The following is a 57,671-nucleotide window of genomic DNA, read 5'->3' on the forward strand; positions in this document are numbered from 1 at the left end:
CCGCCAACGCGGCCGCGATCGCCGGGTTACTACGCTCGCGCTTCCTGACTTCCTTGAGCAGCTCCTTCCAATCCAAGGACTCGGGATCCGGCCCGCGATCGAGCCGACGGGTCTCCTCGTTGGCGGTGACCGCTTCCGGTTGCAGCGCCTCCGCTTCCAGCCCGAGAGCGCTCGTGAGCTGGACGTGCGCGGCATCGACCTTGTCGGGGTCGACCCCGCGCAGTTGTGCGGCATATTTGGCGAGAGCCTCGTATTGCTGCCCACGTAGGGAACGCGGCTGGGTGCGGTCGGCCAAGAGTGCACCCAACCGATCCGCGGTCAGTTCGGCGGCAGTGAGCTCGAACGTGTCGGCCAGGCGACTGTGCGCGTCACTGACCGATGAGTATTCGCCGAACGCCCTCGCATAGCGCGCGAAATCGGCCATCCCCTCCAGCATCGCGGCCCGCACCGCATTGTCGACCCGCAGTTCGGCGACCACGTCATCGATGCGACGCACATCCAGCTGTCGATGCCCGAGCCCGAGTTCCTGTGCCACATCGACCAACTCGGTCAGCAACGCGGCGCGCGTCGGCGGCAGCGGCTGCGGCCCGCCGAGTGTCGCGCCGGGTTCGGGTGCCTGCACCGCCCGCCACTCACCGTCACCGTCACGCAGCATCGTGACCACCAACTCGCGACCGTCGCTGGTCTGCCGGATCTGCCGGACGTCAGGTGTCGCAGCGGGATCGAGGTGGATCGTGCCGAAGGCGTCGACGCGCGCGGTCCGGAACTCCAGTTTCAGTGTGCCCGCGGCGAGTTCGTCGGCGAGGTGGGGATGGTCGGCGAGCACCTGCGCCAGCGCGCTGTCACGGTCCAGCGTCCCACCGATGACCAACAGCCGGTCCGGCTGGCCTTCGCCGAGCGGCATCCGGGCGACCTGATCACCAAAGGTCGAGCCGACCGCGTCGTCGATGATCCGCAACACCGGTTCGGCCGCGGCGACGAACTCACCGAGTCGCTCGGCCCGCAGCTGCGCCGCCGCACGCAGATCCGCGATGATCGAATCCCGCTCCGGCCCTCGCATCGCGGCCGGGTCGACTTCGAAATGCCTTGCCCACGTAGCCAATTCGTCGAGCAGCTGCATGCGCCGGAACCCGTTCTCGAAGATCGCGCGCTGCGCCGAGTCGCCGCCGGGCTCGGTGCCGAGCTCGCGAAATACCGGCATCGGATCGGAGCCGTTGCCCACCGGGCCCGCGCTGATCAACGCGGTGTTGCTGCCGAACGCGGTCATCAATTCGCGCAGGAAGTTGCCGAGCGCGCTGTCGTTGTAGGCGAAGGTCAACTCGCCGAGCGGAACAGCGCGACCCGGCCCGCCGAGGTCGTCGAGCTGAGCGGGCAAGGAGTCACCCTCGGGCGGCGGCGCCGAACTCTCGAGCTCCGGTTGCCGGGTGCCGCCGTCGAGCGCGGCTCGCGGTTCGGGGTCGGACGTCCGGACATAGGGAACGGTGCCCTCGATCTCGGCGCGCCGGGCCGCAGCCGCCAGCCCTTCGACCGCCGCGGCGTCCCGCCAAGCCAGGTAGGTCTGCTCGTCGACCACTCGGCGCACGGTCAGCGGCGACTCGTCGGGGAGGGTGAAACCGAAGCGCGCCGCCAGCCCTGTCAACGAGTTGTCGGCCACGGGCAGGTGCGAAGAGTCGGGCGCGGGCAGCGGCTCGGCCCACGACGGGAGCTCGCCCTGCCGCAGCGCGTCGGCGTCCTCGAGCGAGATCAGGCCTCGCATATCCAGGTCGTCGATGATCTGGCGCCGCAGTTCGCCCTCGGCCCGGTCGAGCGCGTGCAGGAGCAGGTTCCGTGCCTCGCCCCTGGACATGCGCCGGGTGTCGAGTTGGTCGAGCGCCATCGTGCGCAGCTCCGCCGGATCGCCTTCGGTGAACCACGGCTGATAGGGCGTGCCGTCGTCGTCGTTGACCGGCACGTGCTCGCCCGCGACCTCGGGCCGCAGCGAGGAGAAACGACCAAGGATCGGTGCGTGGACGCGGCCTCGATAGAAGGTGATCGCCGTGGTGACGAACCCGGGGCCCATGACCGCGTGGCCGGAGTCCGGCGCATCCCGGAATTCCTGTTGGCCGGGCGGCGGCGTCGGACCATGGTGGATCGGGAGCTGGGGCCCCGCGTGCAGCTGCGGCAGCGCCTGCGCGCCATCGCGCAACGGCGTGAAGCCGTCGATGCCGTGCCCCGCCACGTGATCGGGATTCGCCCGACCGATGAGCCGGTCACGCAACCGATTCAGCATTCCGCGTAGCCCGGTCGCGGGTACGGGAGCGGGCGGCTCCTCCGGTGTCGCCGGGGTGTTGTCCGGCCTGGTGGCGAGCCGCCAGGTATCCGCACCCTCGGGCTCCACCCGCACAGGAATCGACTCACCGTCGACCGTGACATCGACGATGCCAGGCTCGTCTCTGCGCACCGGCGACGCCTCACCGGGTTCCCCAGGGGGCAGCGCGTTTCCGTCACCCTCGCCGGGCTCGGGGGCGCCCGCGGGCGCGAGTGGACGCGTCGGTGGCTTGTTCGCGCCCCCGGACTCGTCGGCCGCAGGCGGCAGGTGCTCGCCGTCGTCGTCATCGCGGCGGCTGCCGAGCCAGTCGATATCGTCGTCGGAGACGCGGTTTCGTTCGCCGTCTGCGCGATCGCGGTTGGCCGGGTCGTCGGACCGAACGCGCGCCGCGTCGAGATCGCTTGTCGTTCGAAGGTTCTCGGCCTGCGCGGCGAGATCACGACGGATCTGGTCGATGCGGTCGAGCACGGTCCGATGCCGCGCCTCGGCCTGTTCAGCGCGCCGCATGGCGAACTCGGTGTCACGCGCGAGCTGATCGGCCGACACGTCATCGATGCGCTGAGGCGGCGACACCCGGTCCTGCCCCTGGTCGAGGCTGTCGGGCCGCGCGGCCAGTTCTCGTTCGACGCGGGTCAGCTGATCCAGAGTCCTCGCCAATTCCGCATCGGCCTGCCGAGCCAGTGCGTCGAGCCTGGCATTCGCCTCGGCCAGCGTCGTATCCGCTTGCTGGGCGAGCGAATCGGCGTCTGGCCCGTCGAGGCGAGCGACACGGTCGGCGAATTCGGCTCCGGCGCTGTCCAATTCCTCGGTGAGCCTGCGATGTTCGGCCGTCGAGCCGTCCATCTCCTGCCGTGGCGTGACTCCGGCATCGGGCGGACCGGTGATCGCCGGGTCCGGCTGTGGCGTGAGGACATCCAGGCCGACCAGCGATTCGATCACCCCGTCGGCATTGCGCCGCACATGATCGAAAGGTGTGAAATCACCCGGTGGGTAGCGGTTCTGGTAGCCGGTCGCGCTGTCGGTGCCGGCGAGCAGGTTGGTGCAGTTGGCGCAGCACGGCGCGAAGATCCGCACACCCTTGACGAACATCGGGGAGTTGATGATGTCGGGGAGCGCGTCGACGTCGTCGCGGAGATGACTCCACTCCGGCGTCTGCTTCAACCGGGCCCGATCGTGCAATATCTGGTTCGTGGTCTTGACTTCCGCGTGGGCCAGCGGTTCGTCGGGGTGCGGCTGGGTGAAGGTTTCCGGGTCGTCGCCGCGAGTGTAGGAGCCCGCCCGCATCTCGTTCAGGCGCTGGTTCAACGTCGGATGCACGTCGACATCGGCGATCACGTCACCGACGCGGCCGTTGGCTGCCTCGTATACCCGCCCGGTCGCCCGGTCGATCCCGACCGACACCACCGCGCCCTGCGCCTTCTTGCTGAGCACCTTGTCCTTGGCGGCCTGCACGAAATCCGCCTGCCGTTCCAAACCGAGCCTGCGCACGAAATCGGCGACCGGCTCCCCGTCGACGTGGGTGATCAGCCCGTTCTCTCTGGTCGTGTGCGCTGGGTCGAGCACGCCGAGCAGGTGGGAATCGGTACTCGGTGGTGGCGGCACGGCCATCGTCGGCAGATCGGGATCAGGCCGCAGGAACGAGGTCGGCTCGACACGTGGTCCGTCCTCGCCCATCACGTCGAGGCCGTGCCGCCAATCGGCATCGTTGTTCAGATCCACCGGGTCGCGTGCGGGCGGCGCCGCTGAATCGCCGTCGACCTGCGGCGCCACCTCATCGGGGTCCGGGAACACACGCCACTCGCCACCAGGCGCGAGCCGCACGGGTGAGTCCGGACTACGTGGCGCACCAACCGGTTTCGTCGGCGCCAGCACGGGCGCGTCGATCCGGTCGGCGATGTATCGCGCCCACCCGTTGTCGTTACCGCTGTGGCACGACACCAACCGCACCGGCGTGCCTCGCACATAGTCCGGGTTGAGCAGGATCGCGTCGACGATCTGCTGCGGATGCACCTTCGACCGGTCACCGGGAATCGGCGCGCCGTCCTCGGAACCGTGCACGATGACGTCGTGCATGCCCTCGTTGCGCAGGTTCTGGCGTACCCGATGGGTGCGCGGATCGTCGCCGATGGAGGTGCTGTGCGGGCCGTACACAATCCCTTCACCGTTGGGCAGGTAGCTGTCGAAGATATCGCGCACCTGGGGTTCGTCGATCGTCTCCGGGTCCGGTTTGCGGCCGCTGCGCATTTCGTCGCCCGCGCCGCGGTTGGGGCCTGCACCGTCGGATCGTGTCCCTGCCTGCGCCGCCCCCGACGTCGGCTGCCCGCCCGGTGCCACCACCGGCAGGATCGGCGCGACCGTATCGCTGCGGCCGGCCCGCAGGCCCGCGCCGTCCGGCGTGACGGGCCCCGCGGCGCGCTGATCGGGGGCACCCGCCCGGCTTTCCGCGTCCGGCCTCGCCATGGATCCGTCGCCGATGCGCGGCCGTTCGGTGGAGGACTGCGGCGGCGCGCCGCGGGTCTCGGGCGCGCCTGCCCTGACCTCGTCGACGCGGGACTGATCGGCGCCGAGCGTGCGCAGTTCCGGTGCCGGACCCGAGCGCGCGGGCGTCGTCTGCGGCCCGCCTGGCTTCGCTTCGCCGCCGCCCTGCGTCGCAGCGGGTGCTTGACCCGTATTCGCCGGGGTCGCGGCCGGTTGAGCCGTATTGGCCGGTGCGGCGGCCGGTTGACCCGTGTTCGCCGGGGTGACGGCCGGTTGAGCCGCGTTCGTCGTGGCGACGGGCGGTTGACCGGCAGTCACCGGTGCGCCGTACGCGGCCCCGGTGGCCGCGGCCGTGCTGGTCGCACCGGCGGCGACCTCGGGGCCGTCCGCACGGGCGGGATGGAACCCGTTGTTCTGCGACCCGGGCTGCGTAACCCCGTCGTCGCCCCGCGTCGCCTCGCCCTGTTCAGGCAATCCGGCCCGATGATCGTCGCCGCGCTGGACAGGCGAATCCGACTGTCCAGCTGCCTGATTCGTGTCATCACTCGCACCGTCTCGACGCGGACCACCGTCATTGCGCGCCGGGGCGCCGCCCTCGCCCCTGGCGGAATCGCCCTCGGCGCGCGATTCGTCGACGCCCGTCTTCTGGGTGTTCTCGCCGGAACCTGCCCGCGCGCCATCGCCAGGATTCGTGGCGCCCTCACCCGGATCGGTGGCCGCCGCGGGCCGCACCGCCGAACCGTCGCCGGGTCCGCGGCCACTCTGTCCCGCGGTGTCGTCTCGCTGCTCGCCCCTCGTCTCAGGGTCGTCCCCGCGCGCCTCGCCTTCCGGGCCCGCGCCGAGCTCCTCCTCACCCGCTGCGCGCGCACGCGGTCCGCCCTCCCCCTCTGCCCGACCACCAGGCCCGTCCTCACCAGTCTGTCGACCGCCCGCACCCTCACCCGCGCCGATGTTCCCGAAATCCCCGAGCAGTGGATTGACCCGGTCGGCCAGACCGGAGCGGCCGCTCATCCCCGGTGCCATGTGCTGCCACGCGGTGTTCGCACCGACCTTGTTCACGCCCGACATGAAGCCGTTGCTGGCACCCGCGGTGAACATCAGTGGGTCGATCGAGCTCAACGAGTTCTTCGCGTTGTCCCATGCCGTGTCGAGGTCGAATCGGTAGGCGTCGATGCCGAACTGGGTCGCGGTCGCGGCGGCCAGCCCAGCGCCCGCGCCGACCAGCCCGGCAGCGGGGCCGGTGATCGCCGACTGCAACCACTTGTCGGTGACGCCGTTGTTCTTGAGCCACTTGCCCAGGGCTTCGCCCGCGGGGCCCGCCGCCGCACCACCGGCAGCCGAACTGATCGCGGTCACGATCACCTGGTCGACATTGATCTTGTCGCGGCTCCCCTTGTCGACCTGCCACTGCTGGACCAAGTACTCCTGCATCGTGCCGAGCGTCGCGTCGATCGCGACGTGCCTGGCCAGGAATTTGACGATGGTGTTGGCCGCGGCGCGCGCGACCCACCGCATGATCGCGGCCGTGGCGCGCTCCCCGATGAGACGCACCGCGATCCTGGTCGCGGCGATCGCGAGGCCCTCCACCAACAGCGCCGTCGGCGGCCACAGCCATGCCGCCGCCAGCTCCGCGGCCAGCAGGAGCAGCGAGGTCCAGAACATCATCTTGGTGTATTCGATTTCCATGGCGACGCCGTCGACCGATTCACCGACGAGGTCGAAATACTCGGCGAGCTTGCCCAGCGACTGATCACCGCTGCGCATGCTGTCGAGTGCCTTGGTCATCTCCGCGACGCCCTCACCGGACGGATACGCCTTCAGCGAGGCGGTTTTCGCGTCATCGATGTCGGGCAGGATCGCGCGCAGCCCCTCGGCGGCGGTCCGCCAGTCCTGCGCCAGCGCCCACATCTCGGTTTCGTCGCCGTCTGGCCACTCCATCCCCGCGACGATCTTGAGCCAGCTCAGCTCATCAGGCAGCTCGATCATGCGAGGCTAGGTCACCAGCTCGAATCCGTGGCGGCACTGGATCCGCCACGATTGCCCTGATCGTCGTTCCCGGCCAGTCGATCTCGTGCCTTCGGCGGGTCGAGCGACGCCTCGACCGGCTCCGGGATCCGCAGCTGCGGCATGCCGTCGACCAGGTCGCTGAGCTTGGGCATCCGCGCACGCTGCTCATGGAACGGTGCGGTCAGCTCCGCGGTCTTGCGGGCGACCTCGGCGGCGGCCTGCTGCGCGGCTTCGGTGACCGCCTTGGCGATCTCGGCATAGTCGAGGTCATCGATGTCGGCGGCGAACTTCGTCTCGATCACCCGATTGTCGGCATTCACCGTCACCGTCACCCGTTTGCGCACGGTAGCGGTGCCGATGATCTGCGCGCGCTCCTGCTGAATTCGCGCGATCGTGCGCAACTGCTCCTGCACCCCGTCCATCACGGTGTGCAGGTCGGACCTGGCCTGCTCGTTGGTCATCCGCGCCCGCCTCGGCCGCGTAGGCCGTCGCGGTTGCCCTGCTCCATGTCCCTGAGCAGCACCGCGCTCTCGTGCTGACCGGTGGAGAGATTCTTCATGCCGGTGGCCATGCTGCCCGCGTTGTCCACGGTGTTCTCGCGCGAGGATTCGTAGCCGTTGTCACCGTCCGGGCCGCAGAAGAAGTTGCGGCCGAGGGTGTCCGAACCCCAACATCCTTCACGACTCGATGTCGACGTGGCCAGCGTGTCCAACACGCCTTGGATCCGATCACGGACGCGGCCGGTCGCGTCAGCGGCCTTGAAAAAAAGGCCGGAATCGAACTCGACATTCTCGTCCGTCATCGGTAGCCCACTTCCAGCGCCCGTACGGCGCACCGCACCAGTTCAGATCGTTCAAGACGACACTCTGACTGTAAGGCGAATTCCGAGTGACGGCAACGTAAACAGACCTATGCAGCGCGGATCGCGGTGCCGGAGAGCACCTTCGGCCAGCGGCTAGGCGCTCGCCTCCCAGTGCGCCTCGACGCGGACCATCATGCGGTCGATGCCTGCGTTGATCGCCTCGATCAGCGCAGGTCGCGACGTCGGCGTCGCGACGGGCGCGTCCGAGGGCAACTCGATGGTGTATCGGCCGTCGGCGGGCAGATCACGCCAGACCAGGATCTCGCGGCGCATACCGCGCGAGCCGAACATGGATTGATTCTGGAGGATATCGATCGTTCCGGTGCGGTCGGCGGGAATGTCGAAGAACTCGGCGCTCCGCTGGGCCACCGAGGTGTCGGCCTCCTCGAAGAACATCGAGGCGCGCGGCTGATACTCCGTGGGTTCGGCATCGGTCGCCAGGGGAACAAGGCCACCGCTGCCCGCACCGACTGCGGGCATCAAGTCGACGAGCGCCTCGGCGATACCGTACGGACCACAGTCGATTACCACGTAACCGCCACTGTGCGTGTAGGTTTCGCCCGGACGTTGGTAAACGAGGTACCCGTTGGCGCCCGCACGCGCCGCGCGAGCCTTCACCCAGTACTGCGGGTCGCTCTCCTGCGCGTCGTTCCAACCACGCAGTCGCACCCACACTTCCGGTCGTTCGAGCACCTCGAAGACAGTGCGCATCACCGGGTCGACGGTGTGCTGCAACCGTTCCCAGGTCTCGTAGCTCTCACGCTCGAAATCGGCGAGCAATCGCGTGTTCGTCTGGAAGGTGAGTGGACGCGGCAGCGTGCCCCCGACCAATCGTCGCCAGAGGACATAGAACTCGAGATCGGTGAATTCCCACGTCCGGGTCACTCGCCGGCCACCAATCGGGCAGCCGACGCGGACGAACCGTCGCCTCCGTCGAAAGCTTCGACCAGGGGCACAACCTCGGCCTGCGGGGCCGCGGCCACGAGACCGGTCAACGGCGCGCCGACCTCCTCCAGACTGGGGAGCAGGTTGGAGAAATCGGGCAACGAGGCACGGGGGAAGGCGCCCGCGGCCGACGCGGTCTCCGGCAGTTCTGAGGTGGTCTCGGCCGGCTCGGTTACCGCCGGCGCGTCCCCCACCTCGATCCCCAGCATCGCAGCCAACGGCTCCAACGCGGGGTTGGCCGAGATCAGGCTGTTGACCTCCGGCGAGTCCGACAGAATCGCCGCCAGGTCGGGGAACTGCTCGAACACCGAGCCGAGCTGACTCAGATCGGGCAGGCCCGCGGTCACGTCCGTCGAGATCTGCTGCAGCGCGGTCAGCACGCTCGGCAGCGCCTCGGACAGGGACGAGACCGTCGACGTCACCGCCGACATCAGCGAGGACAACATCTCGGTGCCCGAACCGGACCCGGAGCCGGTTTGCGTGCTGCCCGTCTGCTGGCCCACGATGCCCGCTCGCGAGGCGCCGGTGGCGGGATTCGTCGCACTCGACGAACCGGTACCCGTCGAACCCGAACCTGTCGAACCCGTTCCCGTGGAACCGGTTCCGGTAGGTGTCGACGGGATCACGCCGGCCTGGATCTGCTCGGCGGTCTTCTGCGCCGCCTGACCCTCTGGCGTGATCTGCGGCTGAGCAGGCGACTGCGCCGAGCCTGCACTCTGCTGCCCGGACCCGCCCTGCTGAGAACCGCCACCACCCTGCTGAGAACCGCCACCACCTTGCGACCCACCACCCTGGTTTCCGGACGGTTGCTGCGTACCCGAGGGCTTGTCCGATGGATTCTGTCCGTTATCGGACGGCCTGTCTTTCGGTTTCTCGACCGGTCCCGCCGGCGCGGCAGGTTCGGTGAAGACCGGGAAGAGCTTCTCGGTGTGGCTCAGACCGTCGACATAATGGATGCGATAAGCCTCGCGCTTGTCGCCTTCATCGTCGCCACAGCCACGCGGCTCGCTCTCGCTGAGCGGCATCGCCACCTTCGTCGAATACAACCAGTCCGCTGTGTACCGCAGGTTGGCCTCGGTCATCCGAAAGCCACCGGACAGCTCGTATACCGACTTGGCGTAGGTCTTGATCGCCTGCAATGCGGTGTCACCGCCCTGGCTTTCCCAGCTTTCGGTGGTGATCTTCTGCAGCTTCACCTCGAGCTGCGATGCGGCCTTGTAGACCTCGGTCGCCATATTCGCCCAGACCGTCGCCGCGTCACCGACCTGGGCCCATTGGATCCGAACGCCGAGTCGATGGAGCTCCCCCCAGTTCATGCTTTCCGGCGAGGCTACGTCTATCGGCTCGATCTCTTTGGGCTTTGCCGTCGTCTTGACTTTGGGCACTGTCGCGACGTCGACGTCGGCTTCGTGCCTCTTCACGTCGTCCGCGTCGTAGTAGCCGGGGCGATAGTCGTCGCCCTTCTTGCCCATCGACGTGCCCAGCTTGTCCTGCTCCGCCGTCGAGGGCTTCACATCTCCGAGTTTGGTCTTGTCGGCTTTCAGCGCGGCGATCTCTGTGCTCGACATATGATCCGCGCCGGTATAGGTGTCACCAGCTGACTTGAACAAGTCCATCATGTCGGTCAACGAGTCGACGTGCCGTTCGAGACATTCCTTGGCATCCCACGCCTCGATCTCGAACCTGGTCGCCAGCAGCGGGCCTGCGATAACCTCCGACCCGCCGAGTTTCTCACCGTCGAAGTGCCCGAAGTTCTCCGCACTGACGATCTTCAGGCAAGCGTTGAACACCTCGATCGCATCGCTACACGCCTTGGCTGCATCGAGTGCGGCACCCGTCTCGACCCGCACCTTCGCCCTACCGGCCAACCCCGACCAGGGAGTCTCGTTACCCACGCACTCGCTCCTCGATGCACACCACCGACGACTCTCGCCGACGGGCTCGATCGTGTCGGAGTCTAACGACCACGACGAAACATGCACAGCCCCAGCAAGTCACGCTTCGACGAACATCGCACCGGCTGGTTTCACCGCTCGAATCGCACATCGAAGCGAAGCCGGCAATCCGATCACGATCCGACGGCCGAAACCGATCTGTGACAGACTCGATCGAAGCGCAGGCGGCCGTCCGACGGCTGACGAACGAACGAACGATAGGGCTCAGGTAGACGTCGCGATGGAACTGCTCATGACCAACGTGGACACGTCGACTCGGCTCAGGTCGACGTCGCGACGGAACCGCTCATGACCGACCTGAGCGACCTCGAACGGCGCGTCGCGGCCAATCGCGCCAACACCCGCAGCCAGCACTCCGACGACTATTTGCGCCTGGCCGGTTCACTCACCGAACTCGCCCAGGGCCTGCTCGCCACCCGCGATGACCCGTCGGGGCGCGATCGCACCGCCGAGGCGCTGGAGCCCGCGCAGGAAGCGGTGGCGATCCGGCTGCACTGGCTGGTCGGCGGGTACGTCTCCTACGAGTACGCGGGTGCGTTGCAGGACGCGCTTCGGTTGTTCGAGCAGGCGACGCGGTTGGTCGGGCATCGCCAGCTCGCGACCAACACCATTCGCAGCGCCTGTTCAGCGTATCGGCAGGTAGCGCAGGACTACCCGGATGTTTCGGCCATGTGCGCCGACGGGTTGTCCAAGTGCGGCGTGTGGTTGATGCGGCTCGATCACGATGCGGCGGTGGCGGCGAGTGAGTCGGCGGTGCGGATTCGCGCGGCCATGTACGCGCGCGCTTCCGAACAACCCGGCAAGTATCTGGCGAGCCTCAGCACCCTGCTGCGCACGCTGATGGTGGGGCGCTCGCGCAAGCAGGCCATCGCGAGCTATCGCGCGTTGTATTCCGAGGTCACCACGACAGCGAGTACCGCGAAATTGCGGGAAACCCGGGTCGAGGAACTGGATCTCACGGTCAAGACCACCCAGGCATTGATCAAGCTGGGCGCGCCGACCCTGGAACGCGCGGGGCGGCTGACGCAGCAGCAGATTCTGTACCAGTCGGGCGGCGACCTGGCCACGATCGACGAGATCAACTGGCGGTTGGCGCTCGTGGGCCTCAAGCCCCTCGCGGCAGGGGCGATGCCGGAGCCGCCCTCGCGGCCGGTGGAGATCTCGGCGACCTACGGTGCGATCGCCGTGCGATGCTCGGCGCCGGACGCGCTCGACCAGGTCCGCGCCGCCATCGTCGCCGCGTACGCCCAGGACAAAGCGGAGCCTGTCGATGCCGGTCGATTCGCGGGTGTGCACGACAAGCATTGGGGCGTCAAGGAACCCAAGACCAACCTGGACACCGAGCTCGGTGCCGATGTGGTGCTCGTCGAGAAGTCCTCGGGCAGCTGGATTTCGGTGAAGAGCCTCAACTGGGAGATCGGCGCACTCGGCAAACACCCACTCGCCGTTGCTCTCTCGAAGAAATGGCCGGTCCTCACCGTCGCCACGATCGAGAAGATCTCCTACGAACTGTGCCTCTACGACAACGGCATCGCCACCCAGTACGCGGCTCTCGGCAGACCCTCCGGTCAGGCGCCTCTCGACGCCCCGCTGGCCCCACTGGATTTCGCGACCCTGGCCGACTACGGCGCCGACTACGCCTCAGAAACCCAGGTCAGAGCCGCCTTCGGTAATGCCGAAATGTTCGCCAAAGTCACCGAACTCCCCGGCGCAGGCATCCGCCAGGCCGCGGAGAAGGCCCCGCTCACCGACTACGGCCCGAATATTCTCTTCTTCGGCAAGGACTGATCCGTAGCAACGAAAAGCCGCTGCCCCCATCGGGAGGCAGCGGCTTCGTCGTGTCAGGAGTCGCGTCCGCTTGATCCGTTCCAGCGGTACTTCACACCGCTGGAACGGATATGCCGCCCCGGAAACCTGTGGAGTACGGCCACCCGGCATGATCGGAGTCGTGCGAGTACTGCTGCAGCGTGTGACCAGTGCCCAGGTCAGCGTCGACGATCAGGTCGTCGGACGCATCGACCCGGCGGCCACCGGTGTCCCCCACGGTCTGCTCGCCCTCGTCGGCGCCACCCACACCGACACCGACGCCAACGCGAAAGCCTTGGCCGACAAGACATATCGTTTGCGAATCCTCGACGGTGAACGCTCCGCCGCCGACCTGGACGCCCCCATACTGGTGGTCAGCCAGTTCACCCTCTACGCCAACACCGCCAAGGGTCGGCGCCCCTCCTGGAACGCCGCTGCCCCCGGCTCGCTCGCCGAACCCCTCGTCGACACCTTCGCCGAAACGCTTCGTGAACTGGGCGCCACCGTGGCCACCGGAAAATTCGGCGCGCACATGCAGATCGAACTCACCAACGACGGCCCGATCACCGTTCTGCTCGAAGGCTGACTTCGTCGGCGACTACTCCGGGCGCAGGGTGAGAATGCGCGGCCCGTCCTCGGTCACCGCGACGCTGTGCTCCCAGTGCGCGGCGCGCGAACCGTCGGTGGTGACCACGGTCCAGTCGTCATCGAGGGTCTTGGTGTCGGTGGTGCCAAGAGTCAGCATCGGCTCGATCGCCAACACCGACCCCACCACCAGGCGCGGGCCCTTACCGGGCGCGCCTTCGTTGGGCAGGAACGGATCCATGTGCATCTCGCGCCCGATGGCGTGGCCACCGTAACCGTCGACGATGCCGTACTGACGACCGTGTGCCTGCTCGGCCGCGCGTGTGCCCAGCTCGATGGCGTGGGAGACATCGGTGAGCCGGTTGCCCGGCAGCATCGCCGCGATGCCTGCCTCCATCGAGAGCTTGGTGGCCTCGCTCAGCAGCTGATCGGCCTCGATGATGTTGCCGATGCCGAACGTCCACGCCGAGTCGCCGTGCCAGCCGTCGAGGATGGCGCCGCAGTCGATGGACACAAGATCACCCTCGGTGAGAATCTCACTCGCCGAGGGGATCCCGTGGACCACACGGTCGTTGACCGAAGAACAGATCGAGCCGGGGAAGCCGTGATAACCCTTGAACGACGGGACTGCGCCCGCGTCACGGATAGTGGCCTCGGCGACCTCGTCGAGCTCCAGCGTCGAAACGCCGGGCTTGGCCGCCGCGCGAACGGCGACCAGCGTCGCGCCGACGATCGCGCCGGCTGCCTGCATGGCATCCAGCTCGCCCGCCGAACGGAACGGCACGACCTTCTTCTTACGGGTGAAGACCATCCGGCCTCAGTACTCCGATCCGCTGATTACTGGCCGAGCGCCGCGAGCGCCCGGCCGTTGACCTCATCGACTTCGCCGATGCCGTCGACGGTCACGACCAGACCGTCGTAGTGCTCGAGCAGCGGCTCGGTCTCCTCACGGTAGACCCGCAGCCGGTTGCGGATGACGTCCTCGGTGTCGTCGGCGCGCCCACGGGCGAGCATGCGCTCGACCACGGTGTCCTCGGCGACCACGAAGCACAGCACGGCGTCGAGTGTGGTGCCGTTGTGCTCGAGGATCTTCTTCAGCGCGTCGGCCTGGTCGACCGTGCGGGGGTAACCGTCGAGCACGAAACCGTTCGCGGCATCGGGCTCGCCGACGCGGGCCTCGACCATGCGGTTGGTGACGTCGCTGGGGACCAGGTCGCCCGCGTCCATGTACTTCTGTGCCTCACGCCCGAGGGCGGTCTGCTGGCTGATATTCGCGCGGAAGAGGTCTCCGGTGGAGATGTGCGGAACGCCCAGCTTCTCTGACAGCAGGACGGCCTGAGTACCTTTGCCGGCACCCGGCGGACCGAGCAGAACAACTCTCACTTGAGGAACCCTTCGTAATTTCGATTCATCAGCTGGCTCTCGATCTGCTTGACCGTGTCGAGACCCACGCTGACCATGATGAGCACCGCGGTACCGCCGAACGGCAGGTTCGCGACCGCACCCGAATTGCCCATGTCGAGGAACAGGTTCGGGAGCACTGCGACCAGACCGAGGTAAATCGAGCCAGGCAGGGTGATGCGGCTCAGGACGTAGTTCAGATAGTCGGCGGTCGGCTTACCGGGCCGGTAACCCGGGATGAAGCCACCGAACTTCTTCATCTCGTCCGCGCGTTCCTCCGGGTTGAAGGTGATCGCGACGTAGAAGTAGGTGAAGAACACGATCAACGCGAAGTAGATCGCGATGTAGACCGGGTTGGAAGGGTTCACCAGGTATTTCTGGATGATCTCCTGCCACCAGCTCGGCTCCGTCGCCGTGCTCGATCCGGTCAGCTGCGCGATCAAGTTCGGCAGGTAGAGCAGCGAGGACGCGAAGATCACCGGGATGACACCGGCCTGGTTGACCTTCAACGGCAGGTACGTCGATGAACCGCCGTACATCTTGCGACCGACGACGCGCTTGGCGTACTGCACCGGAATCCGGCGCTGACCCTGCTCGACGAAGATCACGGCCACGATGATCGCCAGCACGGCGGCACACACGAGACCGAAGACCAGACCACCGCGGGTATCCAGGATCGACTTGCCGTCGAGCGGGATACGCGCCGCGATACCGGCGAAGATGAGCAGCGACATGCCGTTGCCGACACCGCGCTCGGTGATCTGCTCGCCGAACCACATGACCAGCGAGGCGCCGGCGGTCATCACCAGCACGATGATGATCATGCCGAAAATGCTGGTGTCGGCGAGGATCGGCTCGTTGCAGCCCTGGAGGAGCTGACCGCGCGAGGCCAGCGCGACCAGGCCGGTGGCCTGCAGGACCGCCAAGGCGACCGACAGGTACCTGGTGTACTGCGTCATCTTGGTCTGGCCGGATTGGCCTTCCTTGCGCAGTTCCTCGAACCGCGGGATGACAACGGTCAGCAGCTGGATGATGATGCTCGCGGTGATGTACGGCATGATGCCGATCGCGAACACCGACAGCTGCAGGAGCGCGCCACCGGAGAAAAGGTTGATGAGCTGGTAGATACCGGCGGATTCACCGCCGGAGACCAGCTTCACGCATGCCTGGACGTTCTGGTAGTCGACGCCGGGGGACGGCAGCGCGGCACCCAGCCGGTACAGCGCGATCAACCCCAGCGTGAAGAGAATCTTCCGCCGTAAGTCCGGAGTCCGGAAGGCCGATACGAAGGCGGAAAGCACAAATCCTCCTGGCGAACGACATGGTCATGCCATGCGACATCGGTTTTACGGAAACGTCAGCCCATGACAAGTGTTGGCAGCCAACGACTGAACTCTAACAGTGACACCGGACGAGTTTGCCACTCGTCCGGTGTCGACTGCTCTTCAGAGTACCGTCAGGCCAGTTCGGTGACAGTGCCACCGGCTGCGGTGATCTTCTCCTTGGCGGAGCCGGTCACCTTGTCGGCGGTCACCTGGATGGCGACACCGATCTCGCCGTCGCCGAGAACCTTGACCAGCTCGTTCTTGCGAACGGCGCCGGCCTCGACGAGCTCGGCCTTACCGATGGTGCCGCCCTGCGGGAACAGCTCAGCGATGCGGCCAACGTTGACGACCTGGTACTCGACCCGGAAGCGGTTGGTGAAGCCGCGAAGCTTCGGCAGACGCATGTGCAGCGGCATCTGGCCACCCTCGAACGCCGCGGGGACGTTCTTGCGTGCCTTGGTGCCCTTGGTACCGCGACCGGCGGTCTTACCCTTGGAACCTTCACCGCGACCCACACGGGTCTTCTCGGTCTTGGAGCCAGGGGCGGGACGCAGGTGGTGCAATTTGATGGTCATGTCTAGACCTCCTCAACTGTTACGAGGTGGCGCACGACGTTGATCAGACCGCGGTTCTGAGCGTTGTCCTCACGAACCACCGACTGGCGGATCTTCCGCAGACCAAGCGTCCGCAGGCTGTCGCGCTGGTTCGACTTGGCACCGATCGTGCTCTTGATCTGAGTCACCTTGAGATCAGCCATGTCAGGCTCCCTGTCCTGCACGCGCACGCAGCATGCCCGCCGGAGCGACATCCTCGATCGGCAGACCGCGACGCGCGGCAACCTCTTCGGGACGCTGGAGCATCTTGAGCGCGGCAACTGTCGCGTGAACGACGTTGATCGCATTGTCGCTACCGAGCGACTTCGACAGAATGTCGTGGATACCGGCACATTCGAGCACGGCACGGCACGCACCACCGGCGATCACACCGGTACCGGGCGAAGCCGGACGCAGCATGACCACACCGGCCGCCGCCTCACCCTGAACCGGGTGGACGATGGTCGAGCCGATCATCGGGACGCGGAAGAAGCTCTTACGAGCCTCCTCGACACCCTTCTGGATGGCCGCGGGAACTTCCTTGGCCTTGCCGTAGCCGACGCCGACCAGACCGTTGCCGTCACCGACGATCACGAGGGCGGTGAAGCTGAAGCGACGACCACCCTTCACGACCTTGGAGACACGGTTGATCGCGACGACGCGCTCGAGCTGGTTCTTCTCGGCCGCGTTACCGCCACGGTCGTTACCACCGCGACGATCGCCACCGCCACGACGGTTGCCCTCGGGGCCACCGGCGTTGCTGTTGTTGTTGCTGTTCGGTCCGGCGGGTCCGCCGCCGCCGTCGCGCCGCTGACGTCCCGGCATCAGACGTTCCTTCCGTTGGAAATAATGGTCATCAGAACTTCAGCCCGCCTTCGCGAGCGGCATCGGCCAGCGCCGCGATACGGCCGTGGTAGTCGTGACCACCACGGTCGAACACGACCGCCTCGACACCGGCAGCCTTGGCACGCTCGGCGATCAGCTGACCGACCTTCGCGCCCTTGGCGGACTTGTCACCTTCGAACGCACGCACGTCGGCCTCGATCGAGGAAGCGGCGGCAATGGTCTTGCCCACCGAGTCGTCGATCAGCTGAGCGTGCAGGTGGCGCGCGGAGCGGTTGACCACCAGGCGCGGACGCTCGGTGGTGCCTTCGACCTTCTTACGAAGACGGAAGTGACGGCGAGTCTTCGACAGACGACGCTTCGTCGAAGCATCCTTGCCGAGCGGAATCCGCTTGGCCTTCTGGTTAGCAGTTTGCGCCATGATCACTTACCCGTCTTTCCGACCTTGCGGCGAACGACCTCGCCGGCGTAGCGGATGCCCTTGCCCTTGTACGGGTCGGGCTTACGCAGTCCGTGGATCACAGCGGAGATCTGACCGACCGCCTGCTTGTCGATTCCGGACACCGAGAATTTGGTGGGCGATTCCACCGCGAAGGTGATGCCTGCCGGGGCCTCGATCGGCACCGGGTGGCTGTAACCGAGGGCGAACTCGAGGTTCGAACCCTTGGCCTGAACGCGGTAACCGACGCCGAAGATTTCCATCTTCTTCTCGTAGCCCTTGGTGACACCCTCGATCATGTTGGCGATCAGGGTGCGGGAAAGGCCGTGCAGCGAACGGTTCGCACGCTCGTCGTTGGGACGAGCAACCTCGAGCTCATTGCCTTCACCCTTGGTGACGACGATGGGCTCGGCCACGGTGTGGGAAAGGGTGCCCTTGGGCCCCTTGACCGTGACAACCTGGCCGTCGATGTTGACGTCGACGCCGGCCGGAATCTCGATGGGCTTCTTACCAATACGCGACATTAGTCCTGACCTCCCTTACCAGACGTAGGCGAGGACTTCGCCCCCGACGCCCTGCTTGGCCGCCTGACGGTCGGTGAGCAGACCGGTCGACGTGGAAATGATCGCCACGCCGAGGCCGCCGAGGACCTTGGGCAGGTTGGTGGACTTCGCGTACACACGCAGACCCGGCTTCGAGACGCGACGCAGGCCCTGCAGGCTGCGCTCACGGCTGGGGCCGTACTTCAGATCGACGACGATGGCCTTGCCAACGGTCGCGTCTTCGGTGCGGTAATCGGCGATGTAGCCCTCACGCTTGAGGATCTCGGCGATGTTCACCTTGATCTTCGAGTGGGGCGCCTTCACCTGATCGTGGTACGCCGAGTTGGCGTTGCGCAGACGCGTCAAGAAGTCTGCGATCGGATCAGTCATGGTCATGGTTAGACCTCGACACCTTTCTCGCTGCGGTTCCCATACAACATCTCCCGCACGCTCGCGCGCAGGTGATCGTGGGCCTACAACAATTCGGCTGGTCCGGTCGGCACTTGCCGACCGGATGAGTTCTCTTGCGAGCTCTCGGCGCCTGGCACGGTCCCACTCGCGCCGGAGCGCGCAGCGGACACAGATCTGCCCAGGCAACCGCTCTAGTGTAGGCAATGCCGTGGTCAGGACCAAACCCGGGGGGCGACGAACCGGGGCGATATCCGTCACGCGGCCGTGTGATCGGCCTTCGCGCCCGTCTTGTAGGTGATCAGGATCGCCGAGGCCGAGACACCGGCGGCGACGATCAACATCATCTCACCGCCCACCACCATGCTCATCAAGCCACCGAGCAGGGCGCCGACGGCGAAGGCCGCGTACTGCAGGCCGTAGCCGAGCCAATCGCGCGAGCTACCGCCGCTGACGTGGCTTTCGATGCCCTGGCTCAGCTTCACGACCGTTCCGGTGGCGTAGCTGAGCGGAACGCTGGTCTCGCCGTTCTTGACGAACGCGGTGTTGAGCGCACCCACCGCGAAGGCGACGAACGCGATCGGGATGAACCCCACGTCCTGCCCGCCGGTGCGGTCGAGGGCGTAGTCGACGACCGCGGCCACGGCGAGCGCCACGGTGGTCACCACGGACGCGCCGTAGTGACCACTGCGCCACAGCCGCCGCCGGAGCATCGAGGCCACGAACACGCCGAGTCCGAACGAGAAGAGCAACGTAATAGCGCCGGTAGCCAGCAGTTGATCATTGTCGAACCAGCCGAGAACGGCACGCTCGGTATTACCGGTCATGAATGTGACGAAATATCCGGCGGAATGCGTATATGCGGCGGCGCCGATAAATCCGGCCAATATCGAAAGAAATGCCACCATCGGCATCGCGCCCGCGGGAATCCCGCGTAGCGGCGCCCGGTGGGCCACGTCACGAGGCTTGTTTTCTGTGGTCAGAGTCACAATTTCACATCCTCTGCATTTACTCCGGCAAGGGATCGACACTGACACCCATCTGCACGCTGCATTGTCGCGCAACGCCCTCGACAGTAGCCACGAAATAAAATTCCGACCAGCTCGGAGATCACATTCTCGGGAAAGACACAGGATTATGAGGTGCCGGCAATACCGAAGTAACCGAGAATACGAAATCAATTCCGCCTACGCGCACGCGGACATGCGACGATGCTGCCGCAAGGTGGGCGGCCGATTCCCACCATGGATCGAATTGTGTTCGATACCAACCACTTTGCGTTCGTGAGCGCTGCTCACGAGTGTGGTAGCTTCGCGAGGTTCGTCGGATCTGCGCAGGAGGCTCTGCCGTTGTCTTCCCACTGTGCGCGCCGCCGGGGCTCGGCTTATCTGCTCGCCGTACTGCTCGGGATCGGCGCGCTCGCCACACCCGCGCGCGCTTCGGCCGATCCCTACGTCGACCAGCTCGCCGACGCGGCGGCCACCCCGGCGCTCGGGTGGGAGGGTTGCGCGGACGGATTCGAGTGCGCGTCGGCTCAGGTGCCGCTGGACTACAACAGCCCGCAGGCCGCCCAGATCGACCTGGCTGTCATCAAGTTGCCCGCATCCGATCCCGCTCGGCGCATCGGAACACTGTTCGTCAACTTCGGTGGGCCAGGGCCGTCCGGCGTCGACCGTCTCCGCGAGCGGGCCCGCTGGCCGTGGCTGTTCTCCGACGAACTGCGCGCCCGGTTCGACCTGGTCTCCTGGGATCCACGCTCGGTCTCGCGCAGCGCGGGCACACAGTGCTTCCCCAGCGCCGCCGAGCAGGACACGTACCTGGGTTCCTTCCCCGGCACCCCCACCGATCCGCGCGACGAGCCCGCCTTCTTCGCCGCCTCCGCCGATATCGCCGCCCGCTGCGCCGAGAACGCGGGTCCGATCCTGCACCACGCCTCCACCGCGAACACCGCCCGCGACCTTGACCTGTTACGCCGGGCGGTCGGTGACGAATCCCTGACCTACCACGGCATCTCCTACGGCACCCAGGTCGGCGCGGTCTACGCCAACATGTTCCCCGGCCGGGTCCGCGCGATGGCGCTCGACGGTTCCCTCGACTTCGAGGGGAATGCGAACGGCCACGGCACCGACGGTGTGAACCTGCCCCTCGATACCCGTCAGGGCGTGGCCGCGGGCATCGCCGAAACCTTCGACACCTTCCTGCGCGACTGCTCCGCCGCGGGCCCACGCTGCGCGTTCGCCGCGGGCGACCCGAAACTCAAGTGGATCGCGCTGGCCGAACGAGCACGCCTCGCCCCCATCACGGTCGACGGCACTCTGTGGACCTTCTCCCAGATAGTGAGTGCCGCGGGCAGCCTCTCCCGCCCCGACCTCTACCCAGACCTGGCGACTTTCCTCCAAAGCCTCTTCGACGCGGCAACGGTGCTTCCCGCCCGGGTCCCCGACGCCCTCTTCGCCGAGAACCACCCCGCCAACCGCGTCGAGGCCTTCTATACGATCCAATGCTCCGACAGCACCGTCCCCACGGATCCCGCCGTCTACAGCAGAGTGGCCGCAGCCGAAGACCTCCAGTCGCGCTACTTCGGTCGAACCGCCGTCTTCAACGCCACTCCCTGCGCCTTCTGGCAGGCCGAGGACCGAGACCGCTACACCGGCCCGTGGAACCGCGAAACCGCCGCCCCGATCCTCGTCCTCAACAGCCGATACGACCCGGCCACCCCGCTACAGGGCGCCAAATCCGGTGCGGCCCAACTGAACCGGGCCCAGGTAGTCGTCATCGAAGGCGCGGGCCACAGCTCCATGTACGTCCAGAGCACCTGCGCCGAACACCTCAAACGCGACTACCTGTTCACCGCCCAACTCCCGCCCGCCGGCGTCAGCTGCGGAATCGACCGCTCACCGTTCAGCTGAACAGGCAGAGCAGATCGTAGAGCGGCGGCTTCTCCACGCTGCCCGTGGAGAACAACAACTGCGCGATCGGTGAGCAGATCAACTGCGTCTCCGACGACCCCGATCCACCCCCGGACCCGGAACCGGCGCTGGGGGCGGCGGATGCGACAGCAGGCGCCCCGAGGAGCGCGACGGAAAGAACAGCGACTGTGGCGAACTTCTTCATGCGCTCAGAGAACACACCGACCGTCACCCTTGGAGTGAAATGCAAACATTTCATCCAATTTGATGACACTCCACAATCCCGAATCGTGCCGGACAGACGCACGAAGGCACGGACTCCCGTCGGAAGTCCGTGCCTTCGTCGATATTTCGCCTAGGCGGCGGGTGCGCTCACGAGGAGCGCAAGCTCACCAGGAGCTCTTGTGCACGCCCGGGAGCTCACCGCGGTGCGCCATTTCGCGGACGCAGATACGGCACAGGCCGAACTTGCGGTAGACCGCGTGCGGGCGACCGCAACGCTGGCAGCGGGTGTAGGCGCGGACGGCGAACTTAGGCTTGGCCTCCGCCTTGATGCGCAGTGCTTTCTTAGCCATGTGCTCAGTTCTCCTTGAACGGGAAGCCGAGGTGCTTCAGCAGCGCGCGGCCTTCTTCGTTGTTGGTCGCGGTGGTGACCACGGTGATGTCCATACCGCGCGGGCGGTCGATGGAATCCACGTCGATCTCGTGGAACATCGACTGCTCGCTGAGGCCGAACGTGTAGTTGCCGTTGCCGTCGAACTGCTTCGGCGACAGGCCGCGGAAGTCGCGGATACGGGGCAGCGCGATGGACACGAGACGGTCCAGGAACTCCCACATACGGTCGCCACGAAGGGTGACCTTCGCGCCGATCGGCATGCCCTCACGCAGCTTGAACTGCGCGATCGACTTGGTGGCCTTACGGATTTCGGGCTTCTGGCCGGTGATCAGCTCGAGGTCCTTGACGGCACCGTTGATCAGCTTCGCGTCACGGGCGGCGTCGCCGACACCCATGTTCACGACGACCTTGACGACGCCAGGGATCTGCATCACGTTGGCGTATTCGAACTCGCCGTTCAGCGCGTCCTTGATCTCGGCGCGGTAGCGCGCCTTCAGCCGGGGCTGAGTCTGCTCAGAGGTGGTCATGTCAGATGTCCTTCCCGTTTTTACGGGAGATCCGGACGCGCTTGCCGGACTCTTCGTCGGTGCGGTAGCCGACGCGAGTCGGGTTACCGTCGGAGTCGACGACCATCACGTTGGAAACCTGGATGGGGGCTTCCTGGGTGACGATGCCACCCGAGGACGCGCCACGCTGGTTCGCGGAATCCGCGACGTGCTTCTTGATGCGGTTCACGCCTTCGACGAGAACCTTGCCGGTCGCCGGGAAAGCCTGAATGACCTTGCCCTTGGCGCCCTTGTCCTTGCCCGAAATGACGAGCACGGTGTCACCCTTGTGCACCTTCATAGTCAGAGCACCTCCGGGGCCAGCGAAACGATCTTCATGAAGCGCTTGTCACGCAGCTCGCGGCCGACCGGGCCGAAGATGCGGGTGCCACGAGGGTCGTTGTCCGGCTTGATCAGCACGGCGGCGTTCTCGTCGAACTTGATGTAGGAACCGTCCGGACGACGACGCTCCTTGGTCGTGCGAACGACGACAGCCTTGACGACGTCGCCCTTCTTCACGTTGGCGCCGGGGATGGCGTCCTTCACGGTGGCGACGATGATGTCACCGATACCGGCATAGCGACGCGACGAGCCACCGAGCACGCGGATGCAAAGGATTTCCTTCGCCCCGGTGTTGTCGGCGACGCGCAGTCGCGACTCCTGCTGAATCACTTCAGCACCTCCTGGACCTGGATGTATACGTACGCCGGATTGCCGACCCGACGCACATGGTCAGTCACCCTCCGGACGCGCGCCTGCCAGCGGAAATACCTTCCACTGGGGGTTCACTGCCGGATTGCGAGGGCATAGCTCCCGCAGGCAACCGTTCTAGTGTAGGTGAACCCCCGGCACGAACCGAATCGGGGTGCGTCGACCAATCTGAAGTAGATATGTTTCAAACTGGCTTCGTCGCGCACGGCCCGTTGCTAACGTCCCGCCATGAACATCACCCGGCCGATGAAGCACCGTCTCGCGACCACGGCCACCGCGTTCGCCGCCGTCGTCACCATGGTCGCACCGCACGCAAGTGCGGGTCCCGTCATCGACATGCTCACCGACACGCTGACTGTCGGCTGCACGTCGAAGATCGACGTGGTCGGCCTCGACAACTATGTCGGCGCGCAAGTCGACTTCCTCGCCAACGGCAAGTTCTTCGCCAGCGACACCGTCGAGCTCGAGGTGAACGTCGCGGGCGTCACCGTCGCCAAGGCCACGGCGTTCTATCACGTCGAGACCGAGGTGGAGGTCCAGCTGTCGCTGCTGCTGCACGCCACCGGCACACCGCTGGTGACCAAACGAGTACCCACCGTCATGAAGATTCTGAACGCGGGCAGCGGAGTGGCCTGCGACCTGGCGACGGGTAGCTCGGGCAGCGTCTCCTGACGACAGCGGCCGAGCGAGGCCCGATCAGGGCTTCGCTCGGCCGCTACTCGACCAGGTCGAGGTTGTATCAGCCCGCTACCGGTGCCAGTTCCCACGGACCGTCACCCGTGAGGGTGAGGACTTGGGTGTGGTGCTGGTCGACCGTGCTGCGGTGGGCCACCGAAACGATGATGGTGTCCGGCACTTCGGCGCGGAGCAGGCTGTACAGGGAGTACTCCAGACCCTCGTCGACGGCGGAGGTCGCCTCGTCGAGGAAGACCACCTTGGGGCGGGTCAACAGAATGCGGGCAAAGGCCAGGCGCTGCTGCTCGCCCGGGGACAGAATCTTCGCCCAGTCGGCCTCTTCGTCGAGGCGGTCGGCGAGATGGCCCAGGTGGACCTTGGTGAGAACCTCGCGAATCGTGTCGTCGGTCGAGTCGTTGGACTCGGCCGGGTATTCGACCGCGGTCCGCAGATCGCCGAGCGGGAGATAGGGGAGCTGGGACAGGAACAAGGTCTCCGTGCCCGCCGGACGGCTGATCTCGCCGTCGCTGTAAGGCCACATCTGCGCGAGCGCGCGCAGCAACGTGGTCTTCCCGCTACCGGAGGCGCCCTTGATGACCAACGCGTCAGTGGGGACGAGCCGCAGGGTCAGGTCGTCGATGAGCACTTCCCCGTCGGGCTTGCGGACATCGACCTTGTCGAGGCGCACGGCGTCGTCCAGGTCGACGGCGGCGAGCTTGGGCAGTTCACGGGATTCGCTGCTGGCGATCAGCAGGCCGTCCAGACGGATGAGGGATGCTCGATACTCGGCGAAGTCGTCGTAGGAATCACGGAAGAAGGACAGGGAGTCCTGGATTTCCCGGAATGCCGTAGCCGTCTGGTTCATCCCGCCCAGGGTGATCGCGCCGCTGAAGAAGCGTGGCGCCTGGATGAGATAGGGGAACAGGTAGGCGGACTGGGTGACGACGAAGTTCCAGCCGACGAACTTGAGCATCCGGTAGACATAGGCCCACTGCACCCGGATCACTTCGGCGAATCGGCTGAGCAAGCCGGCCCGTTCGACGTTCTCGCCCCGATAGAACGCGACGCTTTCCGCCGCATCACGCACCCGGACGAGCGCGTAGCGGAAGTCGGCGGTCGTACGCTCTCGGAGGAAGTTGATCCGGATCAGTGGGTGACCGATCCAGAAAGCGATCACGGTGGACACCAGGACATAGGCGAGCACGATGACCAGCGCTGCCCGAGGAATCGTGACGCCGAGAATGGTCATCGGCCCCGACAGATCCCACAGCACCTTGGTGAACGACACGACAGAGACAATGGCCGTCACCGCGCCGAGCGCCAGCGTGCGGGATTGCTCGGTGAACGTGATGGTGTCGGCCTGGATTCGCTGGTCAGGGTTGTCGATCGTGCTGTCGATGAACCGGGAACGATAGAAGGCGCTGCCCGCCATCCAGTCCGTGGTGACCCGATCGGTCAGCCACACCCGCCAGCGGATGTCGAAGGCCAGTTTGGCGTACAGGTACACCAGCTCTTTGACCGTCCAGATGGTGATCAGCAGGGTGAACAGCTTCGCCGAGTCCCAGAACCCGGTTTTGGCTTCCGAGAGTGCCGCGTCGTCGCCAGATTTCAACGCTGATGCGGCGAGCTGGAACGAGGCGAACATGTCGTTGCCCCAGTAACTGAGCAGCACGCTCAATCGCACCGTCAGCAGGGCCATGAACAGCAGAGCAGCGACGAACAGCCAGACGCGCCAAGCTCCGGCGCCACGGAAGTAATTACCGCTGACGGACCAGAACTGGCGACCCCACTTCGTCAGCCTGAGCAGCAGTGCGGCGATGACCACGAACGCCACCGCGGTGATGAGGAAGGCGATCCCGAGCCATTTCAGACTCTCGAACCACTCGACGCTCCAGTCTCTAGACGTCTCCACGCACGCATCCCATCCCTGACGGCCGAAATCCGGCGCAGTCTAACCCGCCGAACCGGTCTCCGCCGGGCCGCAGCTCGGCCCATCGATTGACCACCGAAAATCGACGTAGGTTAGCCTTGGCTGACTTATGCTGGAACAGGCTCTTCAGGGCCGCTCGAGGAGCACTCCTCGAGATAGAAGGGACGCAACGATGACTGCTCGGACTTCACGCGGGTGGCGCCGCATGGCGGTGGCCGTGCTGGCAGGCACCCTCGCCTTCGGCGGTGTCACGGCCTGTAGCTCATCCGACGAGTCGTCGACCGGCGGCGAAGCGGTGACCATCACCCACGCCCGTGGCGAAACCAGCGTCCCCGGTACCCCGAAGAAGATCGTCGCCCTCGGCAACCAGTGGCTCGACACCTCGCTGGCGCTCGGCGTGGTCCCCGTCGGCTACATCGACAACGTCTCCGCCGTCTCCAAGAGCACCCCGCCGTGGACGCCGGAGTCACTGAAGTCGGCCACCGCCCTCAACACCACCGGCAATCTCGCCGAGCAGGTCGCGGCGCTGGAGCCGGACCTGATCCTGGCCGACCCGTTCATCGCCGACCAGAAGACCTACGACGACCTGTCCAAGGTCGCCCCCACCCTGCCCGCGCTGACCAAGGACGCCGTCACCCCGTGGCAGGACCAGGTCACCGCGCTGGGCAAGGTGCTGCACAAGGAGTCCGACGCGAGCGCGGTGATCAAGAAGGTCGACGACAAGGTCGCCGCCATCGCGACCGCCAACCCCGGCCTGAAGGGCAAGACCTTCGCCAGCACCTGGCTCGCGAGCCCCGCGCAGCTGATGGTGCTGACCGACCCCAACGACGGTTCGGCCAAGGTGTTCACCGCACTCGGCATGGGCATCCCGGCCAACCTCGCCGCGATGCCGGCCAACCAGGGCCGCCTGGCGCTGTCGCCGGAGAAGGTCGACGAGCTCAGCGCCGACCTGCTGCTGGCCGGCTACTCCCCCGGTCTCGACGAGAAGTACCGGCAGCTGCCGGGTTACGCCGATCTGCCGTCGGTGCGCAAGGGTTCGGTCGTGTTCCTGACAACCCAGGAGATCAGCGCGATCAACCAGCCGAGCGCGCTGTCGGTGCCGTACATGCTGGACAAGCTCGAACCCGCGTTCGCCGCCGCCGCGAAATAGGTTCTGCCCCAGACCGGTTCTACCCCCGAGGATTTCACCGTGCTCGCCTCCGCTTACCCCGCCCAGACCCGCTTCGCCCTGCGCGCGGGCGTCACCTGCCTCACGACACCCGCAGGCGCGGTGCTGCTGAACCCGCCGCGCAACGAGAAGCTGACCGGTCTGGGCGCGGGGGCGCTGCAGGCGCTGAAAACCCTCAACCAGGGCCCGGCGACAGCGGCGGAAATGGCGACCGCGGCGGCCGGCGACGACATCACCGCGCTGATGCGCAAGCTCACCGACGGCGGCTGGCTCTCGGTGACAGTCCGCGACGGCGGCCGCGACCTCTACAGCATCCGCCCCTTCGCCGACCCCGCCCCTCGCCCCGCGGTGGCCCTGCCCACCTGGTCGGCGACGCTGTCGAAATTCGCTGTCCTGCACCGTGACAACCAGGGCTTCGTGCTCGAACACCCGCAGGCGTGGTGCGATCTGCGCATCCACGACCCGCGCCTGCTCGCCCTGCTCGACGGTCCCCTCGCGGCCGATTCGCCGGTGCCCGCCGCCGTGAAAACCCAGTTCATGGCGGACCTGCAGTGGTGCGGTTTCCTGGTCGACGGCGACGAGGAGGAGCGTGAGTTCACCACCCGCTCCTGGAACACCCCCGACCTGTGGTTCCACCGCCACAGCACCCTCGGCGCCCGCACGGTGACCTGGGACGACTTCGGCCCCACCCGCTGGGCCGACGGCCAGTTCCCCGAATTGCCGCTGCGCCGTGCGACATTCGCCGGTGAACCGATCGCCCTTCCGAAGCCGGACCTGATGTCGCTGCGCGTCTCCGACCCGAGCCTGGCCGCCGCCATCGAGGACCGCGTCTCCACCCGCGCCTTCGACGACGCCGCCCCCATCACCTCGGTTCAACTGGGCGAGTTGCTGTTCCGCACCGCCCGCACCCGCGAAGACGGCTCCCGCCCGTACCCCTCCGGCGGCGGCGCCTACGAACTCGAGATCTACCCCGTGGTTCGCAACGTCGCAGGCCTGGAAAACGGCATGTACCACTACGACTCGACCGACCACGCCCTGCGCCCGGTCGCCCTCGCCGACGCCCCCGCCGTCCAGAAGCTCCTCAAATCCACCTCGGCCACCCTGGCAGGAGGCGCGCAACCCCAAGTCCTGCTGCTGGTTTCGGCCCGCGCGGGCCGCGTCATGTGGAGCTACGAACAGGTCGCCTACGCCAACATCCTCAAGCACGTCGGCGTCCTCATGCAGACCGTCTACCTGGCCGCCACCGCCATGAACCTCGGCGTCGTCGCCCAAGGCTTCAGCGACACCTCCGCTTTCGCCGCCGCCACCGGGCTCGACGAACTCGAAGAGTGCAATGTCGGCAGCATCATCGTGGGCTCACCGGCCCGCTAGCGGTAGAGATCTACGTCACACCATGCAACCCTCGACGGGTCTCGCGCGTCCAACCATATGACGTGCATTCCGACAGATCGAGGGTCTCATGAACGAGGACTGGTCGGCGCCGACCCAGGCGTCGAACAACGCTTTGCGCGCGCAGATCGATGCGATGCTGGATACCTTCACCGCGGAGAAGTCGGCTCTGCTCGACGCTCGGTCCCAGGCCGGCCAGCTCGTGACGGCCTGGTCGGCGGACAACTTGGTCCGCGTCTCCGGCACCATCGCGGGGGTCTCGGAGGTCCACATCGAGCCGGACGCATTCAAACGATCGACCCCGGAATCCCTCGGCCGATCGGTGACCGAGGCGATCACCGAGGTGGCCGCGCAAGCCGCCCAGGCCCAACAGCAAGCTCTCGCCCCACTGTCGGACATGACCGCGAACATGCCGGACCTGCCCGACCTGATCCCGGGCGCCCCCAGCATGAAAGACCTCATCGCCCAGCTGACCCCGCCACCACCACCGGCCCCCGAACCGGTCACGGACTCACCCCACAGCCTCGTCGATGACACCGACGACGAAGAAGGCGAGTACTTCCGCAATCGCGGATACCTGCGATGAGCTCGCTGAAAGCCGACCCGCAAGCGCTGCGCGGCACTCAGCCGTCGTTCACCTCGGTCGCCGACACGATCACCACCGGCGCCCAGAAGCTGGCGGCCGTGATCGCGGCGGAGGGTGAGTGCTGGGGCAACGACGAGATCGGCCAGTCGTTCGCCAAGAACTACACCCCCGGCGTCGAGCCCGGCCAGAAGGCGGTGACCGGGCTGGCGACGGTGATGACCCAACTCGGCGAGAACATGGTCACCGTCGCCGAAGCGTTGCAGGCCCAGGACACGACGCGCGCCGGTGAAATCGACAAGGCCACGGGGTCGCTGTAAATGGGCATCGAGATACCCGACGAGCTCGCCTGGGTAGCCAAGTACATTCTCGGGGCGGGTGATTGGCCCGAAGGTGACGAAACGGCGATGCGCCGAGTCGCTGACGGGTGGACCGCCATGGCGAACACCCTCGACACGGTCGACGACAACGCCGCCCTCGCACTGAACGCCGCTCTGACGGCGCTGTCCGAAGGCGAAACCCACACCGCCATCACCGCTTACCGCGACAAGTTGCTGTCGGGCGACGAAGCGACCTTCGCGGCTGTTCGCAAGTGGTGTGAAAAACAGGCCGAGCTGCTCGAAGACGGCGCCAACGATATCGAGCACACCAAACTGGTGATCATCGCGACGATGGTCATCGCCGCGGTGGAGATCGGTGCGGCGATCGCGACCTCGTGGACAGGTATCGGCGCCGTAGCCGGCGTGGCAGCCCGGGTGGCCGCCCAGGTCGCGGTGCGTGTGGCGATCAGACAACTCATCGCCCGCATGCTCACCCGCGGCGCCGCGAAGGCAGCCGCCCGGTTGGCTCTGCGTGGTGCCGCGTTCGAAGCACTCGAAGAGGGCGGCACCGATCTCGGCGCACGCCTGATCCAGGTAGCCAAGGGCGACCGCTCCAGCGACAAATTCGGCTGGACCGATCTCGGCCTCGCCACCTTCGGCGGCGCAGTCGGCGGCGCGGCAGGCGGTCTGCTCGGTGGCGGCACCGGCGCACTCGGCGATGTCGCGTCTTCTACCGCGGGCAAACTCGCAGGCAAGGTCGTCGGGGGCACCGTCACCGAACTGGGCGCCGACCTCTCCGCCCAGGTCGCCACCGCAGGAGTAGGCGCGGCCTTCCTCGGCCAGGAATTCAAACTGGATGTAGGCGTGGACACCTTCACCAGTGCTGGAGCGGGTGGTGTCCAGAGCGCGCTCGAATCCAGCAGTCATGGCGGAGACAGCACGGCTCCTACCGTTCCCGATCTGGGCACCGACGTTCCCGGCTCTACCACGCCCGCGGGGACCGATACCCCGTCCGGCGACCAGAGCCCGAACGGATCCGGAAACACCAGCCCGAACGCGCCGACAAGTCCGAACAACGGCGACACCGGCGGATCAACGAACCCCGCATCCACCGCTCCTACCGGGGACGGCGCGTCCCCGCAAAACGGTTCGCCCAACACCTCGACACCGGGAGAATCCGCACCCACGGCCCCGAATGACAACGGCGCGAACGGAACTCCGCCCACTGGCGACTCCACACCGTCGACCCCGAACAACAACGGATCCGCTGGAACACCCGACGCCGGGGAAACCGCACCCTCCTCCACCGGATCCCCCGCCGCAGGCGACACGACGCCGTCCAGCCCGAACGGCAACGGGTCCAACCCGACCCCACCGACCGGCGACACCACACCATCGAACCCGACCAGCGAAACCCCCACCGGGACCCCCCAGAGCAGCGACTCACCGGCGGCCCCGAACAGCAACACCCCGACCGAAACGCCGTCGACCGGCGACACCTCACCCTCGGACAACCCCACGGCCGCACCCCCCACAGGCGACACCTCAACGCCCGACCCCACCGGCTCATCACTGGACCTCCCGGCCCAGGATTCCTCGACCCAGCCGAACACCCCTACCGACAACACACCGAATACCGCTACCGGACAACAGAACCCGACTTCGAGCGACAACGGTCAATCCAGCAGCACCTCGACAACACCGGCCAATCCCCAACCCACGACACCAGCCCCCGCCAACACGCCGGATTCGACCACCGAACAACCGACCACATCAACCCCCGCGACACCAACCACGCAGGAGTCGACCCCCCAGCAATCACCGACTTCGACTCCCGCCGCAACCACCGCTTCGCCGATCTCCACAACCTCCCAACCGACAACCCCCTCGAACAACCCTGCCGACACCACTCGCCCGTCCTCCAACGACACATCGACAGCTGCCGCCACCACTGCGACAGCCCCCCAAACCGCAAACCCCACAACAACACCCACCACAACCCCACCGCCGACTGCCACGCCGACGTCCACGCCGACACCCCCGATCAGCCAAGTCCCATCGCCGGCGCCGTCATCGCCCAGATCGACCACGACGCCCCCGGCAACCACCGGAACCCCACGCCCCACGGCTACAACTCCCGAAACGCACCCGGCGACCAGCCTTGCCAGTCGGCCGAGCTTCACCACGCCCACCGACCCAGCTGAGACGACACCACAAAGCACTACACCCACGACAACTCCGACACCTGCTCCGACCGACCGATCACCCGACCCGGGTTACAGTCCCGATGCCCGCCCGTTGCGCGACGCACTACGCAATCAACCGCCGCACGACGGCCGAACAACAACCGTCGGCACGAACCAGAATCCGACCCAACCGCGCCCCTCATACCGAATTCGCCGTTTCCAGGTCGGCAACCGATGGGTTTCGGTAGCCACGATCCGCGCCCATATCCCCAACACGCACTTGATGTCTCCAGCCGAATTGAGCCAGGAGATCGAATTCGCCCAGCGCGCAGTCGATGCCGCCTTCAATCATGCGCAGGATCTTCGCGGCGGCGACCAGTTCCTCGTCGATCTCGAGCTGACAACCGACCCCGCTGCCGCCGATCTGCGGCTGAATTTGCAGCAACACCCGTTCGATCTGTCCAACGATCTCCGCGAGCACATGGGCTTGCCTCCGAGCACCCCGGACACGCCGCTGAGCCCCGACGACCTTCGCTCGATCAGCAACGACATCGCCCGAGCCAACACACCGTCGCCCCTGGCCGACATGCCCGGGACGCGAGTATTCGCTCCCGGCTACCTGCGCGGCGTCGAAATTCCCCAGCACCAGCACGCGGTCGAAGACGCCCTACGCGACGGCAACAGGTTCATGGTCGGTGCCGACCCCAGAACAAACCCCTACGGGCGGTTGATCAACGACGGTGGGCCACACGTCACAGGCCGAAATATCAACTGCCTCGACGCCTCCCTTGCCGCACTGGCGTCGTTCAACGGACGACCAGAAGTCTCTGCGCCTCGAACGGTGGACTTGCTCCCCGACGGAACTGTCAGCCGGCAAGGAGAACGGAACGGCCCAGCTCGCGCGGCAACATGGCTCGGCGGCCAGTGGCAGACCTTCGCAAACCCCAACCAGTCCGTCCCGGACCGGTTTCAGGCCCTTCACGACTGGATCAGCCAGAGGGGACCCGGTTCGTCGGCACTGGTCCTCAACGACTGGCAGGGCGGCGGCGGGCACGCGACCGCTATCGTCTACCCGATCGGTGCGACCGGCCCAGTCTGGTGGGACCCACAACAGCGGACGTTCTCAGATTCTCCACCAGCGAGCCTGACGTCTCAATCCTCTTCGTTCAGATTCATGACGGTTGACCAGCAGGGAGCAACGAATGGAGCCGCCACAACTCCGAACAGCGGAACAAGTGCGGGAGTACCTGGCTCAGATATTCCCAACGCGGGAATTCAGCCTCCTTCAGAGCCGACACGCGTGGATCTGCCGAGAGATTCTGACCCCGACGGAGATCGCGGAGGGGACGGATCTAGGCCTGGCGAGCTACGCGGTGGACAAGGAGACCGGGGTGGTCACCACCCAGTCGAGCCTGGCACTGACGACGATCGGCGAGACGTACGACGCAGCGATCGAAACCGGGACTCCGATCCAGGCCGAACAGATCTATCCCCCATTGAATCGACTGACGCTCCAACAGATCCGGCAAGACCCGGAGACTATCGAGTACCTGGTGACGGTCGAATCGATAGCGACAACCCCGCCGACACGAGAAGACCTCAGTCTGACCATCGACAAGGTGACCCTGGAAACCACTCCGTATACGCCATTGGCACCAATGGTGGCAGCGAGGGCGGCGTGGAGTCGGCAGCGCAACGGCACGTGGCCGACAACGGAGACATTCGAGGTGTAGTCGGTACGTCGGACGCGAGCCGCCCGGCCGATCCAGGAATCGACGGAACGGTAGCGAGGGACACCGGGGTCACCCCAGCACTGTCCGGTTCGACTGCGCCGTCCGACCGCGGTCCGAGCACGACGAACGGTCCGGCTGATCAGGCTCGCCGAGCCCGCGAACTGTTACGCACGGAGACCCCCGAGATCGGACGATCCGTCACCGTCAGAGCCCCCAGCGGGGGCCGCAGGTATCAAGTCGACCGCTACCCCAATGCGCTCGGCCAGCCGGTCACCGTCGCACGCATCAACGTCAACGTCGCGTCTGGGCCAGGTTTCGGATCCCAGTCGTTGGCGGACCTCTGCGAACAGCTACAACAAGCAACCGATACCACGTTCAACCAGGGCAGCCAGTTCCCCAACGGGGAATGGTTCATGGTCGACCTCGTTCCCGTCGATAACCCGGCCGATGCCGAGTTGCGGGTACGGGTGGACGACACGGGGCGAGCCGGCACTACTCACCCGAACGCAGACGTCACGGATCTGATGTCACAGCTGCGCAATCAGCTCGGGTTGGCTCCGAGTTCCACCGGATCCCTCTCGCCGAGCGATCTTCAACAGCTCAGCAACGAGATCGACCGTGCCACGCTCGTCCCGCCTTCCCTCCCGCCCTGGCTCGCGCACGCGGCTGAACCCACCACCGGCATCGACGCGCAGGCGACCGAGAACCAAACGACCTCGGGTCCGGACTCGGACAACGCGGCGGTAGCAGGCCACGACACCAACGACCAGTCCCTGCCCGCCGCCGACTACTTCCAACCCAACGGGCTTCCAGTAACTACCGACGAGCTCGTCCATCCAGATATGGAGGAGGCCGAACTTCGACGACTACGGGCCCTCGACAGCCAACTGTCGACCATCGCGAGTGATCACAGAAGCAGGACGGGGGCGTTTCCCGATCCACCGCCCGGCGTCGGCCGCGGCAATGCCGCTGTGGACGCGCTGTTGCCCCCCGGCTGGGACCCGTTTCACGGAGTCGGACGTGATGCCTGGATGCGGTCTATCGCTGGACCGAACGGGGGTCCCGCCTGGGCCGACGGCGATCTATATCCGCAAGGGTTCTCCAGTCCGACCGACCGTCACCCGGCCGTCCTCCAACCGGGCGAGGTCATCGACCGATTCGGTGGGCCCAATGGCAGGTTCACATCGCCTGCGGGTGTTCCTTACCCGCAACGAGCACTGCCGCCGACCAATCTCGATGGCGACTCGTACCACCAATACGAGGTCCTTCGGCCATTGCCGGTGTGGCAGGGCGGCATTGCTCCCCAGATGGGAGAACCTGGGCGCGGTTCCCAACACCATCTTCCAGTCAGCGTGCAGGCACTTATTGATGCCGGGTACCTCAGAGAAGTCGACCCGCTGCCTCATGCACCTACTTCCGGATCTGACGTCGACGCCCCGACAGCGGATGGCCTGGAAGAACGTGGCAACCCCGCAGCGTCTCCCACAACCCATCCATTCACGGACGACCGTCCAGGGTTCTCGATTATGTCCGCGACCGACCGCTTCTACCAGGATGTGCAAAGCGTTCGGCCGCTCGCAGGGCACTACGATGTTGTTGCGCATGGACGGCCGGACAGCGTGAACATGGACTCGACCGGAGGAGGAGCTATGTCGGCGCGAGAGCTGGCCAATGTGATTCGCCACCGACCGGACTATGTACCCGGAACTCCCATCCGGTTGTTGTCGTGCAATACCGGACGGCTCGATGGCAACTTCGCACGAAGTCTTGCCCAAGCGCTCGGCACGCCGGTAGTGGCGCCGGATGGATACCTCTACACGTCCCGAGGCAGACTCGGCGTTGATGCCAGACTGCGGAGTATCAGTCCGTGGCAAGTACCGCGGCTGCCCGATACATGCCATCGATTCCACCCCGATGGAAGAGTCGAGGAATTGGACCGTTCCGAGTGGGAAGGCTGAACCTTGAAACTACTCCCCAATTTTTCGGAGGACCCCCGCGAGGGAATCGAAGGGTGGCCAGAAGTCAGCTTGGCGGACCTCGTGGGACGCCTCGACGAAGAACTCCGAGAACCGCTTTCGCACTACCTGCTTGAGTGTCAGTCGCTGGTGTCGACCCAGTCGATGGCCGACCCGCTCGACCCGGCACGAGACCATGGTGTTCCGACCGGGATGTCGAGCGACGGCACCTGGGTGTGGTCCACATACTGGGGATACTTCGTGCGGGAGTACGGGATCGCGGTTCCCACCGAGTTCATCGACCACGCCCGATCGCGCAATTTCGCGCCGGTGACGCTCGACGATGCCGAGCAGGAACGCATCGACAGCGCACTCGAAGCAACGTTCTCCGACTGAGCTAGAAGAGGTTTCATCGTGAACATCGACGAACTCACCATGATCTTGCGGGGTCTTGGTGTTCCCGACTCGGTTGCCTCGGTCGGGAGACTTCGCGACGACCACTACTGCTTGGTGCCGGGCCCCGATGGCTCGTTCGAAGCTTTCTGGTACGAACGCGGCGGCCCACATGACCTGTGCGTATACGACAACGAAGCCGCTGCCTGTTTCGGGTTCCTCGGGTTGATCGGCGGAGCGCTCGACGGGTCACAGCCACTGGGACCCGGTCGCGGTACGGCCGGGTCGGTCGGCGGCGCGTCGATCAGTAGTCCGGCCGTTCAGTCGATTCTCGATGACGGTGATCTGTTCGGCGGCATGCGTGAAGCGCAGTGGGCAAGAGAGTTCGTGGTATCGGAAGATGTCGGAGCTTCGGCGGGCCGAAGGCTGCTCCGCTGGCCCGATCCGACACTTCATCCCGATGGCTTCGCGACCGCCACGGGCCGGACACCAACTCGGCTCGACCCGGGCCGGATCATGGACTCGTTCGGCACCACCTTCACCCGACTGCTCTACGACATCGGTACGCCCTTCGGCGCACGCTCACTTCCGATCGACTACGCCGAATCCGGATACCGGCGATGGAAGGTCCTCACGCCCACACCAGTGTGGTCCGGCCCCGTTGCACCATGGTTCGCCAGACCAGGTGGCGGAAACCAATACTTCACCGTGATGCCGGTCGTCGATCTGGTCGGCTCAGGATTCATCGAGGAGATTGCGGTATGACTCCGAACGACGATGTGTTCTCCCAGAATCCGATCAGCCAACTCAGCAGGTTCTCCCACGTCGACTCGCCCGCAGCTCTGGTCTCGGAAGGTGCACTGCGCGAACAATCTTGGTGCCTGATCGAGGTAGAAGACGGATGGTGGGACGTCTTCTACTACGAACGCGGCGCTCGAACCACAAAACTCGGCCGCGCCAAGACCCGTCTCGCCGCGCTCCGGCTACTCGGCGGGCGTCTGCTCTACACCGACATCCTCAATCGCGCCACTGGCTGAAGCGGGCCGTGGATGCCCCGACAGTGTCGAACCGCTCGCCGGCCGCGAAGAACAAGTAAGGAAGGCAGGCCTGTGGCGATATATGTGGTCTTTCGGAAGACTTCGGAAGATTCGACGGGGGTGACCTACGAGTTCGGTGGGGCGGATCACCGATTCGATCGGGCGCTGAAGATCAGTGCTACGGATTATTCGGTCGAGGTGGAGGACGGGCGGGGCGACAATATGACTGTGCGAGTGGCGGGGATGGCTATACGAGGGCATAGGGCAGACGGAGTCTGGCCCAAGGCTGGTATTCACCAGGCGTGAGTCGGCGGCGCGGGCGTAAGGTCGCGCTTATGGCTTGTAGGATCACCGAACTTGTCATCGATTGTGCCGACCCGGAACTGCTGGCCGACTTCTGGTGCGAAGTGCTCGGCTATGTCGTGCTCGACCGGGACGAGGGTGACGTCCAAATCGGCGCGCCAGGAACCGAATTCGGCGGACCGCAGCCCACATTGCTGTTCAGCCTCAGCATCGACCCCAGACGGGGGAAACTGCCGATGCACCTCGATGTGAACGCCACCGACCGTGATCAGGACGAAGAACTCCAGCGTTTGCTCGCCGCGGGTGCCCGCAATGTCGATATCGGACAGACCGGCACCGAAACCTGGCACGTGCTGGCCGACCCGGAGGGGAACGAATTCTGCCTGCTGCGGCGGCGAGTGGGGCCGGCGTGAGCCGATGCGTGGCTGGAACGGCTTCGATAGTCGGTCTTTAAGCCTGCACTGGCCGCAGCCAACTATTACTCAGGCGAGGATCGGTTCGGTTCCGTCGAAGGGTGGGTAGGTGTCGCTGGTTGTGCGTTCGGCGGCGGCAATGTAGACGGCCAGGGCCTCGCGGGATCGGGTGAGGCGGTCGATCTGGTCGTCGAGGCGATGGAGGCGGGTTCGCATGGCGGACAGTAGTTCTGGGCAGGCGGGGAGGGTGGGGGTTTCGCCTTCGGCGCAGGGCAGGAGGTAGGCGATGTCTTCGGAGGACAGGCCCGCGCCGAGCAGGTGGCGGATCTGCTGGACGCGCAGTGGGGCGGTTTCGTCGTATTCGCGGTAGCCGTTCGGGCTGCGGTGCGCGGACATCAGGCCCTGGGCTTCGTAGTAGCGCAGTTGGTGGGTGTTGACGCCTGTGCGGGTACTCAGTTCGCCGATTCGCATGGCATCCTCACTTGACCTTCATACCGGTATGAACGTTGATGATGCTGCCATGAACAACGCAACCGACACATCTGTGACCGTCATCGGACTCGGGCTCATGGGCCAGGCGCTCGCCGGCGCGTTCCTCGCCGCCGGACATCCCACCACCGTTTGGAATCGGACGCCCGCCAAGGCCGACCGACTGGTCGCCGAGGGTGCGCGGCTCGCGCCGACCATCGGTGACGCGCTGCGAGCGGGCTCGATCACGATCATCTGCGTCTCCGATTACCCGGCCGTCCGTGAACTGTTCGACACCACAGAGGTCGGCGACACGACCTTGCTCAATCTGACCTCGGGTGACTCGGCACAGGCCCGCGAGACCGCCCGCTGGTTCGCGCGGCGTGGCGCTCACTACCTGGACGGCGCGATCATGGCCATCCCGCAGGCGATCGGAACACCCGACGCGGTGATTCTGCACAGCGGTCCACAGGCCGACTTCGACACTCATCAGTCAACGCTGGAGGCGCTGGGCACCGTCACCTACCTCGGCGCCGACCACGGCCTCGCTTCCCTGTACGACGTGGCGGGGCTGACCATGATGTGGAGCGTCCTCAACGCCTGGCTCCAGGGCACCGCCATGCTCAGAACGGCCGGTGTCGACGCCGCGACGTTCGCCCCGTTCGCGCAGATGATGGCGGCCGGGGTGGCCACCTGGCTGCCCGGGTACGCCGAGCAGATCGACAACGGTTCCTATCCCGCCGAGGTGGCGGCCCTGGAGACCGACGCGCGAACGATGGCCCACCTGATCGAGGAGTGCGAGGCGCTCGGCGTCAACGCCGAACTCCCGAAGCTGATCAAGGCGATTGCTGATCGCTCGATCGCCGCAGGTCACGGCGCCGAGCAGTATCCGGTGCTGATCGAGGAGTTCAGCAAGCCTCGCAACGGTTGACATCCCCACCCACTCGCCTATTGGCCACGTATCGAGCTGAGAACCCCGTCCAGCAGCCGATCGAACTCCGCGACGGACCCGAAATCGGTCAGCTGTGGAGCAAGCTCGGCCATGGTCGGGAACTGGGTCGCGTCGATAGCGGGCACCCTGTCGGCGCTGTCGGGCGACACGCTGAGGACAGCCAGCAGATAGCCGTTGAGGAAGCTGAACAGCAGCAGTGGCGTGTCCGCGATCGCGCGCTCGGGCAGACCGGCTGCGCGCATCGCGGTCAGCAGTCGTTCCAGTGCCGCGAGGGCCGTCGGCGAAGTCTGTGGGCGCGTGGCCAGCAGTGCGACGACGTGGGGGTGTCGATAGGCGGTCGCGCGGTAGCTGTGCGCCGTCGCGCGAGCGATCTGTGCCCAGTCGTGGGTCGCCTCTTCGTCGACGGTGACCTCGGCGAGCACCGCTTCCGACACCGCGTCCAGCAGTGCGGCCTTGCCTTTGATGTGGCTGTAGATCGACATCGGGTCGACCCCGAGTTCATCGGCAAGGCGCCGAACGGCGAAGCGTTCGAGACCATCTCGGTCGACGAGTGCGACAGCGGCGGCCGCGATGCGTTCGCGGGTGAGTCCCGCCGAGGTGCCCCGCGTACGTCTGGCCAATCTTCCATCCCTTCGCTTGTCAAACCTACGTCGTAGGATATACCGTCGAACGCAAATCTACGGCGTAGGTTTACGAGCGAAACACGGAGGCGATATGAACGACGCGACTGGCGGTTCCATCGGGAACCGACCCGAATCCGGGAGTTCGGCTCTCGCCGCGATGTATACGGGTCTCGGACTCAGCGTGATCACGACGATCGTCCCGTACGCCACTCGACAACTACTGGCCGAACACATCCGAGACGGCTACCCCAGCTACACCCAGACCCAGGTCGACTCGGCGGTCGGAACCTACCTGGTCGTCCTGACGACCATCGGCGCGCTCGGAACGATCGCCTGGCTCTGGTCGATCTGGACAGTGCGGGCGGGACAGCGCTGGGCCCGACCGATCGCGACAGCGCTGGCGGCGCTCGGCGCCACCGTGGGGCTGACCGAACTCCTCACCAGGGATACCTCCGGCGATACCGGGCTCCCGCCGCTGCTCGGCTGGGTCCTCATGACCCCGTCCCTGGTAGGCCTGCTGGCGGTCGTACTCCTGTGGCGGCAACCGCCACCCGACCGGCGCGGGCGCACATCCACCGCGAACCGCGAGGCCACCGCATGATCGCGCCGGGCTCATCCAACCGGAGACGACCTCGACAGCCAGGTCAGCCAGCGACCTCATCGGGCGTGGTTGCGCTGAGGTCCAGTGCGTCGGCCAGAGTTGTGATCGCCTGAGCCCACAATTCTGCCAAGCGGGCGGCTCCAGTGTCGGTGAACAGGGATGCGCTCCAGCGGAAGTTGGTGGTCAGCGCGGAGCCTTCCGGCGTGGCGCCGATGCCCGCGATGACATCGACCGCGTAACGCAGGGGTAGATCCGGTTCCGGGTCGAGCGGAAGTGCGGTGTCGTGTTCGCCGACGAGCAGTGACCAGGGGTCGGTTTCGTTGCCGCTCAGGTCGATTCGGCCGAGGTAGTTGAACTCGACCTGGGGTTCGGCGGCGGTGCGGAGTTCCGCGGAACGGTTGACGTAGCGGAGGAGTCCGTAATCGAGGCCCTGGTTGGGGATTTCGCGCAGGTGCGCGGAGACCGAACCGAGCAGGGTGCGAGCGGCGGCGGGGTCCGCTTGTGCGCGTGCGACATCCACCGCGTTGTCGCCGACGCCGAGGCGTACGGGGAAGACACTGGTGAACCAACCGAGGGTGTTGGCCGTGTCGGTGCCGAGGGTGGTGTCGGCGCGGCCGTGGCCTTCCATGGCGATCAACGCACCTGCGGCCGGGTCGTTTCCGTTGTCGGCGTGGAGTGAGGCCATGGTCATGGTGAGGGCGGTGAGGAGGAACTCGCGGACGCCCTCGTCCTTGCCGACGCGGTTGAGCAGGCGCTCGGTGACCGCGACCGGAGTCGCCACCGTGCTGACCCGCAGGCTGGACCAGGTGTCGGTCGCCGGGGCGGGGTGCCGGGAGCCGAGTGCGGCATCGGGCTCGCGGACCTGTGTGGTCCAGTAATCGCGCTGAGCGAGGACTTCCGGCTCGGACGCGCGCTGCCACATGGCCTCGGACCACTGTCGGTACGAGGTGAACTCGGGCAACATCTTCGGCGTCACGCCCGCTTGGATCTGTTGCCAGGCGGCGGCCAGTGCGTCGAGCATGATGTGCCAGGACACGACGTCGACCGCGAGGTGGTGCACGGCGAGTAGCAGAATGTCCGCGACATCGGAGCCGGCGCCCCGGAACCACACGGCGCGCACCATGTCCCCCGTGCGGGGGTCGATGGCGTCGTTGGCGATCCGCGCGAATTCGGTGATGGCCGAGCCGAGTTCGTCACCGGAAAGGCCCGAGGGCGCTTCGATGACGAGGTCGGCGGCGTTCACCACGCCGGGCGCCCGGGTGACCATACGCGGCCCGTCGGTGGTGTCGGTGAGCACCGCGCGCAGGGTGTCGTGCGCGTCGAGCAACGCCTGGAGGGTGGATTCCAGTGCCGCGCGGTCGATTCCGGCGGGCAGACGCAGCAGCGCGGTCTGGGTGAAACGACGGTAGTTGCCGTATTCGTACATCCAGGAGACCACCGGCAGCGGCGGCACCACACCGTAGGCGTCGGCGCCGGACTGCGCGGCGGCGGCCGGTGCGTCGTCGACGGCGGCGGCGAGTTCACGAATAGTCGGGCAGGCCAGCACCATTCGCGGATTGAGGGCGAGGCCGCGACGGCGGGCCTTGTTGACCAGGGAGATCGCGACGATGCTGTCGACGCCGAGTTCGTAGAAGTCGGCGTCGATGCCGGGTGCGCGGCCGTCGAAGAGTTCGGCGAAGAGCTCGCTGAGCGCGATCTCCGTTGCCGTCTCGGCGGCGGCGTTGCTGTCGGCGACCGAGAGCGACTGCTCGGCGAGCTCGTTCAGCGCGTGGCTGTCGAGCTTGCCGTTGACGTTCACCGGCAGCTGATCCATGACGACGATGCGCGCGGGAATCATGTACGCGGGCAGGCGTTGCGCCAGGTCGGCGCGCACGCGGCTGACGATCACGGCGCGACCGGCCTTGCCGACGACGAAGCCGACCAGCGACGCACCACCGGCACGGCGCACCACGGTCACCGCGGCGGTGTCGATATCGGCGGAACGGCGCAGCGCGGTCTCGATCTCGCCGACCTCGATGCGATAGCCACGCACCTTCACCTGGGCGTCGGCGCGCCCGAGGTAGCCGAAACGGCCACCGGGAAGCCTGCGCACGAGGTCACCGGTGCGGTACATGCGCTCGCCGGGGCGCGTGGGGTCGGCGACGAAACGGTCGGAGGTGATGGCGGGTTTGCCGAGGTAGCCGCGGGCCAGCTGCACGCCCGACAGGTAGAGCTCGCCGACGATGCCCTGCGGGACGGGTCGCAGCCGGGAGTCGAGCACGTAGCCGACCATGCCGCCGTTGGCGGTGCCGATCGTGGGGATCTCCGAGGTGGCGACAGGCGCGACCACGGCTTCGACGGTCGTCTCGGTGGGGCCGTAGCAGTTGTACACAGCCGTCCCGGGCAGGGCGCGCAGTCGTGCCCACAGCGCGGTGTCGATGGCCTCGCCGCCGAGGGCGAGCACCGACAGTTCGCGGTCGAGCAGGCCCGCTGCCGCCAACTGCGCGAGCATCGACGGCGTGGTGTCGATCATGTCGATGTCGAATTCGGCCATGCCTGCGACGATTCGGTGCGCGTCGCGCATCTCCTCGGCGTCGAACAGGTGCAGGGCCTGTCCAGCGAAGAAGCCGACCATCGGCTGCCAGGAGGCATCGAAGCCGAGCGACCAGGCGTGGGCGATCCGGAGCGGTCGGCCGAGCCGGGCCGTCGCCGGGCGGTAGAAGCGCTCCAGGTGATCGGCGAAGTAGCCCGCCAGCGCGGCGTTCGTGCCGACCACTCCCTTGGGCTCGCCGGTCGAGCCGGAAGTGAAGATGATGTAGGCGCTGTGGTCGAGTTCGCGGTGGACCGCGGGCGACTGTGCGGGGCGGGCGGCGATCCGGTCCACGACCGCGGGCGCGTCGAGCGCCAGCACCTGGACCGATTGCCCGAAGTCGATGCCGGCATCGTCGTTCACGGACACCGTGTCGAGATTCGTGCCGTCGAGCAGTGCGCGGTTCTCACCGAGGACAAGGGCCAGCGTCGGGTTCGACTGGCGCAGAATCGATGCGATGCGACTCACGGGGAGCGTGATGTCGACCGGGACGTAGGCGGCGCCCGCTGCGAACGTCGCCAGGATCGCGATGATCGAGCGAGGACCACGCGGGAGCATCAGGGCGACAACGGTTTCCGGGCCGACACCGTGGGTGACGAACTCGCCCGCCATCCGGCAAGCCTCGTCGTGCAGCGCACGGTAGGTGAAGACCTCGCCGTCGGTCGTGGTGAGCGCGATCGCGTCCGGAGCGGCCGCGGCCTGCTGCTCGAACAGTTCCCACGGCGTGGCCGTCGGTGCGGCCGTGATATCGGTTGCGGCGCTGCGGAGTTCGGCGTGTTCGGCCTCGGAGAGCAGGTCGATCGACTCGGTGGTCGCGGTGGCATCCAGGGTCGACAGGGTGCGCAGCACGGTGAGCATCCGGGCGCCGAGGTCGGCGGGGTCGAGGTGACCGAGGAGGGCGGGGATCGCCTCGACGAGGACGAGGAGTTCGCCGTCGCTCAGGTGGGAGACCACCGTGAGCGGGTAGTGGGCGAGGCTTTCCATCTCGATCGGGCGGAACTGCGCGCCGTCGGGGGCGGTGACCGTCTGGATGGCGTCGTCGATGGGGGCGTTCTCGAAGACGAACAGGGTGTCGAACAGGGCGCCGTGGCCCGCCGCGCGCTGCAGGGTCGACAGGCTGAGGTAGCCGATGTCGCGCATGGTGGCCGAATCACGTTGCAGGCGTGCGCATTGCGCGACGACCGGCTCGACGGGATCGAGGCGGTGCACGACCGGAACGGTGTTGATGAACAGCCCGACCATGCCTTCGACGCCAGCGAGCTTCTCGGGTCGGCCGGAGATCGTGGTGCCGTAGACGACATCGCGACGGTCGGTGATGCGACCGAGCAGCAGCGTCCAGGCGAACTGGACCGCGGTGTTCAGCGTCATCCCGTTGCCGCGCGCCCACTGCTGCAACTGCTCGGTTTCGGTGGCGGACAACCGGAGTCGCGTGGTCTCCGGAACCGCGGAGCCGCGATCACCGGCGCCGTCGGCCAACACCAACGGTGCGCTGACCTGCTGCAGGTATTCGGCCCAGCGGCGAGCCGCGGCGTCGTGGTCCTGGGCACCGAGCCAGCCGATGTAGTCGCGGTAGGGACGGGGCGCGGGGAGACCGTCGAGGGCGCCGCCCGCCTGGTAGACGGCGAGCAGTTCGGTGAAGAACACCGCCACCGCCCAGCCGTCCATGAGGATGTGGTGGGCGGTGAGGATCATCCGCTTGCGCAGCGCGGGCGCGTCGGTGACGTCGAGCAGCAGCACTCGCAGCGCGGGACCGCGACTGAGCACGAACGGGACGCGGCGCTCGGATTCGGCGATCGAGTCGAATTCCGTGGACAGCGCGGCCCGTTCGGCCCACGGCAGCTCCGCGCGTGACGGGATGATCTGCACCGGCTTGGGCACATCGGTGTCCCAGAACGCGGCCCGCAGGTTCGGATGACGGTCCAGCATGGCCTGCGCGCTGCGGTGCAGCAGGTCGGTGTCGAGCGGGCCGTCGATATCGACCACGAATTGCATCGTGTACAGGTCGATCTCGGTGCCCGTCAGCCGGGACAGGGAGAACAGCCCCTCCTGCAGCGGGCTCAGCGCGAGTACGTCTTCGATCTGCGGCGCACTCATGCTGCGTCCCTTCCTAACTGCTCGTTCATCCCGACGTTCGTGCTCATCCCTGTGCGGACCAGGCGGCCGTCAGCGCGGACAGGGCGTCGGATTCCAGGCCCGACGCGCTCATCGGCGCGTGCGAAACCTGTTCGGGCTCATCGGCTCGAGTCGCGCCACCGGCGGCAGCGTCTACGGCGGCGGCCAATTCGGTGATCGTGGCGCACTCGAAGACCATCTGCGGCGACAGCGGCAGGCCGAGGGCATCGGCGCGGGCCGACCACTGGATGGAGATGACACTGTCGCCGCCGAGGGCGAAGAAGTTGTCGTCGCCGACGACCTCGTCGATCTCCAGCAGTTCCTCGATCAGGGCGATCAGGGTGCGCTCGGTATCGGAATCGGTCGCGGCACCGGTGGCGACGGCGCTCGTCGCTATCGGGGCAGGCGGGGCGAGCAGGCGCTCGAGATCCGCGGCAGGCAGCACCCGCAGGTCGGCGACCGGCAGGTCGGGTGTCTCGGCGAAAGCGCGCAGCGTGGCGGCGAGCGCGTCGGCGATCAGCGCGGCCGTGGCCGGGTCGTACAGATCGGCGTTGACGACGACGCGCACATCCATGCCGCCGTCGGCGGTCACGTTCAGGCTCAGGTTCAGATCCAGGAACGAGACGTCGAAGTCGGCGGGCAGCACGGTGACGGTGGTCTCGCCCGAGGAGGCGAAGGGCAACGTGGTCGGTGCCCAATCGGCGCCGCGGAAGTGGATCATGCTCTGGAACAGCGGGTTCCGTGAGCGTGAGCGACGCGGGTTGAGCGCTTCGACCAGTCGCTCGATCGGGAGCTCCTGGTGGGCATTGGCGTCGAGCACCACATTGCGTGCCCGAAGCACGGTGTCGTGCAGGGTCGGCGCGTTCGACAGGTCGTTGCGCAGCACGACCATGTTGGCGAACAACCCGATCATGGCCGTTGTCGACGGATCGGTGCGCGCCGCGACGGGAGTGCCGAGGGTGATGTCGGTGCCGCCGCCGAGGGTGTGCAGCAGGGTGGCGACCGCGGCCTGGCACACCATGAATTCGGTGGCGCCGCTGCGGATCGCGAGCGATTCCAGTCCGGAGCGAACGGCGGCGGGCAACGAGAAGTTCACCACTTGACCGCGCTTGCCGAGCACCGGCGGACGCTGCCGATCGTGAGCGACCGCGATCTCCTCGGGGACGTCGGCGAGCGCGGCACGCCAGTAGTCGATCTGGTCGGTGGCGAACGCGCTCGGCGCGGCCTGGTCGAACAGTTCACGCTGCCACAGTGCGTAGTCGGCGAACTGGACCGGCAATGCCGCCCAGTTCGGGGCGACGCCCAGCTCGCATCGAGCACGGTAGGCGGTGGTGAGGTCGTCGAGCAGCACGCCGAAGGACGCGTGGTCGGCGACGATGTGGTGCACGAGCAGCGAGAGCACGTGGGTGTCGGCGTCGAGGACGAGCAGTTCGGCGCGGATCAGCGGCTCACCGTCGAGGGTGAAGTGGTAGTCGGCGATCTCGGCGAGTGCCTCGGTGAGCTGGTCGGACGCGATCTCGCGCACCGGCAGCGGGACCGGAGCGGCGGGGTGCACCACCTGGTAGGGCACGCCGTCGTGTTCGGGGAACGTGGTGCGCAGCGACTCGTGCCGAGCGACCACGTCGTCGAGTGCGGCACGCAGCGCCGCGATGTCGAGTGCGCCGTCGAAGCGCATGGCCAGCGGCAGGTTGCCGACCGAGCCGGCACCCTCCATCCGATACTGGAACCACATCGCCAGCTGCGAGTACGACAGCGGAACACGCTCGCCACGCGCGCGCCCACCGATCGCGGGGCGACCGGTGTCGGTGGTCTCGCTCTCGGTCGCGGCGGGGGCGTCGTCGAAATCGTTGTCGACGGCGTCGAGGTCGATGTCGAATTCGGCCAGGAAGCGGGCGACCAAGTTGGCGGCGAGGGCGGCGGGGGTCGGGCTGTCGAAGACGACGCGGACGTCGAGTTCCACGCCGAATTCGGCGCGGACCTGGGCAACCAGCCGGGCCGCGAGCAGCGAGTGGCCGCCGAGCTCGAAGAAGGAGTCCTCCGCGCTGACCTCGTCGAGGCTGAACAAGGCGCCGAACAGGGCGCAGACCTTGCGCTCGGTGGCCGTGGCCGGGGCGCGGTGGGTGCGCACCACGGCGGGGGTCGCCGCGGGCAGGGCGCGCTTGTCGAGCTTGCCGTTGACGGTGAGCGGGATCTCGGGGATCACCGCGAACGCGCTGGGCACCATGTATTCGGGCAATCCGCTGGCCGCGAACGCGTGGACCTGTTCGAGGTCGACGGTGCCATCGGCGGGCACCACATAGGCGGCCAGCATCGCGCCGATGGCCGGGTCCTCGGTCACCACGACAACGCAGTGGGCCACGGCGGGATGCGCGGCGATCGCGGCTTCCACCTCGCCGAGTTCGATGCGGAAACCGCGCACCTTCACCTGCTCGTCGGCGCGACCGACGAACTCCAGCTCACCGAAGGTGTTGCGGCGCACCAGGTCGCCGGAGCGGTACAGCCGAGCGCCCGGGGTGAACGGATCGGCGACGAAACGCTGGGCGCTCAGCGCGGGTCGGTCGAGGTAGCCGCGGGCGAGCTGCTCACCGCCCAGGTAGAGCTCACCGACGACGCCGTCGGGCACCAACTGGAGCGCCTCGTCGAGGACGTAGGTGTAGACGTTGCGGTTGGGGATGCCGATCGGCACCACGCCGGTACCCTGCGGGCCGGAGACCGGCATGTGGGTGGAGCAGACCACGGCCTCGGTGGGGCCGTAGTGGTTGCGCAGTTCGGCGTCGAGGGTGTTGGCGAAGCGGTCGGCGACCTCGCCGGGCAAGGCCTCGCCACCGACGGGGATCTGGCGCAGCGACTGCCATTCACTGATCTCGGGCAGCAGCAGGAAGGTGCTCAGCATCGACGGCACCATGTGCAGCACGGTCACCTGGCGGCGGCTGATCAAGTCGGCGACATAGCGGATGTCGCGGAAAGCGTTGGGCTTGGGCACGATCAGCTGCGCACCGACGGTCAGCGTGATCGCGATATCGACCAGCGACGCGTCGAAGCTCACCGACGACGACTGCATCAGCCGGTCGGCGGGGGTCATGTTCCAGTCGGCGGTGAAGCAGACGATGTGTTCGGCGATCGCGTTGTGCGGCACCGGAACACCCTTGGGCTTGCCGGTGGAGCCGGAGGTGTAGATGACGTAGGCGAGGTTCGACGGGCGCAGTGGCCGCAGTCGCTCGGCATCGGTGGGCGCCGTCGCGGGCAGCTCGGACGCCGCATCCTCGGCGGCAGCCAATTCGACTGCCCCGAGCAGTAATCGAGGATTCGCGTCCTCGACCAGGTACTCGATGCGGTCCTCCGGGTAGGCCGGGTCGATCGGCAGGTACGCGCCACCGGCCTTCAGCACCGCGAGCACGGCGACGATGAACTCGACCGAAGTGCCGAGCCGAAGGCCGACGATGTCTTCGGTGCCGATGCCCTGCTCGATCAGCCAGTGCGCCAACCGATTCGCGCGAGCGTGCAGCGCGGCGTAGGTGAGCTCCACATCATCGGAGACCAGCGCCCGCGCCTCGGGATCGGCGGCTGCGGCCGACTCCAACAGGGCGACAAGGGTTGTCGCCTCTTCGTCGACGAGCACGCCGTGCGAACGGTCGAGCAGCGCGGCGCGATCGGCGTCGCCGAGCATGTCGAGATCGGCGAGCCTGCGCTCCGGGTCGCGCAGGGCGCTGTCGAGGAGACGACCGAAATGGACGAGCAGCTGGTCGACGAGGGCATCGGCGAGCACGTCGGTCTGGTACTCGGCTTCCACCACCGCGCTGCCGTCGGCCTCGAGCACCACGGCGAAGGCCAGCGGCACCTGCGCGCTCGCCGCGCCCAGTTCGAGTTGGGTGGACCGCACGCCGTCGATGGCGAAACCGTCGGCGCTCTTGCGCACGCTGAAGCCGAGGCGGACCAGCTGATCCATGCCGTCGCGTCCGGCGACACGGTCCGGATTCGCTTCACGGACAACACGATCGATGCCGACCCCACGGCGCGCGAACGATCCGGTGCAGGTGTCGCGCACGCCGGCGACCAAGGTGGCGAAATCGTCGCGGCCACCGATTCCCGCGCGCAGCAGCAAGGTGTTGCCGAAGTAGCCGATGAGCTGTTCGGTGCCGACGGGACGGTCGGTCACCGGGATGGAGACCAGGAAATCGTCGGCGGCGGTGTAGCGGTGTACGAGGGCGTCGAAACCGGCGAGCAGCACCATGAACGGGGTCGCGGCCTGTTCGCGCGCGAACTGTTCGGTGCGCGTGACGAGGTCGGCGGGCAGCCGGTGGGTGCGGCGGCGGGCGTGCCTGCCCGCGCCTGCCGAGGCGGCGCCGGGGAGCTCGAGCGGTTCGGGCAGCGGGCGAAGGGCGTCACGCCAGTAGGCGACGTCGTCCTCTGCGGGCTCGGCAGTGGGCGCGATCGCGGCGAACTGCACCGTGTCGGGCTGGGAGTCGGCGGCCGACGCGTCGGCCGCGGGTGCGCCGAGCCGGTAGGCGGCGTTGAGTTCGGCGAAGAAGATGGCCCAGGAGTCGTCGTCCCAGCAGATGTGGTGGATGGTGAACAACACGACATGCTCGTCGACCCCGGTGCGGATCAGCGTGGCACGCAGCGGGAGCTCGGTGCCGAGGGCGAAGGGGCGGGCGAAGTCACGCTGGGCCAGCACCTCCACCCGCAGGTCGCGACCCGATTCCGCGAGCTCGGTGACGTCGTGGGTCGACCAATCGGCGCGGGCATCCGCAGTGAACACCTGGAATGGAGTGCCGTCGACATCCGCGCCGTAGGTCGTGCGCAGGATGTCGTGGCGCGCCACCACCGTGTCGAACGCGGCGTGCAGGCGGTCGGCGTCGAGCGGGCCGGTGAGGCGGTAGGCGACGCAGATATTGAGGGCGGTGTCGTCGGCGTCGCGGGTCTGCAGGAACCACATGCGGCGCTGGCCGGGGGTGAGCGGGCGCCGCTCCCCCGCCGGGATCCTCGGTACCGCCACGGGTTCGGATTGCACGACCGACATGCCGCGTTCGCGCAGCTTCTGCTGCAGCAGCAGTTTGCGGCGTTCCGCGACGGACAGGGTGGCTTCGGTGTCAGACATGTTCTTCGGCCCCTCAGCCCTGGTTGGTGTTCTGCGCCATGAGCAGCACGACATCGTCGAGCGATGCGCCGCCGAGAATCGCCGCGACCGGCAGATCGCGATCCAGCTCCGCCTTCACGCGCTTGCGGAAGTCCAAGGCCTGCAGAGAATCGAGTCCGAGTGCGACCAACGGCATGGTGGCGTCGATGGATTCGGCGCTGTCACCGCCGATCACCTTGAGCAGTTCGGTGCGCATGCGCAGGTCGAGCGGGAAGCTGTCGATGGGTGCGGCAGCGACGGGAGCGGGTGCGGCCGCCGGAACCATGTCGGCGGGTGCCTGTGTCACCTGCGGTGCCCGCGTCTCGGATTCGAGGCCGGTGAGCACGCTGGCCTGGCCGAACGCCCCGAGCACCTCGCGCAGGAAGTCCCAGTCGGCGGCGATGATCATGCCGTCGCGAACCGGCGCGGCCAGTCCGGCCTCGATCGCGTCGGCGGGCACCATCGGGAACACGCCTGCCTCTTCGACCCGGGCGAACCCGGCATCGTCGAGCGGACCGGCCACACTCCACAGACCCCACTGCAGGCTCGCGGCGGCGATGCCACGGGCGCGGAGTCGGCGGGCCGCGACGTCGAGCATGCGGTTGGTCACCGCGTACAGCACCTGCCCGCGTCCGCCCAGCGTCGCCGCCATCGACGAGCACAGCAGGACCCGGCAGTCCACGGTCAGCGCGACCGCGTCGATCAGGTTGTCCAGGCCGCGCAGCTTCGCGGCGGCGGCGGTGCGCACGGCGTCGCCGGTGATCTGCTCGAGTTCGGCGTCCACGTAGTTCACCGCGGCATGGATCACCAGATCCACGGGGCGATCGGCGATCTCGGCGCCGAAGGCGGACGCGGCCTCGATGTCGCCGACATCGCAGGACCGCACCACGATCTCGGTGGCGCCGATCGCGCGCAGCCGAGCCAGTTCCGGTGCCAGCGCGTCGGTTTCGCCACTGCGGCTCAGCAGCGTGACCTGGCCCGCACCCGTGCGCGCCAGGTGATCGGCGAACCGCAGACCCAGCTGACCGGTGCCGCCCACGATCACCACGTGATCGAGATCGGTGCCCAGCGAGCCGGTTTCGTCGGTCGTATCGACGACCAGCCGCTTCACGAACAGCTTGCCCACCCGCAGCGCCAACTCGGCCTCACCGCTCGAGTGCACCGCGCCGACGATCTTGGCGGCTTGCGCGGGCGCGGATTCGCTCGCGGCGAGATCGAGATGGCGGAAGTGGATGCCGGGGTGTTCGATTCCGACACTGCGGAATCCGGCGCTGACGCCCGACTGGAACAGTCCGGGAATCGGGTCTCCGTCGTGCACGGTCTCGCCGCCGGTGGTGAGCAGCCAGCACTCGCCGCCGGGTCGCAGCGCGGATACCGCTGGGGCCCAAGCACGTTCGGCATAGAAGTCGACCAGCGCGTCGATCGCACCGGCACTGTCGTCGTCGGGGCTCGGCGGAAGCAGGACGATCACGGTGTCGGTCGGCAGTTCGTCACCGCGTCCCCCCGGCGCGACAACGCGCGCCTCGGCGCCGTGGCGGTCCGCCGCGGTGACCAACGCGGCGGCCAGCTCGGCGCATTCGCCCGTGTGGTCGACGATGAGCAGGCGACGCGGCGCGGTCAGCGCGCGACGCTGTAGTGGCGTCCACTGTTCCACCAGCCGTTGGGGTTTCGGGGTGGTGACGGCGAGTTCGGCGGGAGTCTCGTTGGTACCGAGGGGTGCCCAGAGACGCTTGGGGTTGGTCACGGTGTGCGGGAAGTCGCGCAGCGGGAGGGTCACGGCGTCGTCGACTCGCAGCGCGTCCCAGCGGTAGTCGATGTCGAGCACTGCGACCTGGGCGAGATTGCGGGTGAACTCCGACAGGCCGTCCGCGGTGCGCAGCGAGGTACCGAGGACACGGAAGTCGCGCGCGGGCAGGCCGGGACGGTTCGGGACGAGGCCGAGGTTCTCCTGGATGGCCAGCTGCAGCACGGGGTGCTCGGCGACCTCGATCAGCAGGTCGACGCCGTCACTACCAGCGCTGATCACGGCCCGGTCGAACCGGACGCGGTTGCGCAGGTTCCAGAACCAGTACTCCTCCTGCTTGAGGTCGGGGGTGATCTTCTCGCCGAGGGTCGCGCCGTAGCAGGCGATCTCGGACTCGGTGAAGTTCGGTGTGCTCATCTCGTCACCGAGGAAGCCCTCGAAATCGGCCCGGACCTCGGCCACCATGGACGTGTGTGCCGGGAAGGCGACCCGGATCTCCCTGGCGAACTGACCGCGCGCGGTGGCCGCGGCCACCAGATCGACCACGGCGCCGCGTTCACCGGAGATGGCGATGATGTGCGGCGAGTTGACCACGGCGAGTTCGGCCCACCCCGAGTGCCGCGCCATCAGCGCTTCCACACTCTCGCGGTCCATCCCGAAGACCGCCATCGAATAGCCGCGCGGGGAAAGCCGGTCCGCGAGCAGGGCGCGATGGGTCACCGCGAGCACCGAATCACGCAGCGTCATCACACCGGAGACCGCGCCCGCGGCGAGCTCGCCCTGGCTGTGGCCGACGGTCGCGTGCGGATCCACACCCGCCGCTCGCCACAGCGCGGCCAGGCCCGTCATGTGGAACATCAACGCGGGCTGTACTTCCCACACCGTGTCCTCGTACTGTCCCTCGTGGCCGAGCAGGTAGTGCAGCGGCTGGGAGTGCCCGAAGCGTTCGGCGTGGATGGCGGCGCACTCGTCGACCACCGCGCGGTAGTCGGCCGACAGCTCATAGAACGTCGCGCCCATGCCGGGCCGCTGACTGCCTTGACCTGGGAAGACGAACCCGACGCGACGCGTACTCGCCGGCACGTCACCGTGCACGACGAGCGCGTGCTCGGCGCCGGTCGCGATGGCGTCGAGGGCGGAATGCAGCTCGTCGGTTGCCTGCGCCGAGGACGCCGCGCCACCCGAGTCGGCCGCGTCCGGGTCGGTGGCCGTCCGCGCGGCCAGGATCAGGGCCCGGCGACGACGGGCCGTACGGGTACGGAATAGCATGTCCGCCAACCGTTCCGGAGTCGCCTCGGGGTGCGCGGCGACGTAGTCGCGCAGCGCGGCGGCCTCGGCGCGCAGGCCGTCGACACTGTCGGAGGACAGCAGCACGGGAACGCTGCCGTCCGGCAGGCGGTACTCAGCCATGGTTGGTCTCCTCCAGCACCGGCAGGCCGACGATGGCGTGCGCATTGGTTCCCGCGACACCGAACGAGGACACCGCGGCGTAGCGCAGGCCGTCCGCGCGCGGCGCCCAGTCGGTGAGTTCGGCCGCCAGCCGCAGACTGGTCGCGTCCCAGTCGATGTCGGTGGTCGGGGCGTCGGCCCACAGGCTCGGTGCGATGGCGCCGTGCGCACCGCACAGCAGCACCTTGATCAGCCCGAGCATCCCCGAGGCCGCCTGGGCGTGGCCGGTGTTGGACTTCACCGAACCCAGCAGCGGGCCGTCGGCGCGATCGGGATTGCCGTAAGTCGCTGCCAGCGCGGTCAATTCGAGTGGATCGCCCACGGCGGTGCCGGTGCCGTGGCCTTCGATCAGGCCGATGTCGTCGGCACTGATTCCGGCCGCGGCGACCGTGTCCTCGATCAGCCGCTGTTGCGCGCTCGCGCTGGGTACGGCGATCGGGGCGCCCGCACCGTTGTGGTTCACCCGTGAACCGAGCAGCTGCCCGTAGATCCGGTGGCCGAGCGCCTTCGCCCGGGATTGCCGTTCCAGCACGATGACTCCCGCGCCTTCGGCCCACAGGGTGCCGGTCGGGTCGGCGGCGTAGGAACGGCAGTGGCCGTCGGTGGCCAGGGCATTGTTCTTGGAGAACTCGTAGAACGCGCCGGGTGAACCCATCACGCACACCCCGCCCGCCAGCGCCCAGTCGCACTCGCCCGCACGAATCGCCGAGGCCGCCTGATGCACGGCGGTCAGCGACGACGCGCACGCGGTATCCACACTGATCGAAGGACCGACCAGGCCGAGCCCGTGCGAGATCCGCCCGGCCACCGCACCGAGCGCGGTACCGGTCGCGCGGTAGCCGCTGTACTCGTTCACCGAGCCCACCCGGGGCCCGTACTCGGCCGCCGAGACACCCATCCACACACCGGCCGAATCACCGTCGAGCGCGCCGGGATTGATGCCCGCGTGCTCGAGCGCGCGCCAGGCCACCCGCATGGCCACCCGCTGCTGCGGATCCATCGCCACCGCTTCGCGCGGTGTGATGCCGAAGAACTGCGCGTCGAACTCGGTGGCGCTGTCGAGGAATCCGCCCGCGTCGCGGACCGGCGCCCAGCCCTCGAGCCTGCCGAGGGCGAACAGTTCGTCGAGCGGCCAGTCACGGTCGCGCGGGAACGAGCCGATCAGCTCGCGCCCGGCGGCCAGTGCCGACCAGAAGTCGGGCAGGGTGTCGACGCCGCCGGGGGCTTCGACGCCCATCCCGACGATGACGATGGGATCGGAGTTCATCGCGCGAGCGCCTTGCCGACAAGCACCTCGGCGATGCCGTCGATGTTCTCGTCGAGGTAGAAGTGGCCGCCCGCGAACAGGTTGACCTCGATCTCGGCGGTGGTGCTCTGGTCCCAGCCGTAGAGGTCACGCGGGCCGACGAACGGGTCGTCGTCGCCACCGAGGACCAGCAGGGGTACCGCGACAGTCACCTCGGGGCCGCACGAGTAGGCGTCGAAGGCACGGTAGTCGGCCTTCAACACCGGCAGCGCCATCCGCATCACCTCACGGCTGGCCATCACGTCGGCGCCGGTGCCATTGAGCGCGCCCATGTGGTCGAGCAATTCGTCGTCCTCGGTGGGATGGCCTGGGAGCTCGGCGATTCGGTGCGGCGCGGCGGCCGCGGAGACCACCAGCAAACGCACGGGCAACCCCGCGGCTTCCGCCAAACGGACGAACTCGAACGCGACGATGGAGCCCATGCTGTGGCCGAACACGGTCAGCGGCGCGCCGGTGTTGTGGGCGGAGTCGCGGAAGGCGTCGAAGGCACCGGCGGCCAGCTCGGGCAGCGTGTCGGCGGCGGCTTCGCGCGCGCGGTCCTGACGGCCGGGGTACTGCACGATCACGGTGTCGAAGTCGGCGGCCGTACGCTTGGCGAACACCCGGTAGGCCGAGGCGCCCGCGCCCGCGTGCGGGAAGACGATCAGCGGCGGGAGGGAATCGGTCCTGGGGGCCTGAAATTGCCTGATCCAGCCGAGTTCTCTTGCCATGTCGCTCTCCCTCACCGGCCGCACAACGCTGCGCTACCGTTTCGCACTGTCCAACGCCGTGCTCGCGCACGGGCCCGCCCGGCGCGGTCGTCCGGGACCGGGGTGAATCCTGTTGCACCCGAATCCGACCGGACTCGTGGACGGCCCGCTATTACCGGGCGATCGGTCGGGCAACAGTAACACCCGGCCATTAGTATAGGCTAGCCTTACCCATCGAGGTGACCAAGGTTACGATTGAACGGAGCACCGAGTAGATGAACCCCGCCGGGACCCCCACCGCGCTGCCCCGCGAGCAGACCGATCTGCCCGCCGAGGTGGCCGCCGCGCCCGCGCCCGCGCTGCCCGTTTTCGCGGCACCGTTCAGCCTGCGCCTGGCCGATCCCGACGGCACCGATCCCGAACTGCTCGCCGAATGGATGGCCCGTCCACACCTGCTCGAATCGTGGGAACAGGACTGGGACGCCGAACGCCGCCGCGACAACTTCCGCGCACAACTGGCCGGAACCTATTCCCGCCCTTGCATTCTCAGCCTGGACTTCGCCCTGCTCGGCGAGCCCGAACTCGGTGTACGCGATATCGCCTACCTGGAGTTCTATCGCGCCGCCAAAGACGAGATCGGCCGCTTCTACGACAGCGATCCCAGCGATATCGGCTTCCATATCGCCACCGCTGACACCGCGGTGATCGGCAAGGGCATCATGTCCGCCTGGATTTCCTCCATGACCACCGCCGTCTTCGCGGCCGATCCCGATTGCCGCCGTGTGCTGGGCGACCCCGACCACCGCAACGTGGCGATCGGCCGCAGTCTGGCCAAGGCCGGGTTCCAGCTGATCGGCGAGATCGACGTCCGCCCAGACCGGCGGATCGCGTTGCAGTATGTGCCTCGCACTCCGGAAGACGTCATCGCACCGCGCTGAGCGCGAACCCAAAAGCCCCTTCTCGTCGACTTTCTCGACCAGAAGGGGCTTTTGTCCATACTCAGCGAGAGACAGCGCCCGCTCGCGCCCGAGCGGGCACCGTCTGCAGCACCCGGTCCGAAAGTTCGCCGAGGCAACTGAGGTTCGGGAAGCCCGGCCCCTGCGCCATCGCGGCCATGTTGGGGAGATAGAGCTTGCCGCCGAGCCCGGTGACGGCCAGGTCGTAGCCGATCGACGATTCGATCCGCGACTGCGTCAACGCTCCGCCGACTGCGAGTTCGAGCAGGTCCGCGGTGCGCTGATCGAACATCTCGAGGAACCACAGCGGCTGGCCGCCGGTCGCATCCACCACCAGATCGAAGTTGTGCACCTGATCGGCCCGCAACTCGTTGCTCAGCGTCAAGGCCAGCGATTCCCCCTGCGGCGCGATCTTCGTGACCCGGCCCTGCAGGTGATGAACGCGGTTGTCGCCCAACAGGCTTTCCTGCACGCGCACCGAGAACACCCCGCGGTCGGTGCGCCGGATCACGTCGCGGCGTTCCTGAATGCTCAGCGCCGCCCACTTCACCGGATCGCTGAACAGCGAGTTCTCGAAGAAGCTCTCGCCACGGGTGTAGAGGGTGGCCAGCGGGGAGATCACCGAGATGGTGAGCATCTCGTGCCGAACCAGCTCGTCCAGCGCCGAGCCGCCGGTCTCGCCACCACCGATCACCGCGGCGCGCGAGGCGGCGGGCAGCGTGCGTTTGCCCGCCCTGTCCCAGAATTCGGCGATGCTGAGCACGCGCGGATGGTCGAGCAGGGCCCGGCTGCTGCGACCGGGGCCGGTGATCATCAGGCCGTCGGCGGTCAGTTCGCTGCGCGCGCCGTCGGCGTCGACCACGTCGACCTGCCACTGCTCACCATCGCCGTGACTGATGCGCTCCACCCGACCGAGCACCAGCTCGAGGTCGATGGACTTCGCGACCCACTGCAGGTACTTGGCCCACATATAGTGCTGCGGACTGGGCCTGCCGCGGTCGATCCACTCGGCGTAGGTGCCGTGTTCGATCAGGAACGTGGTCCAGCTGAAGGCGGACATCGCATGGTCGATATCGCGGTTGCGGCCACGCGCCCAGGTGGAGTGGTACGGAAAGCCGATGTCCTTCTCGGGACTGGTGCCGAGACGGTGCTGCCCGTCGGTCCAGCCGCCGGTGGGCAGCCAGTTACCGCCGACGGCGTGCGCCTCGACCACGACAACGCGCGGTGCGGGCATTCCGAGCGAGCGCAGAACGTGCGATTTAGTCGCCACCGCAAGGGCTTTCGGCCCCGCGCCGACTACCAGGAGGGTTTCCACCGGTTCGTTCTCCACTCTCTCACGCACCAGCCCATATTTGCATAGGCTTACCTTATTTAACCACCGAAGCGGACAAACAAGTGTCGTTAGGCTAACCTAACGACATGGGTAAGGGATTGAACGGTCTGATAACCAAGGCCTGGGGCGGTGCCGACTACCGGCTGACGGTGACGTCCAACGAACAGATCACCGACAAGTTCGTCCGCATCGGCTTCACCGCCGGTGGCCTGCTGGCCGACCACCCGGTGCACCCGACCCAGTGGATCCGCCTGTGGATTCCCGACGCGACCAGCGACAAGCTGCACCACCGCGGCTACACCCTGGTCGACCAGAACCCTGACGCGGACACGATGAGCATCGACTTCGCCCTGCACGACGGCCCGGCAGCCGACTGGGCGCGCCGCGCGA

The 57,671-nt window shown here is 67.1% G+C and carries 46 protein-coding genes (2 of these 46 running past the window's edge); 17 read left to right on the plus strand and 29 right to left on the minus strand.

Translation table 11 applies throughout. The annotated features are described in order from the left end of the window. The 5 genes from ASD42_RS18675 to ASD42_RS34785 form a co-directional block, all read right to left on the minus strand. Positions 1–6,772, minus strand: the 5' portion of a protein-coding gene (locus tag ASD42_RS18675; RefSeq protein ID WP_056818356.1) for a WXG100-like domain-containing protein. It extends 6,449 nt beyond the left edge of the window; 6,772 of the gene's 13,221 nt are visible here — the first part of the coding sequence; it begins with the start codon at positions 6,770–6,772; its stop codon lies off the left edge, out of view. Between the two features lie 11 nt (positions 6,773–6,783). Next, on the minus strand, positions 6,784–7,254 hold the full coding sequence (locus ASD42_RS18680) for a YbaB/EbfC family nucleoid-associated protein (protein WP_056818358.1): 471 nt from the start codon (positions 7,252–7,254) through the stop codon (positions 6,784–6,786). Then, positions 7,251–7,595, minus strand: coding sequence for a hypothetical protein (locus tag ASD42_RS18685; RefSeq protein WP_056818360.1), 345 nt, complete (start codon positions 7,593–7,595; stop codon positions 7,251–7,253). The genes ASD42_RS18680 and ASD42_RS18685 overlap by 4 nt, the downstream gene beginning before the upstream one ends. A gap of 153 nt (positions 7,596–7,748) precedes the next feature. Continuing rightward, positions 7,749–8,540, minus strand: a complete 792-nt coding sequence (locus tag ASD42_RS34780) for an ESX secretion-associated protein EspG (protein ID WP_056818363.1) — start codon at positions 8,538–8,540, stop codon at positions 7,749–7,751. Beyond that, complete coding sequence (locus ASD42_RS34785) at positions 8,537–10,495, minus strand: hypothetical protein (protein WP_162256215.1); 1,959 nt, start codon at positions 10,493–10,495, stop codon at positions 8,537–8,539. Before ASD42_RS34785 ends, ASD42_RS34780 begins: the two co-directional genes overlap by 4 nt. 348 nt (positions 10,496–10,843) lie before the next feature. Between ASD42_RS34785 and ASD42_RS18700 the strand changes: the two genes are divergently transcribed. Together ASD42_RS18700 and dtd are read left to right on the plus strand one after the other, a co-directional pair. Continuing rightward, positions 10,844–12,343, plus strand: coding sequence for a hypothetical protein (locus ASD42_RS18700; RefSeq protein ID WP_056818367.1), 1,500 nt, complete (start codon positions 10,844–10,846; stop codon positions 12,341–12,343). 160 nt (positions 12,344–12,503) lie between these two features. Beyond that, the gene (dtd, locus tag ASD42_RS18705; RefSeq protein WP_056819255.1) at positions 12,504–12,947 is read left to right on the plus strand and encodes a D-aminoacyl-tRNA deacylase; all 444 of its coding nucleotides are present in this window, start codon (positions 12,504–12,506) and stop codon (positions 12,945–12,947) included. A 12-nt stretch (positions 12,948–12,959) separates the two neighbouring features. On the opposite strand, the gene map is transcribed toward dtd, so the two are convergent. The 10 genes from map to ASD42_RS18755 form a co-directional block, all read right to left on the minus strand. Further along, complete coding sequence (map, locus tag ASD42_RS18710) at positions 12,960–13,757, minus strand: type I methionyl aminopeptidase (RefSeq protein WP_056818369.1); 798 nt, start codon at positions 13,755–13,757, stop codon at positions 12,960–12,962. A 26-nt stretch (positions 13,758–13,783) separates the two neighbouring features. Then, complete coding sequence (locus ASD42_RS18715) at positions 13,784–14,329, minus strand: adenylate kinase (RefSeq protein ID WP_056818371.1); 546 nt, start codon at positions 14,327–14,329, stop codon at positions 13,784–13,786. Next, positions 14,326–15,648, minus strand: coding sequence for a preprotein translocase subunit SecY (gene secY / locus ASD42_RS18720; RefSeq protein ID WP_056818373.1), 1,323 nt, complete (start codon positions 15,646–15,648; stop codon positions 14,326–14,328). The genes ASD42_RS18715 and secY overlap by 4 nt, the downstream gene beginning before the upstream one ends. A gap of 155 nt (positions 15,649–15,803) precedes the next feature. Then, positions 15,804–16,247 carry a 50S ribosomal protein L15 gene (rplO, locus tag ASD42_RS18725; RefSeq protein ID WP_056818375.1) on the minus strand — a complete coding sequence of 148 codons (444 nt, stop codon included), beginning with the start codon at positions 16,245–16,247 and terminating at the stop codon, positions 15,804–15,806. Positions 16,248–16,249: 2 nt separating this feature from the next. Beyond that, positions 16,250–16,429, minus strand: a complete 180-nt coding sequence (rpmD, locus tag ASD42_RS18730; RefSeq protein ID WP_056819257.1) for a 50S ribosomal protein L30 — start codon at positions 16,427–16,429, stop codon at positions 16,250–16,252. Position 16,430: 1 nt separating this feature from the next. After that, positions 16,431–17,090: a 30S ribosomal protein S5 gene (gene rpsE, locus ASD42_RS18735; RefSeq protein WP_056818377.1), complete on the minus strand. Its 660-nt coding sequence runs from the start codon at positions 17,088–17,090 to the stop codon at positions 16,431–16,433. Between the two features lie 31 nt (positions 17,091–17,121). Beyond that, on the minus strand, positions 17,122–17,529 hold the full coding sequence (gene rplR / locus ASD42_RS18740; RefSeq protein ID WP_056818379.1) for a 50S ribosomal protein L18: 408 nt from the start codon (positions 17,527–17,529) through the stop codon (positions 17,122–17,124). Between the two features lie 2 nt (positions 17,530–17,531). Continuing rightward, positions 17,532–18,071, minus strand: a complete 540-nt coding sequence (rplF, locus tag ASD42_RS18745; protein ID WP_056818381.1) for a 50S ribosomal protein L6 — start codon at positions 18,069–18,071, stop codon at positions 17,532–17,534. A 15-nt stretch (positions 18,072–18,086) separates the two neighbouring features. After that, on the minus strand, positions 18,087–18,485 hold the full coding sequence (gene rpsH, locus ASD42_RS18750; protein WP_056818383.1) for a 30S ribosomal protein S8: 399 nt from the start codon (positions 18,483–18,485) through the stop codon (positions 18,087–18,089). A gap of 269 nt (positions 18,486–18,754) precedes the next feature. Further along, positions 18,755–19,486: a YoaK family protein gene (locus ASD42_RS18755; protein WP_235569688.1), complete on the minus strand. Its 732-nt coding sequence runs from the start codon at positions 19,484–19,486 to the stop codon at positions 18,755–18,757. Between the two features lie 360 nt (positions 19,487–19,846). Here ASD42_RS18755 and ASD42_RS18760 point away from each other — a divergent pair, with 360 nt between their 5' ends. Then, positions 19,847–21,406 (plus strand): alpha/beta hydrolase, encoded by a 1,560-nt coding sequence (locus ASD42_RS18760; RefSeq protein ID WP_235569690.1) that lies wholly within the window; start codon positions 19,847–19,849, stop codon positions 21,404–21,406. Here the strand turns inward: ASD42_RS18760 and ASD42_RS18765 are convergent. From ASD42_RS18765 to rplN, 5 genes are all read right to left on the minus strand, one after another. After that, positions 21,399–21,611 (minus strand): hypothetical protein, encoded by a 213-nt coding sequence (locus ASD42_RS18765; protein WP_063054556.1) that lies wholly within the window; start codon positions 21,609–21,611, stop codon positions 21,399–21,401. The two genes, ASD42_RS18760 and ASD42_RS18765, sit on opposite strands and share 8 nt — an antisense overlap. 184 nt (positions 21,612–21,795) lie before the next feature. Next, positions 21,796–21,981, minus strand: coding sequence for a type Z 30S ribosomal protein S14 (locus ASD42_RS18770; protein ID WP_056818387.1), 186 nt, complete (start codon positions 21,979–21,981; stop codon positions 21,796–21,798). A gap of 4 nt (positions 21,982–21,985) precedes the next feature. Further along, positions 21,986–22,549 (minus strand): 50S ribosomal protein L5, encoded by a 564-nt coding sequence (gene rplE / locus ASD42_RS18775; protein ID WP_056818389.1) that lies wholly within the window; start codon positions 22,547–22,549, stop codon positions 21,986–21,988. A gap of 1 nt (position 22,550) precedes the next feature. Next, complete coding sequence (gene rplX, locus ASD42_RS18780) at positions 22,551–22,868, minus strand: 50S ribosomal protein L24 (RefSeq protein ID WP_056818391.1); 318 nt, start codon at positions 22,866–22,868, stop codon at positions 22,551–22,553. Positions 22,869–22,870: 2 nt separating this feature from the next. Continuing rightward, positions 22,871–23,239: a 50S ribosomal protein L14 gene (gene rplN, locus ASD42_RS18785; RefSeq protein WP_056818394.1), complete on the minus strand. Its 369-nt coding sequence runs from the start codon at positions 23,237–23,239 to the stop codon at positions 22,871–22,873. Positions 23,240–23,506: 267 nt separating this feature from the next. Between rplN and ASD42_RS18790 the strand changes: the two genes are divergently transcribed. Continuing rightward, positions 23,507–23,950, plus strand: coding sequence for a hypothetical protein (locus ASD42_RS18790; RefSeq protein WP_056818396.1), 444 nt, complete (start codon positions 23,507–23,509; stop codon positions 23,948–23,950). Positions 23,951–24,017: 67 nt separating this feature from the next. Here the strand turns inward: ASD42_RS18790 and ASD42_RS18795 are convergent, their stop codons facing one another. Further along, the gene (locus tag ASD42_RS18795; protein ID WP_056818398.1) at positions 24,018–25,865 is read right to left on the minus strand and encodes an ABC transporter ATP-binding protein/permease; all 1,848 of its coding nucleotides are present in this window, start codon (positions 25,863–25,865) and stop codon (positions 24,018–24,020) included. Positions 25,866–26,055: 190 nt separating this feature from the next. Between ASD42_RS18795 and ASD42_RS18800 the strand changes: the two genes are divergently transcribed. From ASD42_RS18800 to ASD42_RS18875, 9 genes are all read left to right on the plus strand, one after another. Beyond that, positions 26,056–27,033 carry an ABC transporter substrate-binding protein gene (locus ASD42_RS18800; protein WP_056818400.1) on the plus strand — a complete coding sequence of 326 codons (978 nt, stop codon included), beginning with the start codon at positions 26,056–26,058 and terminating at the stop codon, positions 27,031–27,033. Between the two features lie 39 nt (positions 27,034–27,072). Then, positions 27,073–28,422 (plus strand): SagB family peptide dehydrogenase, encoded by a 1,350-nt coding sequence (locus ASD42_RS18805; protein WP_056818402.1) that lies wholly within the window; start codon positions 27,073–27,075, stop codon positions 28,420–28,422. A gap of 88 nt (positions 28,423–28,510) precedes the next feature. Further along, a complete protein-coding gene (locus tag ASD42_RS18810; protein ID WP_056818404.1) occupies positions 28,511–29,026 on the plus strand; it encodes a YbaB/EbfC family nucleoid-associated protein in 516 nt (171 codons plus the stop codon). Then, on the plus strand, positions 29,023–29,343 hold the full coding sequence (locus tag ASD42_RS18815; RefSeq protein ID WP_056818405.1) for a type VII secretion target: 321 nt from the start codon (positions 29,023–29,025) through the stop codon (positions 29,341–29,343). The genes ASD42_RS18810 and ASD42_RS18815 overlap by 4 nt, the downstream gene beginning before the upstream one ends. Further along, on the plus strand, positions 29,344–35,220 hold the full coding sequence (locus ASD42_RS33900; RefSeq protein ID WP_084787197.1) for a glycohydrolase toxin TNT-related protein: 5,877 nt from the start codon (positions 29,344–29,346) through the stop codon (positions 35,218–35,220). 147 nt (positions 35,221–35,367) lie between these two features. Next, positions 35,368–35,613, plus strand: coding sequence for a hypothetical protein (locus ASD42_RS18855; RefSeq protein WP_156677505.1), 246 nt, complete (start codon positions 35,368–35,370; stop codon positions 35,611–35,613). A gap of 18 nt (positions 35,614–35,631) precedes the next feature. Then, the gene (locus ASD42_RS18860; RefSeq protein WP_056818422.1) at positions 35,632–36,375 is read left to right on the plus strand and encodes a TNT domain-containing protein; all 744 of its coding nucleotides are present in this window, start codon (positions 35,632–35,634) and stop codon (positions 36,373–36,375) included. Then, positions 36,372–36,647, plus strand: coding sequence for a hypothetical protein (locus ASD42_RS18865; protein WP_056818423.1), 276 nt, complete (start codon positions 36,372–36,374; stop codon positions 36,645–36,647). The genes ASD42_RS18860 and ASD42_RS18865 overlap by 4 nt, the downstream gene beginning before the upstream one ends. Positions 36,648–36,982: 335 nt before the next feature. Beyond that, positions 36,983–37,363 (plus strand): VOC family protein, encoded by a 381-nt coding sequence (locus tag ASD42_RS18875; RefSeq protein ID WP_056818427.1) that lies wholly within the window; start codon positions 36,983–36,985, stop codon positions 37,361–37,363. A 69-nt stretch (positions 37,364–37,432) separates the two neighbouring features. Here the strand turns inward: ASD42_RS18875 and ASD42_RS18880 are convergent, their stop codons facing one another. Further along, the gene (locus tag ASD42_RS18880; protein WP_056818429.1) at positions 37,433–37,834 is read right to left on the minus strand and encodes a MerR family transcriptional regulator; all 402 of its coding nucleotides are present in this window, start codon (positions 37,832–37,834) and stop codon (positions 37,433–37,435) included. Positions 37,835–37,883: 49 nt separating this feature from the next. Between ASD42_RS18880 and ASD42_RS18885 the strand changes: the two genes are divergently transcribed. Next, positions 37,884–38,762 (plus strand): NAD(P)-dependent oxidoreductase, encoded by an 879-nt coding sequence (locus ASD42_RS18885; protein ID WP_056818431.1) that lies wholly within the window; start codon positions 37,884–37,886, stop codon positions 38,760–38,762. A gap of 17 nt (positions 38,763–38,779) precedes the next feature. Here the strand turns inward: ASD42_RS18885 and ASD42_RS18890 are convergent, their stop codons facing one another. Then, positions 38,780–39,403: a TetR/AcrR family transcriptional regulator gene (locus ASD42_RS18890; protein ID WP_056818433.1), complete on the minus strand. Its 624-nt coding sequence runs from the start codon at positions 39,401–39,403 to the stop codon at positions 38,780–38,782. A 94-nt stretch (positions 39,404–39,497) separates the two neighbouring features. Between ASD42_RS18890 and ASD42_RS34940 the strand changes: the two genes are divergently transcribed. Then, positions 39,498–40,007 carry a hypothetical protein gene (locus tag ASD42_RS34940; protein ID WP_200950476.1) on the plus strand — a complete coding sequence of 170 codons (510 nt, stop codon included), beginning with the start codon at positions 39,498–39,500 and terminating at the stop codon, positions 40,005–40,007. A gap of 43 nt (positions 40,008–40,050) precedes the next feature. Here ASD42_RS34940 and ASD42_RS18900 read toward each other — a convergent pair whose 3' ends face one another. Genes ASD42_RS18900 through ASD42_RS18920 form a run of 5 tightly spaced genes read right to left on the minus strand, consistent with a single transcriptional unit; the run spans position 40,051 to position 55,013 of the window. Continuing rightward, a complete protein-coding gene (locus ASD42_RS18900) occupies positions 40,051–44,670 on the minus strand; it encodes a non-ribosomal peptide synthetase (RefSeq protein WP_056818435.1) in 4,620 nt (1,539 codons plus the stop codon). Positions 44,671–44,713: 43 nt separating this feature from the next. Continuing rightward, on the minus strand, positions 44,714–49,786 hold the full coding sequence (locus ASD42_RS18905) for a non-ribosomal peptide synthetase (RefSeq protein WP_056818437.1): 5,073 nt from the start codon (positions 49,784–49,786) through the stop codon (positions 44,714–44,716). 13 nt (positions 49,787–49,799) lie between these two features. Next, positions 49,800–52,958, minus strand: coding sequence for a nocobactin polyketide synthase NbtC (nbtC, locus tag ASD42_RS18910; RefSeq protein ID WP_056818439.1), 3,159 nt, complete (start codon positions 52,956–52,958; stop codon positions 49,800–49,802). Then, entirely contained in the window at positions 52,951–54,264 is a 1,314-nt protein-coding gene (locus tag ASD42_RS18915; RefSeq protein ID WP_056818441.1) for a beta-ketoacyl [acyl carrier protein] synthase domain-containing protein, read from the minus strand. Before ASD42_RS18915 ends, nbtC begins: the two co-directional genes overlap by 8 nt. Then, the gene (locus tag ASD42_RS18920) at positions 54,261–55,013 is read right to left on the minus strand and encodes a thioesterase II family protein (RefSeq protein ID WP_056818443.1); all 753 of its coding nucleotides are present in this window, start codon (positions 55,011–55,013) and stop codon (positions 54,261–54,263) included. The genes ASD42_RS18915 and ASD42_RS18920 overlap by 4 nt, the downstream gene beginning before the upstream one ends. 254 nt (positions 55,014–55,267) lie before the next feature. Between ASD42_RS18920 and ASD42_RS18925 the strand changes: the two genes are divergently transcribed. Beyond that, complete coding sequence (locus ASD42_RS18925) at positions 55,268–55,930, plus strand: GNAT family N-acetyltransferase (RefSeq protein WP_056818445.1); 663 nt, start codon at positions 55,268–55,270, stop codon at positions 55,928–55,930. 61 nt (positions 55,931–55,991) lie between these two features. Here the strand turns inward: ASD42_RS18925 and ASD42_RS18930 are convergent, their stop codons facing one another. Next, positions 55,992–57,263 (minus strand): SidA/IucD/PvdA family monooxygenase, encoded by a 1,272-nt coding sequence (locus ASD42_RS18930; protein WP_056818446.1) that lies wholly within the window; start codon positions 57,261–57,263, stop codon positions 55,992–55,994. Between the two features lie 104 nt (positions 57,264–57,367). Here ASD42_RS18930 and ASD42_RS18935 point away from each other — a divergent pair, with 104 nt between their 5' ends. Further along, positions 57,368–57,671, plus strand: the beginning of a protein-coding gene (locus tag ASD42_RS18935; protein ID WP_056818448.1) for a siderophore-interacting protein. 404 nt of this gene lie beyond the right edge of the window; only the first 304 of its 708 coding nucleotides appear in the window; the start codon lies at positions 57,368–57,370; the stop codon falls past the right edge of the window.

Origin of the sequence: Nocardia sp. Root136 (genome assembly GCF_001427185.1) — a bacterium.
GTDB classification, from domain to species: domain Bacteria; phylum Actinomycetota; class Actinomycetes; order Mycobacteriales; family Mycobacteriaceae; genus Nocardia; species Nocardia salmonicida.

What these genes read in the sequence shown, in the direction of transcription:
- ASD42_RS18680 (WP_056818358.1), bottom strand. Translation starts at nt 7,254, where the DNA reads ATGACCAACGAGCAGGCCAGGTCCGACCTGCACACCGTGATGGACGGG.
- ASD42_RS18685 (WP_056818360.1), bottom strand. Translation starts at nt 7,595, where the DNA reads ATGACGGACGAGAATGTCGAGTTCGATTCCGGCCTTTTTTTCAAGGCC.
- ASD42_RS18700 (WP_056818367.1), top strand. Translation starts at nt 10,844, where the DNA reads ATGACCGACCTGAGCGACCTCGAACGGCGCGTCGCGGCCAATCGCGCC.
- map (WP_056818369.1), bottom strand. Translation starts at nt 13,757, where the DNA reads ATGGTCTTCACCCGTAAGAAGAAGGTCGTGCCGTTCCGTTCGGCGGGC.
- rplO (WP_056818375.1), bottom strand. Translation starts at nt 16,247, where the DNA reads ATGACCATCAAATTGCACCACCTGCGTCCCGCCCCTGGCTCCAAGACC.
- rpmD (WP_056819257.1), bottom strand. Translation starts at nt 16,429, where the DNA reads ATGGCTGATCTCAAGGTGACTCAGATCAAGAGCACGATCGGTGCCAAG.
- rpsE (WP_056818377.1), bottom strand. Translation starts at nt 17,090, where the DNA reads ATGCCGGGACGTCAGCGGCGCGACGGCGGCGGCGGACCCGCCGGACCG.
- rplR (WP_056818379.1), bottom strand. Translation starts at nt 17,529, where the DNA reads ATGGCGCAAACTGCTAACCAGAAGGCCAAGCGGATTCCGCTCGGCAAG.
- rplF (WP_056818381.1), bottom strand. Translation starts at nt 18,071, where the DNA reads ATGTCGCGTATTGGTAAGAAGCCCATCGAGATTCCGGCCGGCGTCGAC.
- rpsH (WP_056818383.1), bottom strand. Translation starts at nt 18,485, where the DNA reads ATGACCATGACTGATCCGATCGCAGACTTCTTGACGCGTCTGCGCAAC.
- ASD42_RS18765 (WP_063054556.1), bottom strand. Translation starts at nt 21,611, where the DNA reads ATGAAGAAGTTCGCCACAGTCGCTGTTCTTTCCGTCGCGCTCCTCGGG.
- ASD42_RS18770 (WP_056818387.1), bottom strand. Translation starts at nt 21,981, where the DNA reads ATGGCTAAGAAAGCACTGCGCATCAAGGCGGAGGCCAAGCCTAAGTTC.
- rplE (WP_056818389.1), bottom strand. Translation starts at nt 22,549, where the DNA reads ATGACCACCTCTGAGCAGACTCAGCCCCGGCTGAAGGCGCGCTACCGC.
- rplX (WP_056818391.1), bottom strand. Translation starts at nt 22,868, where the DNA reads ATGAAGGTGCACAAGGGTGACACCGTGCTCGTCATTTCGGGCAAGGAC.
- ASD42_RS18790 (WP_056818396.1), top strand. Translation starts at nt 23,507, where the DNA reads ATGAACATCACCCGGCCGATGAAGCACCGTCTCGCGACCACGGCCACC.
- ASD42_RS18800 (WP_056818400.1), top strand. Translation starts at nt 26,056, where the DNA reads ATGACTGCTCGGACTTCACGCGGGTGGCGCCGCATGGCGGTGGCCGTG.
- ASD42_RS18810 (WP_056818404.1), top strand. Translation starts at nt 28,511, where the DNA reads ATGAACGAGGACTGGTCGGCGCCGACCCAGGCGTCGAACAACGCTTTG.
- ASD42_RS18815 (WP_056818405.1), top strand. Translation starts at nt 29,023, where the DNA reads ATGAGCTCGCTGAAAGCCGACCCGCAAGCGCTGCGCGGCACTCAGCCG.
- ASD42_RS33900 (WP_084787197.1), top strand. Translation starts at nt 29,344, where the DNA reads ATGGGCATCGAGATACCCGACGAGCTCGCCTGGGTAGCCAAGTACATT.
- ASD42_RS18865 (WP_056818423.1), top strand. Translation starts at nt 36,372, where the DNA reads ATGACTCCGAACGACGATGTGTTCTCCCAGAATCCGATCAGCCAACTC.
- ASD42_RS18875 (WP_056818427.1), top strand. Translation starts at nt 36,983, where the DNA reads ATGGCTTGTAGGATCACCGAACTTGTCATCGATTGTGCCGACCCGGAA.
- ASD42_RS18880 (WP_056818429.1), bottom strand. Translation starts at nt 37,834, where the DNA reads ATGCGAATCGGCGAACTGAGTACCCGCACAGGCGTCAACACCCACCAA.
- ASD42_RS18885 (WP_056818431.1), top strand. Translation starts at nt 37,884, where the DNA reads ATGAACAACGCAACCGACACATCTGTGACCGTCATCGGACTCGGGCTC.
- ASD42_RS34940 (WP_200950476.1), top strand. Translation starts at nt 39,498, where the DNA reads ATGAACGACGCGACTGGCGGTTCCATCGGGAACCGACCCGAATCCGGG.
- ASD42_RS18900 (WP_056818435.1), bottom strand. Translation starts at nt 44,670, where the DNA reads ATGAGTGCGCCGCAGATCGAAGACGTACTCGCGCTGAGCCCGCTGCAG.
- ASD42_RS18905 (WP_056818437.1), bottom strand. Translation starts at nt 49,786, where the DNA reads ATGTCTGACACCGAAGCCACCCTGTCCGTCGCGGAACGCCGCAAACTG.
- nbtC (WP_056818439.1), bottom strand. Translation starts at nt 52,958, where the DNA reads ATGGCTGAGTACCGCCTGCCGGACGGCAGCGTTCCCGTGCTGCTGTCC.
- ASD42_RS18915 (WP_056818441.1), bottom strand. Translation starts at nt 54,264, where the DNA reads ATGAACTCCGATCCCATCGTCATCGTCGGGATGGGCGTCGAAGCCCCC.
- ASD42_RS18920 (WP_056818443.1), bottom strand. Translation starts at nt 55,013, where the DNA reads ATGGCAAGAGAACTCGGCTGGATCAGGCAATTTCAGGCCCCCAGGACC.
- ASD42_RS18925 (WP_056818445.1), top strand. Translation starts at nt 55,268, where the DNA reads ATGAACCCCGCCGGGACCCCCACCGCGCTGCCCCGCGAGCAGACCGAT.